General features: G+C 60.7%; 46 protein-coding genes and 1 tRNA gene (1 of these 47 running past the window's edge). 21 read left to right on the forward strand and 26 right to left on the reverse strand.

The genetic code is table 11. From position 1 onward, the window contains the following. Window positions 1-132 precede the first annotated feature (132 nt). Window positions 133-1,035, forward strand: coding sequence for a restriction endonuclease subunit S (locus tag MJQ68_RS15850; RefSeq protein ID WP_238752134.1), 903 nt, complete (start codon window positions 133-135; stop codon window positions 1,033-1,035). Between the two features lie 92 nt (window positions 1,036-1,127). Here MJQ68_RS15850 and MJQ68_RS15855 read toward each other — a convergent pair whose 3' ends face one another. Continuing rightward, window positions 1,128-1,919, reverse strand: coding sequence for a DUF1883 domain-containing protein (locus tag MJQ68_RS15855; RefSeq protein WP_238752135.1), 792 nt, complete (start codon window positions 1,917-1,919; stop codon window positions 1,128-1,130). Beyond that, window positions 1,916-2,101 (reverse strand): hypothetical protein, encoded by a 186-nt coding sequence (locus MJQ68_RS18050; RefSeq protein ID WP_406613073.1) that lies wholly within the window; start codon window positions 2,099-2,101, stop codon window positions 1,916-1,918. The genes MJQ68_RS15855 and MJQ68_RS18050 overlap by 4 nt, the downstream gene beginning before the upstream one ends. A 344-nt stretch (window positions 2,102-2,445) precedes the next feature. Here MJQ68_RS18050 and MJQ68_RS15860 point away from each other — a divergent pair, with 344 nt between their 5' ends. Next, on the forward strand, window positions 2,446-3,477 hold the full coding sequence (locus tag MJQ68_RS15860) for a restriction endonuclease (RefSeq protein WP_238752136.1): 1,032 nt from the start codon (window positions 2,446-2,448) through the stop codon (window positions 3,475-3,477). A 28-nt stretch (window positions 3,478-3,505) separates the two neighbouring features. Here the strand turns inward: MJQ68_RS15860 and MJQ68_RS15865 are convergent, their stop codons facing one another. Further along, window positions 3,506-4,639: a Fic family protein gene (locus MJQ68_RS15865; protein WP_238752137.1), complete on the reverse strand. Its 1,134-nt coding sequence runs from the start codon at window positions 4,637-4,639 to the stop codon at window positions 3,506-3,508. Between the two features lie 197 nt (window positions 4,640-4,836). Here MJQ68_RS15865 and MJQ68_RS15870 point away from each other — a divergent pair, with 197 nt between their 5' ends. The 5 genes from MJQ68_RS15870 (at window position 4,837) to MJQ68_RS15890 (ending at window position 12,110) form a co-directional block, all read left to right on the forward strand. Beyond that, on the forward strand, window positions 4,837-6,336 hold the full coding sequence (locus tag MJQ68_RS15870; protein ID WP_238752138.1) for a class I SAM-dependent DNA methyltransferase: 1,500 nt from the start codon (window positions 4,837-4,839) through the stop codon (window positions 6,334-6,336). 237 nt (window positions 6,337-6,573) lie between these two features. After that, complete coding sequence (locus tag MJQ68_RS15875) at window positions 6,574-7,614, forward strand: trypsin-like serine peptidase (RefSeq protein ID WP_238752139.1); 1,041 nt, start codon at window positions 6,574-6,576, stop codon at window positions 7,612-7,614. Window positions 7,615-7,695: 81 nt separating this feature from the next. Then, entirely contained in the window at window positions 7,696-7,950 is a 255-nt protein-coding gene (locus MJQ68_RS15880; RefSeq protein ID WP_238752140.1) for a carboxypeptidase-like regulatory domain-containing protein, read from the forward strand. A gap of 79 nt (window positions 7,951-8,029) precedes the next feature. Beyond that, a complete protein-coding gene (locus tag MJQ68_RS15885) occupies window positions 8,030-8,503 on the forward strand; it encodes a hypothetical protein (RefSeq protein ID WP_238752141.1) in 474 nt (157 codons plus the stop codon). A gap of 49 nt (window positions 8,504-8,552) precedes the next feature. Further along, window positions 8,553-12,110 carry an AsmA family protein gene (locus MJQ68_RS15890; RefSeq protein WP_238752142.1) on the forward strand — a complete coding sequence of 1,186 codons (3,558 nt, stop codon included), beginning with the start codon at window positions 8,553-8,555 and terminating at the stop codon, window positions 12,108-12,110. An 18-nt stretch (window positions 12,111-12,128) separates the two neighbouring features. Here MJQ68_RS15890 and MJQ68_RS15895 read toward each other — a convergent pair whose 3' ends face one another. The 5 genes from MJQ68_RS15895 to MJQ68_RS15915 form a co-directional block, all read right to left on the reverse strand. Next, the gene (locus tag MJQ68_RS15895) at window positions 12,129-12,569 is read right to left on the reverse strand and encodes a hypothetical protein (RefSeq protein WP_238752143.1); all 441 of its coding nucleotides are present in this window, start codon (window positions 12,567-12,569) and stop codon (window positions 12,129-12,131) included. A gap of 2 nt (window positions 12,570-12,571) precedes the next feature. Beyond that, window positions 12,572-12,886, reverse strand: coding sequence for a hypothetical protein (locus MJQ68_RS15900; protein ID WP_238752144.1), 315 nt, complete (start codon window positions 12,884-12,886; stop codon window positions 12,572-12,574). 96 nt (window positions 12,887-12,982) lie between these two features. Continuing rightward, the gene (locus tag MJQ68_RS15905; RefSeq protein WP_238752145.1) at window positions 12,983-13,771 is read right to left on the reverse strand and encodes a hypothetical protein; all 789 of its coding nucleotides are present in this window, start codon (window positions 13,769-13,771) and stop codon (window positions 12,983-12,985) included. A 55-nt stretch (window positions 13,772-13,826) separates the two neighbouring features. Then, on the reverse strand, window positions 13,827-14,612 hold the full coding sequence (locus MJQ68_RS15910) for a hypothetical protein (RefSeq protein ID WP_238752146.1): 786 nt from the start codon (window positions 14,610-14,612) through the stop codon (window positions 13,827-13,829). A gap of 9 nt (window positions 14,613-14,621) precedes the next feature. Then, window positions 14,622-15,194: an RNA polymerase sigma factor gene (locus MJQ68_RS15915; RefSeq protein WP_238752147.1), complete on the reverse strand. Its 573-nt coding sequence runs from the start codon at window positions 15,192-15,194 to the stop codon at window positions 14,622-14,624. Between the two features lie 246 nt (window positions 15,195-15,440). On the opposite strand from MJQ68_RS15915, the gene MJQ68_RS15920 reads away from it, so the two are divergent. Both MJQ68_RS15920 and MJQ68_RS15925 read left to right on the forward strand, forming a co-directional pair. After that, a complete protein-coding gene (locus tag MJQ68_RS15920; protein ID WP_238752148.1) occupies window positions 15,441-16,787 on the forward strand; it encodes a DUF5723 family protein in 1,347 nt (448 codons plus the stop codon). A gap of 104 nt (window positions 16,788-16,891) precedes the next feature. After that, window positions 16,892-19,462: a CHAT domain-containing protein gene (locus tag MJQ68_RS15925; RefSeq protein ID WP_238752149.1), complete on the forward strand. Its 2,571-nt coding sequence runs from the start codon at window positions 16,892-16,894 to the stop codon at window positions 19,460-19,462. Here MJQ68_RS15925 and MJQ68_RS15930 read toward each other — a convergent pair. The 4 genes from MJQ68_RS15930 to MJQ68_RS15945 form a co-directional block, all read right to left on the reverse strand. Continuing rightward, window positions 19,411-20,094 carry a hypothetical protein gene (locus tag MJQ68_RS15930; protein WP_238752150.1) on the reverse strand — a complete coding sequence of 228 codons (684 nt, stop codon included), beginning with the start codon at window positions 20,092-20,094 and terminating at the stop codon, window positions 19,411-19,413. The genes MJQ68_RS15925 and MJQ68_RS15930 overlap by 52 nt on opposite strands. A 298-nt stretch (window positions 20,095-20,392) precedes the next feature. Beyond that, window positions 20,393-20,818 carry a hypothetical protein gene (locus tag MJQ68_RS15935; RefSeq protein WP_238752151.1) on the reverse strand — a complete coding sequence of 142 codons (426 nt, stop codon included), beginning with the start codon at window positions 20,816-20,818 and terminating at the stop codon, window positions 20,393-20,395. 224 nt (window positions 20,819-21,042) lie between these two features. After that, the gene (locus MJQ68_RS15940) at window positions 21,043-23,583 is read right to left on the reverse strand and encodes a ribonucleoside-diphosphate reductase subunit alpha (RefSeq protein ID WP_238752152.1); all 2,541 of its coding nucleotides are present in this window, start codon (window positions 23,581-23,583) and stop codon (window positions 21,043-21,045) included. A 156-nt stretch (window positions 23,584-23,739) separates the two neighbouring features. Further along, window positions 23,740-24,717: a ribonucleotide-diphosphate reductase subunit beta gene (locus tag MJQ68_RS15945; RefSeq protein WP_238752153.1), complete on the reverse strand. Its 978-nt coding sequence runs from the start codon at window positions 24,715-24,717 to the stop codon at window positions 23,740-23,742. A 657-nt stretch (window positions 24,718-25,374) separates the two neighbouring features. Between MJQ68_RS15945 and MJQ68_RS15950 the strand changes: the two genes are divergently transcribed. From MJQ68_RS15950 to MJQ68_RS15970, 5 genes are all read left to right on the forward strand, one after another. Next, window positions 25,375-26,193: a hypothetical protein gene (locus MJQ68_RS15950; RefSeq protein ID WP_238752154.1), complete on the forward strand. Its 819-nt coding sequence runs from the start codon at window positions 25,375-25,377 to the stop codon at window positions 26,191-26,193. Between the two features lie 189 nt (window positions 26,194-26,382). After that, window positions 26,383-27,813: a pyruvate kinase gene (gene pyk / locus MJQ68_RS15955; protein ID WP_238752155.1), complete on the forward strand. Its 1,431-nt coding sequence runs from the start codon at window positions 26,383-26,385 to the stop codon at window positions 27,811-27,813. A gap of 145 nt (window positions 27,814-27,958) precedes the next feature. Beyond that, window positions 27,959-29,500, forward strand: a complete 1,542-nt coding sequence (locus MJQ68_RS15960; protein ID WP_238752156.1) for a tetratricopeptide repeat protein — start codon at window positions 27,959-27,961, stop codon at window positions 29,498-29,500. Between the two features lie 12 nt (window positions 29,501-29,512). Then, a complete protein-coding gene (locus tag MJQ68_RS15965; RefSeq protein ID WP_238752157.1) occupies window positions 29,513-30,271 on the forward strand; it encodes a DUF4292 domain-containing protein in 759 nt (252 codons plus the stop codon). Between the two features lie 97 nt (window positions 30,272-30,368). Then, on the forward strand, window positions 30,369-32,006 hold the full coding sequence (locus MJQ68_RS15970) for a M28 family metallopeptidase (RefSeq protein ID WP_238752158.1): 1,638 nt from the start codon (window positions 30,369-30,371) through the stop codon (window positions 32,004-32,006). On the opposite strand, the gene MJQ68_RS15975 is transcribed toward MJQ68_RS15970, so the two are convergent. Then, complete coding sequence (locus tag MJQ68_RS15975; protein WP_238752159.1) at window positions 32,003-33,319, reverse strand: NAD(P)/FAD-dependent oxidoreductase; 1,317 nt, start codon at window positions 33,317-33,319, stop codon at window positions 32,003-32,005. The two genes, MJQ68_RS15970 and MJQ68_RS15975, sit on opposite strands and share 4 nt — an antisense overlap. Window positions 33,320-33,406: 87 nt before the next feature. On the opposite strand from MJQ68_RS15975, the gene MJQ68_RS15980 reads away from it, so the two are divergent. Continuing rightward, window positions 33,407-34,591, forward strand: a complete 1,185-nt coding sequence (locus tag MJQ68_RS15980; protein ID WP_238752160.1) for an ABC transporter permease — start codon at window positions 33,407-33,409, stop codon at window positions 34,589-34,591. Between the two features lie 24 nt (window positions 34,592-34,615). Continuing rightward, window positions 34,616-35,419 (forward strand): ABC transporter ATP-binding protein, encoded by an 804-nt coding sequence (locus tag MJQ68_RS15985; protein WP_238752161.1) that lies wholly within the window; start codon window positions 34,616-34,618, stop codon window positions 35,417-35,419. A 17-nt stretch (window positions 35,420-35,436) separates the two neighbouring features. Here MJQ68_RS15985 and MJQ68_RS15990 read toward each other — a convergent pair whose 3' ends face one another. Together MJQ68_RS15990 and MJQ68_RS15995 are read right to left on the reverse strand one after the other, a co-directional pair. Further along, a complete protein-coding gene (locus MJQ68_RS15990) occupies window positions 35,437-36,180 on the reverse strand; it encodes a geranylgeranylglyceryl/heptaprenylglyceryl phosphate synthase (RefSeq protein WP_238752162.1) in 744 nt (247 codons plus the stop codon). A gap of 72 nt (window positions 36,181-36,252) precedes the next feature. After that, window positions 36,253-36,337 (reverse strand) — tRNA-Leu (locus tag MJQ68_RS15995). Between the two features lie 140 nt (window positions 36,338-36,477). Between MJQ68_RS15995 and MJQ68_RS16000 the strand changes: the two genes are divergently transcribed. Continuing rightward, a complete protein-coding gene (locus MJQ68_RS16000) occupies window positions 36,478-37,107 on the forward strand; it encodes an NAD(P)H-dependent oxidoreductase (RefSeq protein ID WP_238752163.1) in 630 nt (209 codons plus the stop codon). Here the strand turns inward: MJQ68_RS16000 and MJQ68_RS16005 are convergent. The 5 genes from MJQ68_RS16005 to proB all read right to left on the reverse strand — a co-directional run bounded on the left by MJQ68_RS16005 (window position 37,104) and on the right by proB (window position 42,104). Next, entirely contained in the window at window positions 37,104-38,138 is a 1,035-nt protein-coding gene (locus MJQ68_RS16005; protein WP_238752164.1) for an isoaspartyl peptidase/L-asparaginase family protein, read from the reverse strand. The two genes, MJQ68_RS16000 and MJQ68_RS16005, sit on opposite strands and share 4 nt — an antisense overlap. Window positions 38,139-38,198: 60 nt before the next feature. Further along, window positions 38,199-38,975, reverse strand: coding sequence for an ABC transporter ATP-binding protein (locus tag MJQ68_RS16010; RefSeq protein WP_238752165.1), 777 nt, complete (start codon window positions 38,973-38,975; stop codon window positions 38,199-38,201). Window positions 38,976-38,984: 9 nt separating this feature from the next. Beyond that, the gene (locus tag MJQ68_RS16015; protein WP_238752166.1) at window positions 38,985-39,731 is read right to left on the reverse strand and encodes an MlaE family ABC transporter permease; all 747 of its coding nucleotides are present in this window, start codon (window positions 39,729-39,731) and stop codon (window positions 38,985-38,987) included. A gap of 64 nt (window positions 39,732-39,795) precedes the next feature. After that, window positions 39,796-41,295 (reverse strand): right-handed parallel beta-helix repeat-containing protein, encoded by a 1,500-nt coding sequence (locus MJQ68_RS16020; protein WP_238752167.1) that lies wholly within the window; start codon window positions 41,293-41,295, stop codon window positions 39,796-39,798. 44 nt (window positions 41,296-41,339) lie between these two features. Beyond that, window positions 41,340-42,104, reverse strand: coding sequence for a glutamate 5-kinase (proB, locus tag MJQ68_RS16025; protein ID WP_238752168.1), 765 nt, complete (start codon window positions 42,102-42,104; stop codon window positions 41,340-41,342). An 81-nt stretch (window positions 42,105-42,185) separates the two neighbouring features. On the opposite strand from proB, the gene MJQ68_RS16030 reads away from it, so the two are divergent. After that, complete coding sequence (locus MJQ68_RS16030; RefSeq protein WP_238752169.1) at window positions 42,186-43,874, forward strand: ArnT family glycosyltransferase; 1,689 nt, start codon at window positions 42,186-42,188, stop codon at window positions 43,872-43,874. Here the strand turns inward: MJQ68_RS16030 and MJQ68_RS16035 are convergent. Continuing rightward, window positions 43,860-44,675, reverse strand: coding sequence for a glycosyltransferase family 2 protein (locus MJQ68_RS16035; RefSeq protein WP_238752170.1), 816 nt, complete (start codon window positions 44,673-44,675; stop codon window positions 43,860-43,862). The two genes, MJQ68_RS16030 and MJQ68_RS16035, sit on opposite strands and share 15 nt — an antisense overlap. 24 nt (window positions 44,676-44,699) lie before the next feature. Next, complete coding sequence (locus MJQ68_RS16040) at window positions 44,700-45,395, reverse strand: DUF2490 domain-containing protein (RefSeq protein ID WP_238752171.1); 696 nt, start codon at window positions 45,393-45,395, stop codon at window positions 44,700-44,702. A gap of 77 nt (window positions 45,396-45,472) precedes the next feature. Between MJQ68_RS16040 and MJQ68_RS16045 the strand changes: the two genes are divergently transcribed. Beyond that, a complete protein-coding gene (locus MJQ68_RS16045; RefSeq protein WP_238752172.1) occupies window positions 45,473-46,885 on the forward strand; it encodes an ArnT family glycosyltransferase in 1,413 nt (470 codons plus the stop codon). Window positions 46,886-46,892: 7 nt separating this feature from the next. Here the strand turns inward: MJQ68_RS16045 and MJQ68_RS16050 are convergent, their stop codons facing one another. From MJQ68_RS16050 to MJQ68_RS16060, 3 genes are read right to left on the reverse strand one after another with little or no spacing between them, the layout of a single operon-like run. Beyond that, entirely contained in the window at window positions 46,893-48,371 is a 1,479-nt protein-coding gene (locus tag MJQ68_RS16050) for an SUMF1/EgtB/PvdO family nonheme iron enzyme (protein WP_238752173.1), read from the reverse strand. Between the two features lie 17 nt (window positions 48,372-48,388). Next, window positions 48,389-49,153, reverse strand: coding sequence for a T9SS type A sorting domain-containing protein (locus tag MJQ68_RS16055; RefSeq protein ID WP_238752174.1), 765 nt, complete (start codon window positions 49,151-49,153; stop codon window positions 48,389-48,391). Window positions 49,154-49,186: 33 nt separating this feature from the next. Beyond that, window positions 49,187-50,665 (reverse strand): SUMF1/EgtB/PvdO family nonheme iron enzyme, encoded by a 1,479-nt coding sequence (locus MJQ68_RS16060; RefSeq protein WP_238752175.1) that lies wholly within the window; start codon window positions 50,663-50,665, stop codon window positions 49,187-49,189. Between the two features lie 345 nt (window positions 50,666-51,010). Here MJQ68_RS16060 and aspS point away from each other — a divergent pair, with 345 nt between their 5' ends. Next, window positions 51,011-52,783: an aspartate--tRNA ligase gene (aspS, locus tag MJQ68_RS16065; RefSeq protein ID WP_238752176.1), complete on the forward strand. Its 1,773-nt coding sequence runs from the start codon at window positions 51,011-51,013 to the stop codon at window positions 52,781-52,783. Between the two features lie 346 nt (window positions 52,784-53,129). On the opposite strand, the gene MJQ68_RS16070 is transcribed toward aspS, so the two are convergent. Beyond that, window positions 53,130-53,636: a hypothetical protein gene (locus MJQ68_RS16070; RefSeq protein ID WP_238752177.1), complete on the reverse strand. Its 507-nt coding sequence runs from the start codon at window positions 53,634-53,636 to the stop codon at window positions 53,130-53,132. Between the two features lie 142 nt (window positions 53,637-53,778). Here MJQ68_RS16070 and porU2 point away from each other — a divergent pair, with 142 nt between their 5' ends. Next, a protein-coding gene (gene porU2, locus MJQ68_RS16075) for a putative type IX secretion system sortase PorU2 (RefSeq protein ID WP_238752178.1) crosses the window boundary here: on the forward strand, window positions 53,779-57,671 show its 5' portion. The gene runs 1,075 nt beyond the window's last position; 3,893 of the gene's 4,968 nt are visible here — the first part of the coding sequence; it begins with the start codon at window positions 53,779-53,781; its stop codon lies beyond the right edge, outside the window.

Raw genomic sequence — 57,671 nt, forward strand, 5'->3', positions numbered from 1 at the left:
CTGACGGCCGGGCGGGGGCACTATGCCCTAAAGTTACTTTCTAAGCTACCGCAACGCAAGAGTAGCCGCTAAGCAACCGTGGTCAAGGCTCCAGTATAGTAGGGAAGAGCTTAGCTTAATGGAGTTGCCACCGTGTTAGGCGTAAGACTTGATAATCTCAACGAACTGGAGGTCCCCCTCCCCCCCCTCCCCGAGCAGCGCGCCATCGTCGCCAAGCTGGAGCGGCTGTTCACGGAGCTGGACCGGAGCGTGGCGGAGCTGGAGGTAGCGCGGGAGAAGTTGGGGGTGTACCGGCAGAGTGTGTTGAAGGAGGCGTTTGCGGGGCGGTTGACTGAGGGGTGGCGGGAGAGGCAACATGAACCGTATCTGACTCCACAACCTAGGAATTCCAGCAAATTCAAAGCGGATATATCAAGTTTTGATTTGACGCTGCCACAACAGTGGCAAGTAGAAGCGCTAGGCAATCTATCTAATGGGGTTCAGTATGGAACATCAGCAAAGTCCTTAAAAGAAGGATCAATCCCAGTTCTAAGAATGGGAAATATGCAGAATGGAAGGTTAGACTGGTCCGACCTAAAATATTCTGTTGATCAAACTGAGATTACGAAATACAAGCTTTCTAAAGGTGATGTTTTGTTTAATCGCACTAATAGTCCAGAATGGGTAGGAAAAACTGCCATCTACAATGAAGAACAGCCTGCAATATTTGCCGGCTATCTCATCCGCATCAATCAAGACATCAACTTTCTAGATGGCCAGTACTTGACCTATTTTCTCAATTCCCACACTGCCAAAATGCATGGAAACAGAGTCAAAACCGATGGAGTAAATCAATCAAATATTAATGGAAAAAAACTTAGTTCCTATCCCATCCCTCTCCCATCTCTTATAGAACAGCACCAAGTCGTCCAAGAAATAGACTCCCGCTTCTCCGTAGCCGACCACCTCGAGCGGGAGATCGGGGTGAGTTTGGAGCGGGCGCGGGGCTTGCGGCAGGGGGTGTTGAAGCGGGCGTTTGCGGGGGAGTTGATTTGAGTAACTTATTCAACGGCATACAAAACCTCCTGATACACTTGTGTCAAGTACATCAGGAGGTTGACATTTGGAGAGCTAATCCCTATTGGAATCTAGGCGGCGGCAGTTCCGAACCCATCGTTAGGTTTGACAACACCAGCAATCTCAATAGCGATATCTTCGATAGATACGTTCGAAGTTGACCTTGCTAACTTGTCTGCGAGGGATGGACTGAAAGAAAGCACCTCCTCCCGGCCTACATTATGCCAGATAGGCAGCATCCTCTGCTTTCCACTTATCGAGTTAGATACGATGCCATCTAGTTCATAATTTGTCCACGGCTTTGCAATGAATGCCGGCGAAATAACTACTATACCAAAACGGCTCCGAGATAGTCCTGCATCGATTGAACGACGTAAGCTATCTCCAATCTGCATCACCAGTTCGTCATACCATACCGACAGTCCCTGAGCTTGCAGAGCTAATACGAGCGCACGGACTACATCATTCTTATCTTCCGATGCATGGGAAACAAAGACATCGTACTCGGGACTAGAAGAACCAATTCCTGTGAACTCATCCTTGTCTCGTACCAGGGTTGAAAGAGGACTGTTACTTTGACGTAGTGTCGGAAGTGCTCCGGGCAACATTCGCACACTCGATCGAACGGTGCCCCTCATTCCATCCATGTCAACCGTCACATGCCATTGACCTGTGCTAGGAATTACGAGTCTGACCGGAGAACGCTTAGCAAGTCCACCCGTATAACGGTGTGCTTTGCCCCGCTTGAACTGACTGAGGTTATGAGAATCCATAAGTCTCACATTAGCGGCAGACCCCTGAAGAGTAATCTCAACAATAGCTCCTCTAGATTGCTGCCCTAGTTTATACTGCTGAAACTTCATTTGCCTGAGTTATTTTCCTTAGTGACGCCCTTGTAAGGGGTGCCATCTTTTTTCACAGACATGAACCGACCTGAGTCAGCATCCCGTTTCACATACTGCTGTGTTTTGGGATTAAAAGTTTGGGAGCGTTTGCGTACCGCCCCGTGACGCCGACCATCGCCGGATTTTCCATTCGTTGCCATCTGATATGAATTAAAAGGGTGAAAAAGTACGAGACTTAGCAAGTTACCACATCACGAGAGTTTGCAAATTCTGGGCGGAAGACCTACTTTTGCAGGTGAAGTAACTCGGGGTCGTAGCAGTGATGTTGCGGCCTCGTTTTGTTTTACAAATATACAATCAGCATCAAATTGTTTTCACTCTATTTATCCACAGGGTGTGGATAAATTTTACTAACTACTTGACGTACATGTAGTTAGAAAATTTAAACTACTTTTCCACACTGTGGAAAACATATAAACAACAAAAAGATGATTGTATTTATGTGGAAAACAGGCGTGTATAACTTTTTAGATTACACCTTATAGTGAAAAACCCCCAAGTCTACCTAGTCCGCGCCGGCCGCCACGGCGAACGCGAAGCCGCTGCCATCGAGGGCGGAGTGGCCACTATCGGTTTCGACGATATCGGTGACCTACGCAAGTATAAGTCCCGCGACGCCGTGAAGGCCGAGTTTGCTAAGCAGTATCCAGATAAAAGTTCCGTCGCGCTGGGCAACTGGACCGGACAGGTCTGGCGATTCAGTCACGACATTCCGAAGGGGGCCACTATCGTGCTGCCGAGTAAAATGCAGTCGACCATCCACGTAGGCCGAGTGACCGGACCGTATTACTACTCCGACGATCCGAAGATGCTGCACTGTCTGCCGGTAGAGTGGAAGGCGGAGATACCGCGATCGGCCTTTGATAAAGACCTACTGTACTCCTTCGGCACCCTACTGACGGTCGCCTCCGTAAAGCGGGAAGACGCGGCGCAGCGGGTGTGGGATACCGTTGCCGGTAAGACAAGTACTACCGCGAAGCGCCCCGTAGAAAAGTCTATTGAAGAGGACACAGAGGTGGAAGAATCCGAGATCGACCTGGAGCAGCAGGCCGAAGACGAAATTGTGCGCCACATGAACCGCACACTCGACGGGCACAACTTTGCCGACCTTATCACGGCGCTACTAGAAGTGCAGGGCTACGTCAGTCAGTCGAGTTCGCCAGGGGCGGACGGTGGGGTGGATATTCTGGCGGGTTCCGGTCCCCTGGGCTTTCAGGAGCCGCGCATTTGCGTGCAGGTGAAATTTACCTCCAGTACGGTTGATGTAAAGGTTCTGCGGGAACTGCAGGGCGTGATGCGGCGCACGAAGGCCGAACACGGCTTGCTGGTCTCCTGGGGTGGTTTCAAGCAGAGCGTGCTGAAAGAGGCCCGCGACGATCACTTCTACATTCGCCTCTGGTCGGAGCGGGACGTGCTGGAGCAGATCTACCGGCACTACAATAAGCTCGGGGAAGAATGGCGGGCACGGGTACCGCTACGGCGGATCTGGGCGTTAGTATCTGACGGAGACAGTTAATGTGACTAAAGAGCGATTCTGTAACGCTTTATTCTCCCGGCTGCGAGAATAACCTTAGATACTCTCCGAATTCAAATAGCTTTTCCCGTCCGCTCGTCGGTCGTTCCTGCAGGATTCCCGTTTCCTGCAGGGCCTGAATCAGGCGGCTGGACGTGTTCATTGACTTTCCAATCAGCGTGGCGGCCTCAGTGATCGTGATGACCGGACGTGCGTAGAGCGCCTGCAATAAAGTATGGGCATCTATTGCCTTGCGCCCCATCGTGACTAGTTTACCATCGACTTCCTTCGATAACTTGAGTATCCCATCGAACGTCCTAATGCCATCCCGCGCGGTTTCGGCAACCCCGACCAGGAAAAAGCGTAGCCACTGTTTGAGATTGTCGTTCGAGTGGACGCCCGCTAGATTATCGTAGTAGAGGCGGCGGTTTCGTTCGAAGAAATCGGATAGATAGAGCACGGGGCTGCGAAGCGTTCCCGTACTGATGAGGTAAAGCGTGATGAGCAGGCGACCGACTCTTCCATTGCCATCTAGAAAAGGATGGATCGTCTCGAATTGATAGTGCATGATCGCCGCTCGCAAAAGATCGGGTAGTGGGTGCTCTTGGTCATTGGCAAAATATTCGAGATCAGAAAGCAGCCTACCCAGGTCGCTGGGCGGTGGAGGTATAAATACTGCGTCGGATATACTCGCACCACCAATCCAGTTCTGGCTGCTTCTAAATTCGCCGGGCAATTTATGCTGGCCCCGTACTCCGGCCAGCAGCATACCGTGGGCTTCCCTGATCAAGCGTGATGAAATGGGCAGTTCACTTAGCCTCGCAATGGCATGCTTCATCGCCGCTATATAATTGGTTACCTCCTCCCAATCCTGCTGACGGTCGTTGGGTAATTCGTCCTGCTGCATAAATGCCTCGGCAAACTCCGTTTTCGTTCCCTCGATCCGGTTGGATTCAACCGCCTCCTTTGTCAGGTGCATACTAATGAAGAGATCGATATTGACGTAACCCGAGTAGGCATCCAGTCGACCTAATTCAAGATCGGCTTTACTCAATAGGTGGATGATTTCGGGATCGCTTATCTCCCATCTTCGATTGATGAGGTTAGGAACAAATGCCTTGTAATAGCCCTGATTGGTCCACGCACCAGCTTTAAACTTCAACATCTACACTAATTTGAAGTAAGATAACGTCCCAACTTCAAAAAACAATGGTTCATGAAGACAAAGCGGTTTTAGTCTTCATTTCTCACCCAGTGCTAACTGGGTTTATGGATGCGCGCGGTTGATGAGCGCTACCATCTATATTGCACCCGCGTCCCCGCCCACACCATCGTATGCAGCAACGCAGCTAACCCCACCCCATGTCCCAATCCGCCATCGTCTCCCGTGTCTGGTCCTTCGCTAACGTACTGCGTGACGACGGCGTAGGCTACGGCGATTACCTGGAGCAGATCACCTACCTGCTGTTCCTGAAGATGGCGGACGAGCTCACTAAACCTCCCTACGGGAAACAGATCGACTTCCCCCGCCTGAAGGATGTGGAGGGCAACGAGCTAGCCGACGGCGACGTGTGCGACTGGGAGACCCTGCGCAGCAAACGCGGTGCGGAACTGGAAGCCTTCTACGGACAACTCCTCCGCACCCTGGCCACCGAACCCGGTATGCTCGGGCAGATTTTCGTCAAGAGCCAGAACAAGATCCAGGACCCCGCTAAACTGCTGAAGGTGATCAACATGATCGACGAGCAGGAATGGAGCCTACTGGACGCCGACGTGAAGGGAGAAATCTACGAGGGCCTGCTGGAGAAGAATGCAGAGGATACCAAGAGTGGTGCCGGACAGTACTTCACGCCCCGCCCCCTGATCAGGGCCATGGTCGCCTGCCTGCAGCCCGAGCCGATGAAGACCATCATCGACCCGGCCTGTGGTACCGGGGGATTTTTTCTTGCCGCATATGACTTCGTTGTACGGGAACATAAGCTGGACCGGGCGGAAAAGCAATTCCTGAAGAACGACACCTTCTACGGCAATGAGATCGTCGCCAGTACGCGCAGGCTGTGCCTGATGAATATGTTCTTGCATAACATTGGGGAGATCGATGGGGAGCCAAGCATTAGTCCGAACGATGCACTAATTAGCGACGACGGCAGTCGCTACGACTGCGTACTCGCTAACCCACCCTTCGGTAAGAAGAGCTCGGTGACCATCACCAACGAGGCGGGGGAGCAGGAGCGGCAGGACCTGACCTACAACCGGCAGGATTTCTGGGCCACTACCAGCAACAAGCAGCTCAACTTCCTGCAACACATCCGCACGCTGCTGAAGACGAACGGTAAGGCGGCGGTGGTGCTACCCGACAACGTGCTGTTCGAAGGTGGAGCCGGCGAAACGGTGCGCAAGCAACTACTGGAGAGTACCGACCTGCACACTATTCTGCGCCTGCCTACGGGTATCTTCTACGCGCATGGGGTGAAAGCGAACGTTCTCTTTTTTGATAATAAGCCCGCCGCCCGGGAGCCGTGGACGAAGGAGGTATGGATCTACGATTACCGTACCAATGTGCACCATACGCTAAAGAAGCGGCCACTGAAATTAGAAGACCTTCAGTACTTCATCGACTGCTATAAGTCCGGCAACCGTAGCGCCAGGCAGGAGGATCCGGAAGCGGGCTGGAAGAAGTTCACCTACGAAGAGATCATCGCTCGTGACAAGACTAACCTCGATATCTTCTGGCTGCGCGACGAGAGCCTGACCGACTTAGAAAATCTGCCGGAACCGGATGTGCTGGCGGAAGAGATCATTGAGAGTTTGGAGGCGGCGCTGGAGGGGTTCCGGTCGGTGGTTAGTGAGCTAGGAGACTAGGTATTATCGCCGGCACCCGCGACCCCGCACCTACCCTCTAGTCCCCCTTACGCGCAAAAAATTGCAAATAAGTCTCCCTTACGCGCAAAAAACCGCCAATCCTGCGCCGCAACCACCGCTTATGCGCAACTACCGGTAGCCCACCCAAAAATTTGCCCCCCCACCAGTAACGAATCGCCTAGCCACCGCATAGAGTACCGTCACCTACTCTGTTCAACCGCTAATTACCCGTTTACTATGGCAACCACACTAGAGGACGTCCGCAGCGACGTCAAATCCACCACCGGCAATGGCAATGGCAATGCGAAAGGCAAGAAAACCACCTCCGCCGAGACCACCCTGCTGGAAGCCGGGAGCCCCGGACAGGAAGACGAGCTCCTGCAGGAACTCGGCCTGGAACCCATCGCCGAGCTCAGTACCGTAACCGAAGACCTGTACGATGAATCCGCCACCGCCGCAGCCCTCACCGAGGTCAGCTCCCAGGACGCCGGCGCGGCTCAGGAGGTGCTCGATACGGACGGACTCGAGAACCTGCCCGACGCCTACTTCGCCAGCTACGATGAGGAGCCACCCGCCACCTCGGAAGCCGAGGCGCAGGTCAGCGAGGTCGTCATCGGCACCGACAACCGGATCCGGATCAACAACACCTCCGCCTACCCCTGGCGCATGACCTGCTCGCTGCGGATGCGTACCCGTACCGGCAAGAATTACATCGGCACCGGCTGGTTCATCGGCCCGCGTACCGTCATGACGGCCGGTCACTGCGTGTACATGCACAACGAGGGCGGCTGGGCGCAGTCTATCACCGTCATGCCCGGTCGCAACGGCAGCAACATGCCCTACGGGGCCGTGGTAGCCACCCACCTGCGCAGCGTCACCGGCTGGACCCAGAACCGCGACCGCAACAGCGACTACGGCTGCATCATCCTGCCCGAGAACCACCGGCTGGGGGCCCGCACCGGCTGGTTCGGCTTTGCCTATATGGGTGATGCCAGCCTGAAGCAGAAGTACCTCAACCTGGTCGGCTACCCCGGCGATAAACCCGCCGGTACCATGTGGTACCACTCGCGGCGCGCCAAGAGCCTAACCAGTCGCACCATCGTGTACGATATCGATACGGCGGGCGGACAGAGCGGCTCGGCCGTCTACCACATCAAGAACGGCAAGCGCTACGCCGTAGGCATCCACACCAACGGCAGCTCGGGCGGCAACTCCGCTACCCGCATCACGCGGGCGGTGTTCAACCTCATGAAGTCCTGGAAAAGCCTGGGTAGCTAGATGCCACACTACACCTTGTCCCTATTCACCTGGCTGGTGGTCGCTCTTGCAGTGGCCACCGGCTGTTTTACGTCTCCCCCCATGGCACATACCTTCGAAGGCCGCGTGATCGACCAGACCGGCGCCCCCGTCGCCGAAGTAGCGGTCACCATCCTGGACGGCCCCGGCAGCTTTCCGGACCTGGCCTCCCTCACCGACTCTACGGGCCGCTTCACGCTGCACGAGCTGTCGGCCGGCACCTTCACCATCTACCTGATGGCCCCGTCGGGTAAGAGCGCGCGCCGTCGCATCTCGGTGGGCGATCGGTCCGGGGTGGTGGATGTGCGGCTGCCATAGCGTGGTACGGAAGTCTTAAGACCAAGCTAAATGGGCCCGTAGAGTGAGCATAAGCAGTTGACTATCTGTATATACAGTGATGCCCATTCGCTACCTCGTACTCATTTTGTTAGGTCTGCCGCTCTACGCCGCGGCCCAGACCGACTCCCTGCTCCAGTCCGCCAGCTGGCTGGAGGAAGGCACGGACTACCGGCTGGTGCTCACCCCCGACGAGACTTTCCAGCAGGACTACGGCCGGGCAGACCGCCGCGCCGGTCGCTACCTGCTGGGTCGCTACACTACGGACGACGACTCCCAGGAGCTCACCCTCTCGGTAGACTACTTCCTAGGCAAGAGCCGGATCCCCGGACGCTACCGGCGGGGGCAGGACTTCTACCTCCCCTACCGCATCGATACCCTGACTGCCGACCGGCTGGTACTGGTCGATCTGATCAGTAAGGAGGTGCGTCGGTTCACGGCTACTCCCCCGGAGATAGAGGACGACCCGGTGCAGCGCCGCACGCCGCTGCCGGAGCTAAGCGAGCTGAAATTACCCGACGGCTGGGGCGGCTGAGCACTCCGGACCACTTTCGTGCGTTACTGCTAGTGGTTCCGTCCGTGCTATGGTGATAAAATTACTCCGAGGGTTTATCGTGCTGGTCATTCTGCTGCTGCTCCTGGCGGCCGGCGGCCTGCTGTACCTGAACAGCTGGCTGGACTCCAACGAAGAAAAGCTCCTGCACGAACTCACCGCCACGGCCGGCATGGAGGTGGCCTTTCGCCGCGTGGACCTACGGGTGTGGGAAAACTTCCCCCGGGTAAGCCTGGCCGTCGACAGCCTGGTGGTGCGCGACTCCCTGCTACCCCGTGACGCCCCGGCCCTGCTCAACATCCGTCAGCTGCGCGGGGAGGTGAGCCTGGACGCCCTCCTCCACGATACCCTGCGCGTGCTCGCCCTGGAGCTGCACGAGGGAAGTATTCACCTGGTCTCCGACTCCGCGGGTCGCTCGAACGCCGGCAGCCTGCTGGACCGCGACACCACATCCACCGCACCCGCGGCCGCGCCCTCCGCCCTTGCCCTGGACTACGACGGGCTGGAAGTCCTGCTCACCGACGTCGGCTTCACCTTCATCAATCCGCCCCGCAAGAAGCGGATCCTTGCTCAGCTTCACCGCCTGACGGCCAGTGGCCACCGCGCGGCGGACGGTAGCATCGACCTGGCCACCGACCTGGACCTGTACATGGAGGCTATGGCCTTCAATACCGATAAGGGAGCCTTCCTGCAGCAGACCCCCGTGCAGGGGCACCTGGACGTGCACTTTGGCGACGAGCAGTGGGATATCCCCGCCACCCCCCTGCGGATCGGTGAGCAGACCTTCGACGTAGGCGCTACCATCTCCCGAAGGCCGAACACCCTGAGCCTGATCACCCTGGAGAACGCGGCCACTGACTTCAGTCAGGCGCGCGCCATGCTGCACGATGAGCTGCAGGGCAAGCTGGCCGACTACGACATCACGGGCACCTTCCCGGTGCGGGCCGAGATCCACAGTAGCTTCGAGCGCGGCGAGAACGTGCGGGCCGACCTGGCCTTCCGCTTCGACGGGCAGGACGTCAAGGTGCGCAACTACCTGTTCACCAATACCCACGCCCGGGGCACCTTCGTCAACCGGCTGGACGAGGCCGACGGCGGCACCCCCGGCAGCCGCAAGAATATGCGCTTCGACTTCGACAGCGTGCGCACCTACCAGGGCGCGCTGCGCATCGACATGCCCCATGCCCTGCTGTACGCCAATGCGACCGACACCCGCCTGCGGGCACCGGTCACCGTATCCGGCCGCGCCGAGGCCGTCAGCCGCCGGCTGGGCAACGACAACTTCTTCTTCGACCGCGGCCGCTTCACCTTCACCACCGACGCCGATGCGTCCCTGCTCGCGCCCCTACCCGAACTGCTGGACGAAACCAACGGCGTACTGCGCTTCACGGACCTCGACGTAGTGTACCGACCGGCCGGCGTGCGCTTCCCCTTCGACTACATCGAGGTAGGCAAGCAGGGCGAGGACGTGAATTTTCACATCCAGAGCAGCAAACTGCCCACCGGCGTAGCCCTGGAGCTGGTGGGCAGCATCGACAACCTCACGCCCCTGGTCTTCGACCGGCCCGGGGAGGCGCTGCGCACCGAGGTCACCCTGCTGGCCCCCCGCATCGACTGGACGGACTTCCGCGCCTTCTTCGGCCAGGACGGCTACTTCACGCAGGAAGACAGCCCACAGGACACTACGGCGCGGCCGCAGGTGCAGGATGCCGAGCAGGATGCGGCCCAGAGCCGGGCGATCAAACTAGCACTTCTGGGCCTGCAGGAATCCTTCCACCCCGACCTGAACGTGCGGCTGGATACGGTGGCCTACTACGATGTATTCACGCTGACCGATCTCTCGACCGGTCTGCACTTCAACCAGGATACGCTGGTGCTGGAGCGTACCTCCTTCAACTGGGCGGGCAGCGAGGTAGGCTTCGGCGCACGGCTGGCCCTGGGTGATATCACAGGGCGCACCCCCTTTGCTCTGGAGATGCTCACCGAGCACCTGGACCTGAATAAGCTCGGCCCCACGATCGACTATTTCGGCCCCTCGCTCCCCGAAGAACTCGGACGGCTACCCGACAACCTGCACATCGATTTTGCCCACCGGGGGGTGATCGACGATACGCTGGGCATCAGTCCGGGCTATAACGCCGGCCGGCTACAGTTCGACGACGGGCGGGACGGGCTCTTCACGGGGGAGCTGGTGTATACACCGACCGGTCCGGAGCGGCTGCACAGCGAGCTCCACCTGACGGGCGATCCACAGATCGTCAATACGCTGTTCCGGGCCGAAAATTTCTTCTTCGGTAGCGGATCCTTCGGCATTGATCTGGAGCTCGACGGTACGCCCGCCAGCGTGCCGGAGCTACTACAGAACGGCAAGCTGCATCTGCACATCGATTCCAGCCGCATCCAGTATCCGCCGGCCGGGGTGTACATCCCGGTACGCCACTTCGCCGTGGATGTGACGGAGGAGCGCGCCAGTTACCAACTCCAGCTCACAAGCGACGCTACCCGCCGGGCCGTGGCCCTGAACGGCGAGCTCAACGGGCTTAGTAGCTTCCTGTACCCCGAGCTGGGCACGCCCTTTACCGTGCGCGCCGATCTGACCGCCGCCGAGCTGCACTGGTCGGACCTCAACGACTTCGTGCGCACCGATGAAGTAGAGGCAGTAGTCCAAGTAGACACCTCCGCCCGCGATACTACGGCCTTCGATGCCCAGGACTTCTTCTCCGCTACGGGGGGCGTATTCAGCAGCTTCCGACCGGATCTGAGTCTGGCTATCGACACCTTCTACCTGGGCAACCGTATTCCCTTCGTAGATCTGCATGCGGGAATGCACCTGCGCGATTCTACGCAGCTGGTCGTGGAGCGGTCGGGTTTCCGGCTGGGCGACGGGCGGGTCGAACTGGCAGCGACCTATGATTTGGACGAGCAGCGGCGAAGTCCCTTCACACTAGACTTCAGTACGGACTCGCTCTCACTGCAACTCCTCCTGGAGGAACTCGGTCAACTGGATACGAGCCGGTCTGATCAGCTGGGACACCTCGAGGGCTTACTTACGCTGGATGGCTCGTTAGTCGGACAGCTAGACGAGTCGCGCCAGCGCTTGTTGTTCGACAGTACCCGGGGCACCGTAGCCTTTGCGCTGACCGAACTGGAGCTGGCCGGCTGGCCCTTCCTGATCAGCACGGGCAAGAAGGCGAAGATGAAGAAACGCTTCGAGCAGCTGCGCTTTGCGCCCCTGGCGGGAGAAGTACGTATCGATAGCGGGCGGCTGGTCGTACCCCGTACGGAGGTACAGTCTACCGGCATCCAGGTCTTTGTGGAGGGAGAATACGACGATGCTACCGGACCGGACTTTCTGATCTCCCTGCCGTTGCGCAACGTCGGTCGCGGCTTACTGGACGAAGTCCCCTCCCCCACCGGCTACGCTCAGGCGGGCTGGAAGGTCTACCTGGTAGCGCAGCAGGATGAGGAGGGGGCACTGAAGATGAAGTTCCGCCTGGGCCGGCGCAAGTACTTTAAGCGGCGGGGGCGGCTGGAGGAATGGCGGGCCGAGCGCAGCCGCTGGCGGGCCGAGCGGCGGGCGCGGCGGTAGTTCAGGCACCGCAGCGGCTCATCGCGACCGTCTCGCCCGTAGACGCAGTGCGTACCCGCAGGAGGGGGGTGTACAGTCCCACATAATGATCCGCACCCGGTACACGGCCGTAGTCCTGGAGGCGAGGCTAAGTTGAGCCGCCGCACCACTGCGCGGACTACGGGCCAACAGGCGATTACTAGCGTCATACAACTGAAGCTCCATGCTAGACGGGCAGTGAGCGGTGGCACTGATCTGGTACCGGTAGCCGGCGCGTAGCTGAAGAGCGATAGCGTGCAGGGCACCCTTGCGCAGTCTGCCCGCCCGGCGGACGTACCCCTCCGTAGCGAGCTTCTGCCCCAGGTGGGGAAATACGGGGTAGACCATACTTTCCACTACCGGTCGCTGGGCCGTGGACTGCCCGAAGGCAGCCCGTGCCGGAATGAGTATACACAACAGAACAAGGATACGGGCTACCATGATCAGCGGGATGAAGCGGACCGGTTCGGTTCGGATTTGTATACGTATGCGATCGATGGCGGTGTGTCGGCAGGGCCCTCCCAGGTACTACTCTGACTGGACGTGTTAGTGGACGTTGCAGTGGGCAAGTAGCGCACGTCGGTAGATATGGAGATCGTATCGGTGGGGTACGCATTATGTTCGGCAAAGGCAACCAATTCATCGGCGATGGCCTGCGTACGGTCGATGCAGCGCAGTACGTGGAAGTAAAGGAGTTCGTCGGCATAGCGGTAGTCGTCCGGGGTGGCGATGCCCCCGGGTAGGATCGTGTGTAACATAGTGCTGGGAGTTTAGCGGATGGCCGGGGCGTACCGCGCTTGAATGTGTTATAAATTGATCCTACACTAGGCCGGGAAGTAACCCGCTTCGTAAACTTATTCCCCCTGCGGCTCTCCAAGCTCAGCGAGCAGCTGCCGGGAGCGCAGCGCCAGGGGACCGCGCGTATCGGCCAGCCGGTAGAGCAGGCATACCGCGCGCTGCGGATAGCCCAGTTGGAGCTCGGCCAGGGCTAGGTAGTACCGCGCTTCGTCCTGCTCCGGGGAGGCGCCGGGAGTGAGCAGTGGACCCAGGATGCGTTTGGCCCCTTCGGCGTCACCGGCTCCCAGCGCGGCCACCCCGGCGTAGCGCAGGTGAGTGCTGTCGAGCCGCCCCGCCCTGACTTCCCGCAGCAGCAGGGGGTAGGCCATAGCGTACTCCTGACGGTCGTAGGCGGTCAGGGCGGCGGTACGCGTATCCTCCGCCGCCGATGGCCCGAGCCGGGCCTCCTCGCGGGGCAACCAGCTGAAGTAGCTTACCGCCAGGGGAACGTAGGGCGTGGCGGGCGGCAGGATGCTCCAGATCGCAGCGGCAAGGAGTAAGAGGATAGTCGCCGCGGCGGCTAAGCGGTAGTACAGTCGCCGACGAACGGACGAAGTGGGTATTTCGTGCATCGTCTGCTCGATGCGGGCGAAGCGGTCGCGCAGGGCCTCCGTTTGATCGGCAGGCGGCGGCTGGAGGAGCCCCCGACGAAACAACGACTCGTAATAAGCCGCCTCCCGGGCTAGCGCGGGCTGCTGGTCGAGTAGATTGCGCAGCTGCCTGATGGCGGAGGGAGTGAGTTCGCCGGCGTAATACGCCTGCAGGGCAGGGAGAAGCGAATGGGTGGGCTGTCCATTAGCGATCATGGTACGGATTGTTGGTTACCCCGTCTATACCCCCACCGGCCCACTGGTAACCTATCTAGTCCAACTGCTCGATGTCGGCCAGCAGCCTTCGGGCGCGATCGCTCCAGGGGCCATCGCTTTCGGTGAGTGGCTGCAGCACCTGCGTCCCCGCCCCACGGTCGCCTAATTGCAGGTGGGCCAGGGCCAGGTAGTAGCGGATCTCGGGTTCGGACTGGGTATACGTACCGGCGTCGAGCAGGGCCTGCAGCGCATCGCGTGCTACGGTGGGTGCCTCGGCCCCCAGGGCAGCTACCCCCGTATAGAGCAGGTTGATGCTATCGAGCTGTCCGGCTTCGACGCCCTGTAGCAGTAGGGGGTAGGCCGTAGCGTAGTCCTGCCGGTCGTAGGCGCGCAGGCCATCAGGGATGTCCTCCGTCGGGCCCAGCGTAGCCTCCTGCCGGGGCAACCACGCGAACTCATTCGCCACGATCTGCTCGGTCGGGGAGGGATCCAGGAGGAGCCAGTAGCTGAGGCCGAGCAGCAGGAGCAGGGCGGCGGCAGCGGCCCAGCTCCAGCGGGGCAGGCGGCGGCGGGGGGCAGCCTCGGCGGTGAGGGGGGGTAGCTCGGCTTCGAGGGCGGCAAACTGCCGGCGCAGGGCGTCGGTATCCGCAGCTGCGATCGGGGCCGGCTGGCGCAGGCCGTGGCGGTAGACGGCTTCCCACTCGGCTACGGCCCGGGCCAGTGCGGGATCCTGCGCGAGCTCGGCGCGCAGCTGGGTAGCTTCCGTGGCGGGAAGACTATAGTCGTAATAGGCCTCCAACTGCTCGAGCAGTCGGGGCGATAGCGAGGGTGGCGGGTTCATCTAATTCTACTACTTCGGCACGGTCTCGGCGTAGAGTTTACGCAGGCGAGACATACACTTTGATTTATTGGTTTTGGCGGATGCGGCGTTTTTATACCCCAATAGGTCCGCAATGGTATTCCAGTCTAACTCTAAAAAATAAAAATGGACAATTAGTTGGCGGCAACTCGGCCCCAGTTTGCCCAGCCAGCGGTACAGCTCCTGCCGCACCTCCTCGGGGCGCACTTCCCGCTCCGGACTTACCAGGGGTTCGGGCAGCTCGCTGGGGTCGCGGTATATCTCGCGGCCGCGCCGCTCCAGCTTCAGGTACAGGTTGCGGCCTACGGCGTTTAAATAGGTGTCAATGCGGGCAGTAAGCTCCCGGAGCCGGCCACTGCGGATGTTGTTTACCAGCACGATGAGTGACTCGGTGAACAGCTCTACGGCTACCGTCTCCCGGTTGGGGTGGTTGCGCCGGATGACCCGCCCCAGCAAGAAGCGCAAGCAGGGCGTACGGTAGGTGCGGTATACGGTGTCCAGAGCCGCCGGATCATTCGCGCGAATGGCTTCCAGCAGGGTCTGATCAAAGGAATGTGTCTTCATTGATGCGAGGACTGGGGAAGAGGTAACCTATGGAAGATAAGTTTTTTTTGGTTTATGTCCGGGCCAGACACGGAACTAACTACATGTATCAACATACGACTATTTTTTTAGAAGTCTACAAGTTTATGCTCGTCTTATTTGAGCAGCAGTTGGTCCGCCCTCCCCGGATAGAATTTTATTTCACAAGGTTACCTCCCCAACCACCGGGGCATACAGTGAAAAAGGCTTCCACAATCACTGCTCCCCATGAACTACCCCACCCCCCTCCTCCTCCTATGCCTCGTGCTATTTCTCGGCACCCGCGTCCGCGCCCAGTCCTTTCCGGGCGCCAACCTGGATACCTACGGCGGCATGTACCCCGTGCTCCTCAACCCGGCTACGCTGGGCGCGACCCGCACCAAGGCCTCCCTGCACCTGGGCTCCGTAGCCGGACAACTGCAGAACGACTACCTGACCTTCCGGGCCGGTAAGCTGCGCCCCGCCCTGCAGAACGACGACTTCACGCCCGCCGTAGTCACGCGCAACGACGGACCGGCCCACACCATGAACTTGGGCGCCGAAGTCATCGGCCCCTCCCTGCTGCTGCGCCTGAGCCCCCGTACGGGCATGGCCATATTCACCCGCGCCCGCGCCCTGCAATCCATACGGGGCGTCAACGGCCACTTGGTGGAGGGACTGTACGACGGCTTCGACCAGCTGCCCGACTTCACCGTAGCCCAGTCCGACTACAGCGCTACCCTACACGCCTTCGGGGAGATCGGCCTGGCCCTGGGCACCGTCCTGCTCCAGGCGCCCCACCACCGGATCAAGGTGGGCGGTACCCTGAAGTACCTGCAGGGGCTCGGCGCTATACACTCCAGCGGCCGTGCACTGGCGGGGCAGTACAACGCCGACCGGGACCTGCTCACCCTGGACGGGGACATCACCTTCGGCCGTACGGCTGACTTCTACATGAACGAACTAGACCCCGCGACGCGCACTGCTGGCGTAGGGTTCGATGCGGGCATGGTCTACGAATGGCATCCCACCGGTGCGCACGACCCGCGGCATCCCCTGCAGTACCGGCTTCGGGTGGGGGTATCGGTCACCGACCTGGGCGGCATCACGTACTCGGGGCAGACCACGGAATACCGGATAGCGGGCAGTATAGCTACCGCGGATACCGAACCCGCCGGTGATGTCGAGGAATTGCTGGACGACCACTACCCTGCCACCGCCGAGGAGTCTGCCGAAGTACGCATCGGGCTGCCCGCCGCCCTGCATGCCTTCGCGGACTACCGGATGACGGGCCAGCTCTACCTCAGCGCACTCTATAGCAGCAGCCTACGGGCGGACGGTGCGGCCAACACCAATTCCATACGCTCTAGCCTCACCCTGTCCCCCCGCTACGAGGGCCGGTGGTTCGGGCTGTATGCCCCCGTCACCTTTCGCCAGGATGCGGCGGCTACCGTCGGGCTCGGTGTGCGGGCGGGTATCCTGACCGTCGGTTCGAGCTCCCTGCTATCACACCTGGTCGGCCAGGGCAGTTCGGCGGCGGATATCTTCGTGGGTATCCGGATACCCTTTCACGGGAAGGCCAATAAACGCAAGTAAGCGGGCGCGTTCGCAGGTGCGGAGCGGTAAAAGCGCGTAGCTTCGGGTGGTTCACTTAATCTAGCTACCCGGTGTATTACGGAGTTCGGCTTACACTGCGCATTTTGACGATAGGTATACTGGTCGGTATGCTGGGGGCGGGTTGCGTACCGGAGCCACCGCCCCACGCGGACACCCCGGCAGACCGACTACTGCGCGAGCGGCTAACGGAGGTGAAAGAAGACTATCGCCAACTGCGCCTGGCCCAGGCGCTGGACCGCGCCCGCGCACTGCCCCTGGCCGGAGCTACTCACGATGAATTACGTGCCGAAGCGTACCAGTACCTCGCATTGCTGCACTTCGATCGGAGTCTGTACCGGGATTCTATCGGGCACTATACCGAGCTAGCGGGTGATCTTGTCGATGCGGAAAGTCCTCCGCACCTGCGGGCGCGCCAGCAGCTTTGCCGGGCGCTGCAGCGGTACTACAGCTGGACGTGGCGCGAGATGGACCTGGCCGCTGCCCTCGGCCTGCGTATCCTGGAGGAGGCCGATCTGCGGCACGACGAGCTGTACGGCAGCCTGCAGGTGGCCCGGGGAGTGGCGCGCAAGATGTATGCCTACAGTAGCCTGGATACCGGGCGGGAGCAGGCCCTGCTGCGGGAAGCGGGAGGACTGTTGCAGCAGGCGGTGCGGACGCTGCGGCGGCTGCAGTCCCCCCGCCTGTCGTTGGGCTACGAAGAATTGGCCATCCTCTATAGCCGCCTGCCGGACTCCCGGGACCGCGTGCGGCCGCTCGTAGACAGTATACGGCTACACGCTGCGCCGGCCAGCGCACCTCATGCCTCGCCGGACCGCGTACTGGGCTACTACCACCGGCAGCTGGGGCAGGCGGACAGCGTGCGCCACTACTACCGCCAACTGCTGGCGCGGGACTCCATCTTTCGCTACGACTACATCTCCGAAGCGCAGTTCGTACTGCGCGAATACCTGGGCCGGACGGGACAGTGGGAGGAGGCATTGGCACTCAACAGCCGGGTGCTGCTGGAGGCGGACTGCTGTCCGCAGGATAGCACGACGACCGTGCAGGCGGACGCTGCGGCGACCTGTACACGGGGGCCGGCCTGCATCTACGACCTGGTGGAGCAGGCCTACATCTACCACCAGCGGTACCGCAGCCGGGGAACGGCAGCGGATCTGGACGTGGCCTATACCCTGGCCCAGGCGGCGGTGGATCACTACGACGATGCCCTGCGGCAGCTTACCGAGGAGTCGGCCTACCACCGGCTGATCTCGCTGGGTGATCGGCTGGTGTCCGTGGCACTCGACATCACGTATGCTACGCTGCAGCGCGATCCGCAGCCTGCCTACCGCGATGCGCTGCTCCGCACGGCGGAGTTCGGCAAGAGCTACCTGCTCAATAAGGAACTGGCCCAGCGTAGCATGGCCCGACGGGAGGAGGCACACCCCCTGCGGGACAGTCTGGTCGCTACGAACCGGGAGCTGACGCTGCTGAAGCAGGCGTATACCCAGCAGTCCGAGCTGCCGACCGCACAGCTGCTCCAGGTAGAGAACTTGATCCGGCAGCGGGACCGGCTGCAGCAGCGCCTACAACCCGCCTTCGAGAACTTCGCCCGACAGCAACAACCGACCGGATACCTCTCGGTGCGCGGCGTACAGGAGGAACTAACGGCCGAGCAGGCACTGCTGGAGTTCACCGAAACGTCTTCCGAGCTTCTAGTACTTTACATAGACCGCGATACTGCGGTAGTCTATCCAGTCGATACCGCCGTGCTGGCGCTGGCTCCGGGGATCGAACGGGCACTGGTGGAGCTCAATCCGACCACCGCCGCCCTAACGGCCGCGGCGGACCGCCTGGGTGATGCACTGCTCGGTCCGGTAGCCGCACTGTTGGCCGGGCGGCAGGATCTACTATTGATACCACCCGTGCAACTGAGCCGCTTCCCCTTTGCTATACTGAGTGTGCCGGCGACGGATACCTTCCTTACTGATACGCTGCGCCCCTACCTGGTTGAGCAGCACAGCATACGCTACCTCGACAGCTGGCAAACGGAGCGGCGGAACATGCAACGGCGCACGGCGCTCGGGCAGGGAGTTCCTACCCTACCGCGTATCGGGGTATGGACGCATCCGGAACTGGCTGGCTACCTGGGTCCGCTGGGGGAATGGCTCGTGGAACAGGGCAGTAGCCGAAGTATACACTACGTGGGTACTGCTTGTAGCAGTGAGCAACTGCTCGATCAGGGGGACCGCTACGACTGGCTGCACCTCTCGGTACATGCCCGCGGCAATACCGTAGAGCTGAACGACAACTACCTGTACCTGAACGCACGCGACAGCCTCAACGGGCTGCACATCGGGAGTCGGCGACTGACGGCCAGCCTGGTCGTGCTGGCAGCCTGCTCGACGGCCCGGGGGGTGAGTAGTCGGCGCGAGGGCACGTACAGCATCCGTAGGAGCTTTCACCGGGCGGGCGTACCGGACGTGGTGGCCTCGCTGTACGACATCCCGGCGGCGGCTACGGCAGGCGTACTGGAGGAATTTTACCGCGGTCTCTGGCGGGGCCTGCCGCCGGAGCGGGCACTGGCCGGGGCACAGCGGGCGTGCCTGACGGGGGGGCTGAGTCAGCGGTGGAAGACACGGCCGGGGTTCTGGGCGGGTCTGGTGATGGGTTGATCGGTTGGGGGAGACTGCACGACTTTGAAGTTGCAGTTGGCAATAAAGATATCGGGACCATCTACGAAGTACGGCCGCTTCAGTACTAGGACAGGGTTAGTAATACTACTTAGCACTTCACGCGCGCGCTTCGCCCGTTTCTTGCGAAGGATGGGCACCCAAACTACGGTGTTGCCGGGAATTAACATACCGACCAGACAGACGCTGGTCCGCTTTTTGAATCGCTTCCATAAAAACTTGAATACCCCTTGCTTTTGGAAATTCGAGCTGTTGAGCGGATATGATTTCGTCCAGTCCCAAACCACTACGATATAGGAGTTAATGGCAGAAACTTCCGTATCCAGGGTAGTGACTTGAGATACAGCTTCCCGGGTTCCCCGCATGGGTGTAGCACAGGGGCGGCCGTTAGTTCCCGCCATATAGAAGGTGTAGTTACCGCAACTCGGATGGTAACCGTCCAGTCCATTGCTCTCGGCTCCCTCGTCGACCTTCAGGTCATCGATCAGGTAGAGGCGGCCGCATTCGCTGCTGCTGTCGGTCAGGGGGATCAACGAATCTGCGTAGCCTGATCGATCAACGTTTGGCCAACCGTCCAGACTGGTAATACGCTGAAAATCACGGGGTATGGTCATTGGGATCACCCTACAGTAGTAGGGATCTGGTTCAAGAGTGGGGGTTGACTCACTAGGGGTATCCCGCCAGTCTACCGTCAGCAGCCCGCTGGCATTCATGGGTTGCAAGGCGCTGTAGTCCATTAGCTGACTGCACGACTTTGCATGTCCGGGAGGGATACTGTTAGCGTCTAGCTTTTCAATCTTTTCAAAATGTCCTGCATGATTCATTATATATCTAATTTGAATGGTGTATAATTATAAAAGACGGGGAGCGGTCAATTCCACCGCTCCCCATCGTCATCAACACAGGCCGTGCTTACTCGGCCTGCAATCTCAATCCATAGTAGCAGCGCCCCGGCTTGCAGTCGGCCAGCGTCACTTTGACGCGGACATTGCGGGAGTTCGGGGGCGTGAAGGACAGGGTCTGTCGTTGACTCCGGGGGTCATGCTGTGCCAGCACGTTGCCCTTGCGATCGATGACTTCCACCTTGGCGCCGGCACAGTTCTGATCCGTGACGGCCAGTAGGTTGTAGCGCACGCCGCCGTAAACCTGTACGTCGTGGATGCGGCTCACGCCGTCCTGCAGGGTACCGCAGCGGGTGAGGTAGGTCGTAGCGTAGCCCGCTTCGGTGAGCGCGGCGGTCAGGGCACCCAGTTCGTCGCGTATCGCATTGTCGCTGCACTGGGCGGTTAGGAGGGGGTTAGCTCCCATCAGGAGAAGGATAAACAGTAGGCTTTTCATAGTGTGGGTTATTGAGGGGCGAATGAATAAAGGGGGCCGGTAATGAATGTGTAGTCTTGCCGGCGGGTGTATGCTGTTTATGCTCGTTTGCACATATAGTTACCTATGGTATTAAAATAAAAAACCGGCCCTGCTGGGGAGCAGGGCCGGTTTAAGGTGGTCACTATACCCGTGCGGCCGACGAGGGAAGCTAGCGCAACCTTCGGCGGACGACGGGCCATGCGCTAGGCAGAGCAGGCAATACAGTCCGGATCGTCCAGGCTACAGGTCTTGGCTACCTCGGCGGTCTGTGCCGCGCTGATCTCCTCGAAGCCGTTGGCACCCGTTGAAGACTTTGTTTGTTGGGGTGCTCCCCTCTCCTGTGGAGCGTCATCTGGGGTAGGGGCCCTAGATGTAAGCTTAGGGGAGAGGGAAACAGCGTTCGCTCCACTTTGCACCTGCGCACGCGCCCCCTGCTTGACCTGTCCGTCGCCTTCCTCGCCCTGCTTGACGAGTTGGTCCTTGTCGACGGTGAACTTGATGGCGTCGCGGGCGGCCTTGGTGCGCAGGTAGTACATGCCCGTCTTGAGGCCCTTCTGCCAGGCGTAGAAGTGCATGCTGGAGAGCTTGCCGAAGTTGACGTTCTCGACGAAGAGGTTCATGGACTGGCTCTGGCAGACGAAGGCGCCGCGGTCGGCCGCCATGTCGATGACGATCTTCTGGCTGATCTCCCAGACGGTCTTGTACAGCTCGCGCAGGTGCTGGGGGATGTCCTCGAACTCCTGGATGGAGCCATTGGACTGCATGAGGCGGTTGCGCATCTGGTTGTCCCACAGGCCCAGACCGATGAGGTCCTTGAGCAGGTGCTGGTTGATGACGACGAACTCACCGGACAGCGTACGCCGGGTGTACATATTGGAGCTGTAGGGCTCGAAGCACTCGTTGTTGCCCAGGATCTGACTGGTCGATGCGGTGGGCATCGGAGCTACGAGCAGGCTGTTGCGCATGCCGTGCTCGGCCAGGTCCTTTTTGAGACCGGCCCAGTCCCAGCGGTCGGAGGGAGTGACGCCCCAGAGGTCGAACTGCAGTTCGCCCTTGCTGGCCGGTGAGCCGGGGTAGGACTGGTAGTGGCCGTCCTTCTTGGCCAGGGCGATGGATTCGGTACAGGCGGCGAAGTAGATCGCCTCGAAGATGTCCTTATTGAGCTGCCGGGCCTCGGGGGAGTCGAAGGGCAGGCGCAGCATGATGAAGGCGTCAGCTAGTCCCTGCACACCCAGTCCGATGGGCCGGTGGCGCATGTTGGAGTTGCGGGCCTGTTCGATGGGGTAGTAATTGCGGTCGATGACCTTATTCAGGTTGCGGGTCACCACGCGGGTGATCTGCACGAGCCGGTCGAGGTCGTAGCCGCTGCCGTCCGCCTTGACGTACTTGGGTAGGGCCAGGCTGGCGAGGTTACACACGGCTACCTCGTCTGCGCTGGTGTACTCCATGATCTCGGTACAGAGGTTGGAGCTGCGGATCGTACCCAGGTTCTGCTGGTTGCTCTTCTTATTGGCGGCGTCCTTATAGAGGATGTAGGGCGTGCCGGTCTCGATCTGGCTGTCGAGGATGGCGAACCACAGGTCCTGCGCCTTGACGGTCTTGACCGCGCGGCCTTCGGATTCATACTTATGGTACAGCGCTTCGAACTCACCGGAGTGTACGTCGAACAGACCCGAGCACTCGCCCGGATCGAACAGGCTCCAGTCGCCCCCATCCTTGACGCGCTGCATGAACAGGTCGTTCATCCACAGGGCGTAGAACAGGTCGCGGGCGCGCATCTCTTCCTTGCCGTGGTTCTTCTTCAGGTCCAGGAACTCGAAGATGTCGGCATGCCAGGGCTCCAGGTAGACGGCGAAGGCGCCCTTGCGCTTTCCACCGCCCTGGTCTACGTAGCGGGCCGTGTCGTTGAACACCTTCAGCATCGGTACGATACCGTTGCTCGTGCCGCCAGTGCCCTTGATGTAGCTGCCCGTGGCGCGGATGTTGTGAATGCTGAGTCCGATCCCACCGGCCGATTGGCTGATGCGGGCGCAGCGGCGCAGGGTCTCGAAGATGCCCTCGATGCTGTCGTCGGTCATGCTGAGCAGGAAGCAGGAGCTCATCTGCGGCTTCGGCGTACCGGAGTTAAACAGCGTAGGCGTGGCGTGAATGAACCACTTCTCGCTCATCAGCTGGTAGGTCTCGATGGCCGCATCGATGTCTTCCTGGTGGATGCCCACCGCGACGCGCATCAGCATGTGCTGGGGCCGCTCGACCACCGCACCGTCGCGCCGCATGAGGTAGCTGCGCTCCAGCGTCTTGTAGCCGAAGTAGTCGAACTCGAAGTCGCGGTCGTAGATGATCGCCGCATCCAGCGTCCGCGCATTATCACGGATCACCTGCATGGTCTCCTCGCCGATGAGTCCGGCCGCGTCGCCCGTCTTGGGGTCGACGTAGTTGTACAGTCCCTCCATGGTGGCGGAGAAGGACTTGTCGGTTTCCTTATGGAGGTTACTGATCGCGATGCGCGCGGCTAGCTGGGCGTAGTCGGGGTGTACGGTCGACATCGAGGCCGCCGTTTCCGCCGCCAGATTATCGAGTTCGATGGTTGTGACGCCGTTGTACAGGCCCTGAATGACCTTTTTACTGACGTCGATATGGTCGACAAAATTTTCGTCCAGCCCGTAGCAGAGCTTTTTAATGCGGGCGGTGATCTTGTCGAAGGAGACGTCTTCCTGAGCGCCTGAACGTTTTATTACTTGCATGAGTGAGGTATTTTCCCTCTCCCCCGGCCCCTCTCCGGGGGAGAGGGGAGCGGCTTCGAGGAGGTCTTTTATTTCATTACTATGTGCTGCTTTACCGGCCTGAGCCGTGCGGCAGCGTCACCCCTCCCCCTTGGGGAGGGGCCGGGGGAGAGGAATCTAAAAGTCCTCATCCAGCGAGAACACCTGCTTGTCCCGATCCGAGGTCACGCCGGCCTTCTGGTACTCGCCTACGCGCTTTTCGAAGAAGTTGGTCTTGCCCTGCAGGTTGATCATGTCCATCCACGGGAAGGGATTTTCGACGTTCCAGACCTTGTCCTGCTTGAGCTCTACGAGCAGGCGGTCGGCCACGTACTCGATGTACTGGCACATCATGTCGGAGTTCATGCCGATGAGGTTGACGGGCAGGGAGTCCGAGACGAACTCCTTTTCGATCGCTACGGCGTCCTTGATGATGCCGGTGACTACGCCCTCTTCCAGCTTATTGACGATGTGGTCGTTGTAGAGCAGGCAGGCGAAGTCGCAGTGCATACCCTCGTCGCGGCTGATGAGCTCGTTGCTGAAGGTGAGGCCGGGCATGAGGCCGCGCTTCTTGAGCCAGAAGATGGAGCAGAAGCTGCCCGAAAAGAAGATACCCTCTACGGCGGCAAAGGCGACGATGCGCTCGGCGAAGCTGCCGTTGTCGATCCAGCGCAGGGCCCATTCGGCCTTCTTCTGCACGCAGGGCATGGTCTCGATCGCGTTGAATAAGTGGTCTTTCTCGGCTGGATCGCTGATGTAGGTATCGATCAGCAGCGAGTAGGTTTCGGAGTGGATGTTCTCCATCATGATCTGGAAGCCGTAGAAGAACTTGGCTTCGGTGTACTGCACTTCGGCCACGAAGTTCTCGGCCAGGTTCTCGTTGACGATGCCGTCCGAGGCGGCAAAGAAGGCCAGCACGTGCTTGACGAAGTAGCGCTCGTTGTCGGTCAGCTTGTTGTTCCAGTCGTTGAGGTCGGCCGAGAGGTCTACTTCCTCGGCGGTCCAGAAGCAGGCCTCGTTGTCCTTGTAGTAGCGCCAGATATCATCGTGCACGATGGGGAAAAGGACGAAGCGGTTGGGGTTTTCAACCAGGATGGGTTCGAGATTGGCGGTCATACTGTAAGGGTGTTGAACGGCAGCTAATGCACTGCGAAGGATTAGGAGGGAGCGACGGAGAGCCGTTCTCCACCCCGCAACAGGAATGGAAAAGCGGCGTAAACCGTACGTTTAATTCGTGGTCAGTTAACTAAGGCGGCCTCCGGGTGGAGGAAGCCGCCTCAGCCTAAGTGGTATCAGCAAGCCGGAGCTTCCCGGGGGTTTCCAGCGTTTTGTTGGATTCCCTCGTATAATGCCCAAGATAGGGACCCTAGTACCGCACGTTTTACCCTATTTCTCCACATCATGTGGATAACATTTATTAATCAACTGATTATCAGCCATTTAAAAATATAGTCTATTTTATCCACATTGTGGATAACCTTTTTCACAATGTGGAAAACGATAGGGGTTTTCCACAGAAAAGTGGTGGAAACGCAGCTTTTGCGCGGTCGCGGGTGCAGGGTGGGTGGGGAAAACCACTATTTTTTGGATACGGAGCTACCCAAAAAAAGGCCGGGAGCCGCACTGACGTGCGCCTCCCGGCAGGTACCAATTCAGCCTTATAAAAAACCAAGGGTTCAGTAGATAACACCCATAGTGTATCGATTTATACCCCGGTACGCGGATAGGTTACCGCTCCCGCTAACCTTTTTGCCCCCACGTGTTATGTACGCTATGGATATCCGCTTCGTACCCCAGGCCGAACTCGACAAGCAGCTCTACAACAGCTGCGTACACTTTGCTACCAACGGCAGTCTGTACGGCTACGACTGGTACCTCAACGCCACGGCCAAGGAGTGGGACCTGCTCGTAGAGGGCGACAACTACGTCTCGGCCATGCCCCTGCCGAAGACCAAAAACTGGCTCGGCCGCACCCAGCTCACCCAGCCCGGACTCATCCCCGACCTGGCTGTATACAGCGTCAAGCCCCTCAGCCCCAAACGTATCCAGGCCTTCTGGGACGCTATCCCGCAAGACTACCGCGGCGGCACCCTCACCGTGGAGCCCGCCAGTGTCCCCAAAGACAGTGGCCGCTTCACCATCACCCAGGCGGCCGGTGACGCCCTGTTCCTCAACAAGCCCTACGAGGAGATCACCGATGACTTCCCGGCCAGCTACTACGAGCGCATGGCCCGCTCCGAACAGGCCGATCTGCTACCCGCCTCCAACCTGAAGCCCGAGGCGGTGGCCGACTTCTGGCTCGCCGTCCACGGCAAAACGGCCGACAACGAGTGGACCTACCACGCCATGCAGCGCATCATGTACCAGATCCTCCACCGCAGCTGGGGCAGCGCCCAGGGTATCCAGTCGCGCGACGGCGAGCTACTCGCCGTATCCTTCAACGCCTACAGCCACAACCGCATCTTCCCCCTCTTCCAGGCCGAGAGCCAATCCGGCGCGGCCGCCGGTGCCATGACCCTGCTGGCAGATACACTGCTGCGCAGTCATGCGGAACGGAATTTGAAGTTAGACCGACGCTTCGCGATCGGGTAGACCGCTCGCTTGCGCGTTCGGGAATAGACCGCTTCGCGGGTTGAGCTGCCGCATGTCTCGTCTGCCGGTCGACCCCTGCCCCGCAGGGTCTACGCTCGCCCTGGCGAGTCTACCCGCTTTAGCGGTCTAAGCCGGCAAAGCCGGTCTAATTTATCTATTATTGTCTTTTCTAAGCTAAGTATCCTCCGCATGACTGACCACCAGAACACCAAAATCGTAGCCACCGTAGGCCCCGCCTGCAATTCGTACGAAGGGCTCGGTGACCTGATCGAAGCCGGCGTCGATGTATTTCGTCTAAATTTCAGCCACGGCAATCATGCGGATCACAAGCAGGTGGTGGACCATGTGGTCAAGCTGAATAAGGAAAAAGGCAGCCACGTGAGCTTATTGGCCGACCTGCAGGGACCCAAGCTGCGCGTAGGCAAAATGGAGGGCGAGGGACTGGAACTGGAGCAGGGACAGATCGTCACTTTCACCAACACCGAGTGCATCGGCAACGCCGAGCGGGTGTACATGAGTTACCCCCAGTTTGCGCAGGACGTTACCGTCGGCGAGCGGGTACTGGTAGACGACGGCACGTTGGTCTTCGAGGTAGTCGACACCAACGGCCAGGATACGGTCCGGCTGAAGGCGCTCTACGCCGGTACCCTAAAGTCGAATAAGGGGGTCAACCTGCCCAATACCAAGATCAGCCTGCCCAGCCTCACCGAAAAGGACCTGGAAGACCTGGCCTATATCCTCACAATCCCCGAGATCAACTGGATCGCCTTGAGCTTCGTGCGGCAGGCTAAGGACTGTAAGGAACTACGGCAGCACATCGACCGGGCCGGCCACCAGGCCAAGATCATTTCCAAGATCGAGAAGCCCGAGGCCATCGAGAACATCGACAAGATCATCAAACACTCCAATGGCATCATGGTGGCCCGTGGCGATCTGGGTATCGAAATGCCCATGGAACGGTTGCCCTTGATCCAGAAGGAGATCATTAAGAAGTGCATCCAGCGGGCCCGCCCCGTCATCGTGGCTACCCAGATGATGGACTCCATGATCACCAACCCCGGCCCCACCCGCGCCGAGGTCACCGACGTAGCCAACGCCGTGCTCGACGGCACCGACGCGGTCATGCTCAGCGGCGAGACCAGCGTAGGTCGCCACCCCACCCTGGTCGTGAAGTGGATGAACAGCATCATCGACGAGGCCGAGAAGGTCTACGAGATCGGCACCAAGCGCCCAAAGGCGAATGCGAAGAGCGGCACGTTCGTAAGTGACGTCATCACCTCAGCCGCCGCCTGGGCCGCCCAGAACGTCGGCGCCCGCGCCATCACCGGTATGACCCGCACCGGCTACACGGCCTTCAAGCTGTCGAGCTTCCGCCCCTCCTCCAAGATCTACATCTTCAGCGACCTGCCCGATATCCTTAACACCCTCAACCTCTGCTGGGGCGTACGGGGCTACTACTACGACGGCTTCAAGAGCACGGACGACACCGTCAAGGACGTCACCAACATCCTCAAGGAAAACGGCCACGTCCAACCCGGCGACATGATCGTCAACACCGGTAGCATGCCCCTGGAGAAGCGCGGCCGCGTCAACATGATGAAGATCACGGAGGTGGAGTAGTTCTGTAGCGTTGTGGTCTTATAGTTCTGTAGGGCCGCGTGGTAGGTGTGGGCGGGGCCGCAGGTGCAGTGCACACTACCCGCCTACAGAACTAAACTACACCACCACCCGCAAGCGTTACCGGTACACTACCCGCCCGATCGCTATGCGTACCCTGCTTCTACTGCTACTTCTCAGTTCCGTACTGCCCGGCCAGGGTGAGGTCAGTGAGCTACAGGTCAAACGGGAAGCACAGTTCATCGAGGCCAAACGCGAAGCACTCCTCGGCAAGACCGACCAGGCTATTCTTCTCTTCCGTACCCTCCTGGAGGCCGAGCCGCAGAACGATGCCATCCTCTTTGAGCTGGCCCGACTGGAGCATGCCGCCGGCAACAGCGGGGCTGCGATCGACGCCCTGCGCCAGGCCTACGCCGCCCGGCCCAGTGAGGTATACGCCGCCTTTCTGGCTGCCCTCTATCAGTCGTCTGGCCGCTACCAGGATGGGGCTGAGCTCTACGCCACCCTCATCAAGCAGAACCCCGCGGCCGCCGAGAACTACCTCGAACGGGCCGCCTTCCAGGTGCGCGACCAGGACATTAAGGGAGCCCTCAAGACCTACGAGGAGCTCGAGGCCCGCAACGGCATCAACCCCGAAGTGAGCCGCCGCAAGCACGCCCTCTACCTCGGCAGCGGAGACACCAAGCGGGCGGAGCGCGAGCTCGTCGCACTGGTCGACGCTTTCCCCCGCCAGATCAGCTACCGCCACTTGCTGGCCGGCTACTACGCCAGTCAGGGCGACGATAAGGCAGCCCAACGGGTATACGAGGAGATCCTGGCCATAGAGCCGGCCGACGTGCGCGCCCAGCTAGCCCTGCAGGACGCCGGTCCGCGCAGCAGCGGCAGCGACGCCGACGATAGCGCGCTGCTGAGCGTGCTGACCCGCACCGACGTAGATCTCGACCTCAAGATCGGCAAGCTCCTACCGATGGTCCAGCAAGTAGCCAGCACCGGCGACCGCGCCCTGGCCGACCGTGTCCTGGCCCTCACCGCCGAACTACGCCGCGTACACCCCGATGCCGCCAAGGCCACCGCCATCGAGGGCGACCTGTACTACCACTCCGGCCGCCTCGCCGAAGCCGCCGAAGCCTACCGTAGTACGCTGGCGCTGGACGATACGGTTTACCCCGTCTGGGAGCAACTCCTGGCCACGCTCTACCTCGACAACCAGTCCGTCGAGCTGCGCAAATACGCCGAGCAGGCCCTCGACGTATTCCCCAACCGACCCTCGATCTACGTACACTACGCACTGGGGGAAGCCTTTCGGGGCGACTTCGACGAAGCGACCAGCCTGCTCCAGCAGGCGCAGCTAATGGTGAGCGGTAGCCCGGAGGCTAGCTCCGCACTGGAAGAGCTGGGCAAGGCCCTGGACCAACTAGCCGGCGGCAAGACAGAAAAACTGAACACCGCGCTATTGCCCGGTGGTCCCACCGCCCCCCTGGCCGTGTACCTCGATCAGCGCAGCAAGCCGGACACCGCAGCCCTCTCCGCTACCGATCACCCCGGCAACACCAACGCCCTGCTGCTGGAGTTGATGGGCGATGCCCAGAGTAGCGCTGGGAACAAAGCCGCCGCCGCCGACCTTTACCAGCGGGCGAAGGCCGCGGGGAGTAAGTCCCCCACCCTGACCCGCAAGATCGCTCAGCTCTAACCCGTCCCCTCCATGCGTTTATCCCTGCTGGCCCTCCTGGCCGTACTCCTGTTTGCCAACTGTAGCCGAAAAACTACAGGGGCGGTAACGGACGGCACGAAGGCCCCTACGGGTAAGCTTCGTCTGGCACAGGTCCTGCGCACCATCGACGACAACCGCAGCGCCCCGGAGTGGATGGACGCCAAGGCCAGGGTCGACCTGGACAGCGAGAAGCTCAACATCGGTGGCACAGCCTACATCCGCCTGCACCGCGACGAGGCCATCTGGATGAGCGTCAAGAAGTTCGGCTTCGAGGGAGCCCGCGCACTGATCCGTCCGGACTCTTTCTTCCTCTACAACCGGCTGGAGGGCGAGTACATCGCCGAACCCCTGAGCTACATCGAGGAGAAGTACAAGATCCCCGCCCGCTTCGACCTGCTGCAGGAGATCTTCTTCGGCAACGCCGTCTTTCTCACCGACGACCTGGAGATCGGCCGGGCCGACGACGGCGCCATCCGGCTCACTGGGCGCAGCAGGGAGTTTGCTACCCAGTACTACATCGACCCCGTCACCTACCGCCCGCAACTGATGGAGCTGCAGGAGCTGGGGCAGGACCGTAGCCTGAGCGTCATGAACACTGACTACAGCGAGATCGAGGGGGTCCGCCAGACCTTCCCCCGCGGTAGACTGGTAGCCGTGGACGGCGGCAAGGAGGGCACCGCCCGCATGGAGATGGAGTTTACGGACGTGAGCTTTTCCGGACCGGTAGCTATGCCCTTTGAAATGCGGTAAGCCGAGGCGTAAGTGGTCTGGCATATAAAAGGTCGAGTGGCCTCCGGTCCGAGTGCACGTCAGCGTCCTCGGTCTCCGCAATGATATATTGCACGCCATGACCTACCGCCCCACCCTTTTCGCCTGCTTGTGTCTCCTAGCATTCGGCTGCGACCAAGCCCCCTCCTCCACGTCCACCGCACCGGCGAACGCGCCCATTGATTCTACTACGATCGACCGGCACATTGCGGAGTTGGCTGACGACCGCTACGGTGGGCGACTGCCCTTTAGTCCCGGCGAAGCACTCACGCTGGATTACCTGGAAAAAGAACTGCGCGCCCTGGGTCTGGAGCCTAGCAATGGCGACAGCTACCGACAGGAAGTGCCGATGGTGGAACTGACCGGTCACCCCGATGAGACCATCCGCCTGGATATGCCCGGGGGACGGGTCGACTGGACGGTGAGCAAAGACTATATGACCTTTAGCGAGCGGGGGGAGGCGGAAACCAGCCTGACCGACAGCGAGCTGGTCTTCGTGGGCTTCGGTATCGTAGCCCCGGGGTACGGCTGGGACGACTACGCGGGCGTGGACGTAAAGGGTAAGACCGTCGTAGTGATGGTCAACGACCCGGGCTACTACCTGGAGGATTCTACGCAGTTTAAGGGTAAGACGATGACCTACTACGGGCGCTATACCTATAAGTATGAGGAAGCGGCGCGGCAGGGCGCGGCGGGCTGCCTGGTCATCCACGAGACCGGTGCGGCGGGCTACCCCTGGTTCGTGGTGCAGAGCAGCTGGTCGGGGGCGCGGCTCACCCTGCCCGACGACGGACAGCCCAAGCTCGACGTAGCCGGCTGGATCACCCTGAACGCGGCGCGGGAGTTGTTCACGAACTCCGGGGTGGATGACATAAAGTGGTTCGAGGCGGCTACGCAGGCCGACTTCGAGCCCATCGACCTGGGTGCGAGTCTGACCACCACGGTGCGCAACGATCTGCGGCGCGACAAGAGCTACAACATCATTGCGCGGCTGCCCGGCGGTAGTCGGCCCGACGAGAACGTCACCTACACCGCCCACTGGGATCACATCGGCGTAGGCCCGATCGTAGACGGCGACAGCATCTACAACGGCGCGCTCGACAACGCCAGCGGCACGGCGCAGCTGCTAGCCATCGCCGAGGCCTACACCGAACTGCCCGAACCGCCGGCCCGCTCGGTGGTGTTTCTGTTCGTTACGGCCGAGGAGCAGGGGCTGTTCGGTAGTGCGTACTACGTGGCTAACCCGGTCTTTCCGCTAGACCAGACGGTGGCTAACATCAATATCGACGGGATCAATCCGAGCGGTCCGGCCGCTGACCTGACCATCACCGGCATGGGCCACAGCGAAATGGATGAGCTGGCCGAGCGCATCGCCGAGGGGCAGGGGCGCTACGTGCAGGGCGGACAGGAACCGGAGAAGGGCTACTTCTACCGCTCCGATCACTTCAACTTTGCTAAGTCGGGCGTGCCCGTCCTGTACGCCAAGGGCGGCTACGAGCACCAGACCCTGGGCAAGGCCTACGCCAAGGAGCAAAAAGACGCCTTCGTCGCCACCCGTTACCACCAGCCGGCGGACGAGTACCGGTCCGGCGACTGGCCGCTGGCCGGCGCGGTGCAGGACGGCGAGCTACTCTTCCTAATCGGCCTCGAGCTAGCCAGTGGAGAGACCTGGCCGAAGTGGCGCGAGAACTCCGAGTTCTACGTAGCCCGCCGCTAGGGTGTGGCTGGGGTGTGCGCCTCCCGCAGTTCTTCCTCCAGCGTAGGCTCGATCACCAGCCGCACCGAGCGGTTGTAGGTGATGTAGTTGCCTACCCAGCTGAGGAAGGTGAACAGGCGGTTGCGGAAGCCAATGAGGTAGAAGATGTGGACCACCGCCCAGATGAACCAGGCCGGGAAGCCGTTGAGGTGGATGCCTCCGGGCAGGTCGGCTACGGCGCGGTTGCGACCGATGATGGCCAGGTTACCCTTGTCGAAGTACTCAAAGGGCTGCGTCTCCTTGTTTTTCGCCAAGGCATTGAAGTTCTTGGCCAGCCGCTGTCCCATCTGGATCGCTACCTGGGCCACGCCGGGGTGCCCCTGGAGCCACTTATCGCTGGTGAGGTAGGCGACATCACCGATGGCGTACACGTTCTGGTATTCCCGCACGCGCATGTGGTCGTCGATAAGGTAGTGGCCCTTCTCGGCGCTCTTATCGCTTAGTCCCTCGATGACCTCACCAGTCACGCCGGCACCCCAGATGACGGTATGTGTATGCAGCGTACTACCGTCCTTGAAGGTAGCCGTGCGGCCGTCGTAGTCGGCGATGAGCTTACCGAACCAGAGCTCGATATTCATCTCCTCCAGGTTGCGCAGCGCATCGTCACTGGACTTATCCGAGAACTGCGCCAGCAACTGATCACCGCCTTCGACCAGGATGAAGCGGAGGTGATCGGTGTCCGTATCGGGGTAGTCGCGCTGCAGCACGTGGCGGCGCAGTTCACTCAGGGCACCGGCCAGTTCTACACCGCTCGGTCCGCCGCCCACGATCACGAAGGTCATCAGGCTACTGCGCTCGGCGGGGTCATCGGTCAGGTCGGCCCGCTCCAGCGTTTGGAACAGGTGGTGCCGCAGTTGGCGGGCCTGGGGCACGGTCTTCAGGGGCAGGGCGTGGGCGGCTAGCTTATCGTTACCGAAGAAGTTCGCCCGGGTACCCGTGGCCAGTACGAGCTGATCGTAGTGGATAGAGCCGGCCTCGGTCAGCACTTCCTGCGCACCGTCGTCGATGCCGCGCACCCGCAGCATACGGAAGTGAAAATCCTTCTTGCTGCGGAACGACTTACGCAGTGCGCCGCAGATATCGGGTGCGTCGAGTCCGGCCGTAGCCACCTGATACAGCAGCGGCGCGAAGGTGTGGTAATTGTACTGGTCGAGCAGCACCACCTGGTAGTGCCGCGTATCGAGGGCGTGTACGAAGTTGAGTCCCCCGAACCCGCCGCCGATCACTACGATGCGCGGCTTTCCCTGGGGGGCGGGGAGGTTCAGTGCATCCATATCTTTATAACGGCGGGCGGGGCCGCAGGTGCGGTAGAACTACCGTCCGCTGTACCTTAGCTCACTACCTCACCACCTCACTCCCCCTTGTCCCTACTAGACGCCCCCTACCGCTACACCACCCTCCAGAAAACGCTGCTGGCCGTGGCGGGCCTACTGGTCTTCCTCCTGGCCTGGTGGGCCCTGGCGGAGCAGCTCTCGATCCAGCAGCCGGTGGGCAGCTTCGAGACCCGCCTGCCGTCTAGCCTGTCGACGGACTCTACCGAGCTGGCGCAGCGCGACAGCATCATCCGGGCCGATAGCATCGCCTACGCGAATGCCACGGAATTCAAGAAGGTGTACCCCCTGCTGCCGCCGCCGGGCAGGGTGTTTGCCAGTTTTGGGGAGCTGGTGAATCCGCCGCCGCGCTCGATCAATAAGGGGCTGTTCGCCAATGCGGGGATCTCGATCTGGCGCAACCTACAGGGCTACTTCTGGGCGGTGTTCTTTAGTTTATTGATCGGTATACCGATCGCGGTGAGTCCGCTGGCCCGGGCCATGTTCAGCCGGCAGATCGATACGCTCCGCTACGTACCGCTGACGGCCCTGACGCCGCTCTTCCTCATCGCCTTCGACAGCTCGGAGTCCGAAGCCCTCAAAGTGAGCTTCCTGGCCTTCGGTATCCTAGTGTACCTGCTGCCGGTGGTGATGCAGCGGCTTTGGGAGACTGAAGATGTATACCTCAAGACGGCCTTTACCCTGGGGGCTACGGACTGGCAGCTCATCAAGTCGGTCTACCTGCCCAGCGTACTCAGCAAGCTCATCGATGACATCCGCGTGCTGACGGCCATCAGCTGGACCTACATCATCATCGCCGAGAGCATCAACCGCGACGACGGCCTGGGCTCCATGCTCTACATTCTGGCCCGGCAGGGCAACATCGCCGGCGCCTACGCCGTGCTCATCTTCATCGTGATAATCGGTTACCTGCAGGATCAGCTGTTCGCCTATATGAACCTGCGCCTGTTTCCCTACAAGGACCTCAAGATGCGCCGTACCGGACTCAACGAGGTCAAGACCGGCTTCCAGGTCATCTTGGGTGCCGTGATGGTCTACCTCCTCTTCGGTCTGCTGATCGGCACGTCTGCTATCCTCGGCCTGATCGTGATCCTGATCTGCGCCGCCGCCGCCCTGCTGATCGTCTACGGGGAGATCAAGCTGCGCTCCTCCAGCGCTCCGGAAACCATCACCGCCCCCGCGCCCCCGCCTCCCACACCTCCGACGAAGGCCTAACTCACCCCCTCACCCTCCCCCTACATGCCAGACTTTTTCGACACCTTCCTGGATAACATCATCGAGCTACGCGGTATCCGGCAGAGCTACGATGGGGGCAAGAGCTACATCATCGAGGGGCTGGACTTCCTGGTGGAGGACAAGCCGGCGCAGGGACAGTTCGTCGTTATCCTGGGGGCATCAGGGGCGGGCAAGAGCACCGTGCTGCGCTACATCGCCGGCCTGCAGCGACCTACGGAGGGTACGGTACTGGTGAAGGGCCAACCGGTCGACGAAGCCCCGCGGGTGGGCATGGTGTTCCAGCAGTATAGCAGTCTGCCGTGGCGGACGGTCCTGGAAAACGTAGCCCTGCCGCTGGAATACCAGGGCGTAGCTAAGGCCGAACGCCTGGCCCGCGCCGAAGAGCTGATCGAGCTGGTGGGCCTGCGCGGACACGAGCAGAAATTCGCCCAGTATCCTACCCTCTCCGGCGGACAACTCCAGCGGGTAGCCATCGCACGCAGTCTCATTGCCAATCCGGACGTATTACTCATGGACGAGCCCTTCGGCGCCCTCGACATCGATACCCGCCTGCAGATGCAGGACCTGCTGATGGACATCTGGCACCGCATCCACCCCACCGTCATTTTCGTAACCCACGATATTTCCGAGGCTGTCTACCTGGCCGACGATGTGTACATGATGAAGCCCGCTCCGAGCCGCTTCACCGAGCACGTCCACATCGATCTGCCCCTGCGGCGCAACCGGGAAACTAAGCGTACGGACCGCTACGTCCAGCTGGTCCGGGAAGTAGAGGATCGCATGATCGCGATTACTTCGGGGCAGTAACGGTACGCAGCGATACCCTACACCCGCACCCCTGCGTGCACTACTTCGGCCAGATCCGGCAGCCACTGCACGTCCCGCTCCAGGCCATTGCCTACCACCAGCAGATCCGCGCCGGCACTGAGCGCCTTCCGCGCCTGCTCTACGCTTCGGATCCCGCCGCCGACGACGAGCGGTAGATCAACTTCTTCCCGCACTGCCCGGATCATGTCCGCCGCCACCGGATGCACCGCTCCACTGCCCGCGTCCAGATAAATGAGCTGTAGCCCGAGTTGCTCGCCGGCCAGAGCCGTGGCAGCCGCGATGGCAGGTTTGTCGGCCGGAATGGGCGTGGTGTTGCTCATGTAGGACACCGAAGTGGGCCGGCCCCCATCGATGAGCAGGTAACCGGTGGGGATGGTGCTCAGGCCCATCTGCTTGATGCGGCCGGCTACCGTGACGTGGTGCCCGATGAGGAGCTCCGGATTGCGGCCGGAGATGAGAGATAGGAGTAGCACGGCATCCGCGTGCTCGTCCAGCTGATAGACCGAGCCGGGGAAGAGCAGTACCGGTACGTCGGTGTGGGTCTTAAGGTAGCGCAGGTAATGGGCCGACTGGGGTTCATTGACCAAACTGCCCCCCCACAGGAAGTAGTCGATGCAGCCCGCGTCGGCGTACTGTCCGAGTTGCTCCAGCTTCTGGCGGTTGACCTTGTCGGGGTCGATGAGAACGGCCAGGAGCTTACGGCCGGCGTGGCGGGCTCGGGACAGGGCGGGAAGGATCATACGGTAAAGGTAGCCCGGCAGAAACACAAACGGCCTCCCCGCAGTGCGGGAAGGCCGTCGTAGTAGTGTATGTACCCAGAACAGGACTTGAACCTGCACGTCCGCAATGGACACCAGCCCCTCAAGCTGGCGTGTCTACCAATTTCACCACCTGGGTAGGAAGTTTGCTGTAGAAGCGGCTGCAAAAGTAAGTCGGATACTTGATATGTACAATGGATCGGGGTAGGAATTATCACCGCACCCGCCCCGCAACTATTGACTGCCTCACAAATTAATGTAGCTACAATGATCACGACTATGGAATTACTCGACGCCCTGCGCTGGCGCTACGCTACCAAACGATTCGACCCCAGTAAGAAAGTACAGCAGGACGACCTGCGTGCCCTCCTCGAAGCCGTCAACCTGAGCGCTTCTTCCTTCGGCCTACAGCACTACCGGATCGTAGTAGTGGAAGACCCTGAAACCAAGCAGGCACTACGCGCCGCCAGCTACGACCAGGCCCAACTCACGGAAAGCTCCCACGTACTGGTGCTGGCCGCCAAGACCGATATGACGCCCGCCTACGTAGACGATTACATGCAGCGAATGGCCGACACCCGCGGCCTGCCCGTAGATCAGGTGCAGGGCTTCGGTGAGTACATCAAGGGGACCCTTACGGATAAGTCGACCGACTTCATCATCGCGTGGAATAAGCGACAGGCCTACACCGGTCTGGGCACCCTGCTGGCCGCCGCGGCCGAGCTACGCATCGATAGCTGCCCCATGGAGGGCTTCCAGCCGGAGGAGTACGACCGTATCCTGGGACTGACCGAGCGCGGCCTCACGGCCACCGTGATCGCCCCCATCGGCTACCGCGCCGCCGAGGATGCTACCCAGACGCATAAAAAGGTGCGGCTGCCCCTGGATGAGATGGTGATCACCGTCTAGTCGTAAAACTGGATCTCGCGTTCGCCGGTCGACTTGAGGTAGCCACGGTACATACCGGGGGTATTGAAGGGCATGGCGATGTTGCCCCGTGCATCCATGGCGATCAGGCCGCCGGTGCCGCCCTTCTCGACGAGCGTTTGGTTAATGATGGCATCGGCAGCTTCCTGCACCGTAGCGCCGCCGTAGGCCATGCGCGCGTGCACGTCGTAGGCCACCGCGTAGCGAATGAAGTACTCACCCCAGCCGGTGCAGCTCACCCCACAGGTGGCGTTGTCGGCGTAGGTGCCGGCACCGATCAGGGGGCTGTCGCCGAGGCGGTTGTAGCGTTTGTTGGTCATGCCCCCGGTGCTGGTGCCGGCGGTCAGGTTGCCGTCCCGATCGAGGGCCACGCAGCCCACCGTGCCGTGCTTCTTATCCACGTCTACCTGCTCCTGCTCCACCTTTTCCCCCGCGATGGCGCGCTGTAGGGCGGAGTAGCGCGCTTCGGTGAAGAAGTACTTGGGATCGACCACCTCCAGTCCCTGCTCGGTAGCAAAATCGTTAGCCCCCTTGCCGGACAGCAGCACGTGTTCCGACTGCTCCAGCACGGCCCGCGCGGCACTGATGGGGTGCTTGATGGTGGTGAGCCCACCGACGGCTCCGGCGTTCTGGTCCCGACCGGTCATGAAGCTGGCGTCCATCTCGTTGATGCCCGCATTGGTGAAGACGGCCCCTCGGCCGGCGTTGAAGTAGGGGCTGTCTTCAAGCACCCAGATGACGCGCTCTACGGCATCGGCGCTGCTGCCGCCGGCCTTCAGAATGGCCTCGCCGGCGTCCATGGCCTCGTTCATCGCGGCGGTGATGGCGGCGGCCCGCTCGTCCGTCATATCTTCCTTCAGGATAGTACCGGCTCCGCCGTGGATGACCAGGGCGTAGTCCACAGCGGCAGAATCGGAGGGCGGGGTCACGGGTGCGGAGGATTGGTCGGGGGAGGCGGTATCCTGTCCACAGGATAGTAGTAGGACGACTAGGAGGGAGAGTAGGTACTGCATGAACGTAGCTTGGTGCGTGGTGATCCCGCTAAGTTAGGACGCTGGCAGCGAGCTACCCGATCAGTCGTGCGCGTGCCGCTGCTTGAGGGCGTCCTCGCGCAGGCGGCGCAGGAAGGGACTGGCGAAGATGAAGTCCTGTAGTACGGCTTCTTCGCTTTCCAGTACCTGCGATTTATCCCCCTGCCAGACCAGGTGACCATCCTTGAGCAGCACGATGTTGTCGCCGATACCCATGACCGAGTTCATGTCGTGGGTATTGATGACGGTGGTGATATTGTTCCGGTTGGTCAGGTCGCAGATGAGCTCGTCGATAAGGATGGCCGTCTTGGGGTCCAGCCCGGAGTTCGGCTCGTCACAGAACAGGTACTTGGGCTCCAGGACCATGGCCCGGGCGATCCCTACGCGCTTCTGCATACCGCCGGATACCTCGGAGGGGAAGCGATCGTTGATGCCCTCCATATTGACCATTTCGAGGCACTCGTCGACCCGTTTTTCCTTTTCACCGAGGGTGCGGTTGGTGAACATATCCATGGGGAAGCGGATATTCTCGCCTACGGTCATGGAGTCAAATAGCGCGTTGCCCTGAAAGAGCATACCGAGCTTCATACGCACCTCACGCAGGGCGTCGTCGTCAACGGAGAACAGATCGACATCATCATAGTACACCTTACCGGAGGTAGGCTTGAATAGGCCGATGAGCAGCTTGAGCAGCACGGTCTTACCCGCACCCGAGCTGCCGATGATGAGGTTGGGCTTGCCGGCATAGAATTCCGTGCTGATGCCCTTGAGCACATCGTTGTCCCCGAAGGTCTTGGTAATGTTTTCCGTACGGATCATGGGGAGTGCTTAGGTAAGCAGGAGGGCGATGAGAAAATCGAATACCAGGATAAGTACGCTGCTGACGACCACGGCGTTGGTGCTGGCCTCACCGAGCTCGATACTGCCCCCCTTAGCGTAGTACCCCATGTAGCAGCTTACCGAAGTGATCAGGTACGCAAACACGGCCGCCTTGACGAACATCATAAATACGTAGCGGGGTACGAAAAAGGACCGCAGACCCAGTACGTACTCCGTATGCGAGAGCGAGCCGGGCAGTACCGTAGAGACGTAGCCTCCTACAATACTCACGAAGGCGGCAATGGCTACCAGCATGGGTATGACCACCACAGCGGCAATGATCTTGGGCATGATCAGGTAGGCCGCGGTATTGACCCCCATGATCTCCATGGCGTCGATGTGCTCCTTCTGCCGCATGCCGCCGATCTCGGCCGCCAGGTTGGAGCCGACCTTGCCGGCCAGAACCAGACAGGTGATGGTGGGGGCCATCTCGATAATGGTGATATCGCGCACGATGTAGCCGATGTAGTAGCTGGGCACGAAGCTATCCCCGAGCTGATCGACGAACTGCACCGCCGTCACCATACCGATGAAGACCGAAATGAGCAGGACGATGAAAACCGACCCCACACCGATAGCGTCCATTTGCCGCATCGTCTCCTTGTAGTACATCGAGAACTTCTCCGGCCGGGCGATGGCGTCGCGCAGCAGGTTGACGTAGCGACCCAGATTGTAAAGCATTTTGTCAACGACCATACGGGCGGGTGGGGTTCAGGGTTCGTGGTGTAACGTTGTGGTCCGCGGATAGGTTTGCATGCGCTTAGCGGCCCGGCACCCACTCCAGAGCCCCGGCATCGGGCCGGTCGGTATCGCGCGGCGTATCCTCCAGATCGCGGGGTAGCTCCGGCAGGAAGACACCCAGATCACGGGCCACACTGAGGCTATCGAGGTGAAAGTCCTCCTCGCGCAGGTCGAAGAAGAGCGGATCGTCGAAGGTCAGGTTGTAGCAACCCTGACAGATGGTTTCGTAGAAATTGGGGTCGCCCTCTCGACCGGCAATAAAGAACTTCTCATCAGTACGTACTACTGAGTTTTCAATGCGCACATCAAAGAACGAAGGGTTAGTACCGTTGAGCGAGTCGGCAAGAATCAACTCGTTACTAGTAAAACCAGCTAGGATACTATTTCGAACCCGAACCGTAAGTGGCGAAGGATCACATTCTTCAGCAACGCAAAGGGGGATGTCGTTGACCAATGATAGCGCGACATTATCACCTCCCCCGTAATTAGCCAGGGTGGTGTGATCTAACACGAGCTTACCACCCTTCACTACCTGTACGGAATTACCTGAGGATGAATGAAAAAGGCTATTGCGAACCTCCACATTTGCTTGGTAAGTAGATAGAGAAGGTCCCGACGTAAATGCAATTACTGTATTGTCGATGGTCACCTCCGCCAAGCTATCTGCGATGACGCCAGCGGCGGCATTGTTGATCTCGGCGTACTCGATGCGATTGTTGGTGCTCAGGGGACCAAAGATGAGCCCCTGGTAAGCTCCCCGAGATTTTTCAAAGCCTTCCTCCAGGCGGTCGGTAGCCAAAATAACCGGTTCGTCGGCCGTGCCAAGCAACTGTAGACTTCCCCCCGGCAGGGTATAGATGAAGCCGTCAATGTATGCACCGCCACCGGCAATGATGGGGTTATTGCGCTGGATGCCACCGTAGAAATATACCCGCGAGCCCGCCAGTACCTGCACCGTACAACTGTCAATAAAAAGCGAGCCGTAGATCACCGTGGGCAGATCGGCCGGCAACGCCACCGTACCGCCTGAACAGCTCAGTAAAAAGGATTGCCCCCGACCAAAGCCATTCAGGTAGTTCGCATTCTGTCCGTAGGCCTGTAGGACCACGGATTCCTGCACGTTGCCCGTCTCAAAGACCAGTAGGTCTTCGGCGATAAAGGGGCTTACTTCCTCGGGTACGGAGGGATCTACCTCCGCCTCCACGAAGACGAAGATGCTGTCCTTGCCCCAGATCACTACGTCGCGGGCTTCGGGGCCCATGGTGCCGTCGATATTGAAGGTGAAAGTCACGCCGGTCATCCCCTGTACGGCGACCCGGTCGATCCTGACCGGCTCGCTGGCGTCGTTGTATACCTTGAAGAGCTGGGTGGCGCTGCCCCGTGCGGTGAATACCGTATCGAAGCTTACGGTATCTACTTCGAAGCGGAGCCGGACGGCATCACCGGTGACGAAATCGCGGTCGGGGTCACAGGCGGTGATCAGGCACAGCAGCAGGCCAAGGAATAGGGTAAGGCGCATAGACGGTAGTGAGCTCAAAGCTAAGAACTAAGAAGGGCGGCCGGCTATTGCCTGACCTCGGTACCCGGCCAGTGACCAGACTGTATGGTCGCCAAAATGCCCGGCCGGCGGCCGTTCCCGATGAGTACGGGAATACCGTGGCGGGCGGTTTCAGCGGCGATGCGCAGTTTGGTCGCCATGCCACCGCGGCCGCCGCTGGTCCGGCGTTCCTGCACGTGGGCGGCTACGGTCTGGTCTGCCGCCTTCACCCGAGGAATCAGGCGGCTCTGCGGATCGTCGGGCGCGCCGTCGTAGAGCCCCTCCACGCTACTCAGGATCACCAGGGCTTCGACCCCTAGCATGCGGGCGACGAGGCCGGCCAGTTCGTCGTTGTCGGTAAACATAAGCTCGGTGACGGCCACTACGTCGTTCTCGTTCACCACGGGGACCACCTCGTCGCGCAGCAGGGCACCGAAGCAGTTGAGCATATTATCGTAGTGCAGATCGTCGCGGAAGTCCCCCTTCGTAGCCAGCACCTGGGCGCAGAGGAGTCCGTGACCGGCGAAGAGCTGGCGGTACAGCTCCATAAGCCGCACCTGACCGATGGCGGAGTACACCTGCCGCTGGGCTACGGCGCCATCGTCGGGCCGCCCGGGCAGCAGTTCGCGGCCCGCCCCTACCGCTCCGGAGGAGATCAGCACGAGCTCCACGCCGGCGGCCTTGAGGGCGGCGATCTGATCCACCAGGCTACTGATGCTGGTGATATCGAGCCGGCCGTCCGGACGGGTCAGCACGTTGGTACCTACCTTAATGACGATGCGGGTGTACATCGTGCAAACTTAGCACACCGCCCGCTACCTTTACCCTGCACCCGCGTCCCCGCCCGCCTGATCGGTGAAGTACCCCCAGTAATGTCCAGCCCTACTTTCTGTCTTCGTCCCGTCTGGCTGCTGCTGGCCTGGGTACTGCTGAATCTGCTGCAGGCCGGACTCACCCCCGTAGACCCCGACGAGACCTACTACTGGATGTACGCCGGCCGGCTTGACTGGGGCTACTTCGATCACCCCCCGGCAGTAGCCCTGGTGGTGGCCCTGGGACGCGACTGGCTGCCGGGTGCACTGGGGCTGCGGCTGGGTACCGTACTGGTGAGCGCGGCTACCGTGACGGCGGTGTACCAGTTACTCGACCGGCCGCAGGGGCGCGATCTGCTACTAGCTGCGGCGCTGCTGTTCGCCCAGCCCTTCCTACAGGTGTATGGTTTCATAGCCACGCCGGACGGACCGCTATTACTATTTACAGCCCTGTACCTGCTGGCCTTCCGGCGGTTTTTGCGGCAGCCGGACTGGGGTAGCAGTCTGGTTTGGGGCCTCACGATGGCCGGCGTGCTGTACACGAAGTACCACGGGGTGCTGCTGATCGCCTTTACGGTGCTGCCGCACATGCTGTACCTACTGCGCCAACCTGCCGCCTGGCTGGCGGTGGTGACCGGGGCGCTACTGTACGTACCCCACCTGTACTGGCAAGTGGTGCACGACTACCCCTCCTTCCGCTACCACCTACGGGGGCGCGACGATGCCTACCAGCTCAAGTACACGGTGCAGTACGTAGCGAACCAGCTGCTGATCTTCAGTCCTTTTCTACTGTATCACTACGGGCGGGCCTTCGTGCAGAGCCGGCCGGCGGACCGCTTCGTGCGCAGCTGCCGCTGGCTGATCGTGGGCCTGCTGCTGTTCTTCCTGGCCAGCACCTCCAAGGGGGGAACGGAGGCGCACTGGACGGCCCTGCTCAGCATACCCCTGGTGTACCTGACCTATACCGCCGCCCGACAGTGGTCGCCCGCCAGCCGGCGCATGCTGCTGCGGTTATGCTGGATCACCGGCGCGCTGCTGCTGATCGGTCGGCTGGCCCTGATGGCTCCGCGTGAGTGGCTCCCCTTCCCCAAGCCCTTCGACAACGCACCCTGGGTGGAGCGGCTACAGCAACTGACGGGAGAGCAACCGGTGATCGTAGAGAACAGCTACCGCATCTCCTCGCTGTACGAGTTTTATAGCGGCCGGCCGGCCTGGACCTTTACCGACGTAGCCTACCGCAATAACCAGTACGGACTCTGGGACCGTGATACCGCCTACCAGGGCCGCACCGTCTGGCTACTCGGACAGGGCAACTGGGATAGTCCTACGGCGCAGGATTTTGTACCCGCCAAAGGCATGATGCGCTTGCAGCAAGTGGAGGACTTTCAGCTCGCCTGGCGGGTAGAACTCCTGCCGGAGGTAGACCTACCGCAGACCGTGCGCACCGGTCAGCCCTTTCCGGTGCGGATATTGGCCCGGGCACCCTTCCCGCTGCGGCTCGAAAGTGAGCTGCCCCTGGAGCTGTACGCCATCCTCTGGTACCCGGACGGGGAGAAGGTATTCTGGAAGCTCGGTCCGCTGGAGACCGCTACCCTGCCGGCAGATACCGTGACCCCGCTCTACACCGGTACGGTCACCATACCCCCGGGCACTGCTCCGGGCGAGGTACAGTTGGCCTTCGGACTGGCCTACCGGGGCATGCCGCCGCTGCGGGACCAGAGCGTGTCCCTCCCCCTACGTCTGGACTAGTCCGAAGGGGGTGCGGGTACTGCCTGACCGCCGCGTCTCGTCCCAGATCAGGCGGTTGGCAGCTACCATACCGGGGGTGACGTAGCCGCGATCGTGATCCAGGTGCAGGCACACGGCGGCGTAGCGGATCTGTACGGGGTGGAGGCCTGCGTTGAGGAGCCGGTCCCCAAACTCGCGGTCCTCGCCCCCGTACTTCATGCGGGTGTCGAAGCCGTTGGCGTCCAGGACGTGCCGGGTCCAGGTGCTGGCGTTGTGGCCGTTCCAACTGGGCCGGGTGGGGGTCAGGCGATTGAGCAGGCGCGCGGCCCGGGGCGACTGGATGAGCTTGAGGTCTTTGATGGAGGTGGGCTTGCCCCGTCGGCGCAGCCAGCCGGCAGTGAAGCAGCGCTGACTGGCTACATCGGCCTGCGTAAGCTGCTCGCTCAGGGAACGGGGAAGTTTATAGTAGCCGCCCGACAGGAAGCTATTGGGGCGGCGCAGGCGCAGGTGCGTAGCGACAAAATCTTGACGGGGTATACAGTCGCCGTCGGTAAATACGAGGTAGTCCGCCCGTGCCGCGGCGATGGCTTTATTGAGGATCTCCGTTTTGCGGAAGCCGGCATCCTCGTGCCATACCCACTGGATATCCAGGGCGGAAGACTTCCGATACCGCTCGATGAACTGGCGGGTTTCGCTACCGGAGCCGTCGTCGGCGATGATGAGCTCGAAGTCGGTCCGCGTCTGCACCTCGAAGCCCCAGAGCACTTTTTCTAGCCAGGCCGGACTGTTGTAGGTGGACACGATGACGGAGGCCTGCGGCATACGGCAAAGGTAGCGGTCGGGTCACTACCAGCTGTGGTGCAGGCTCAGCTGCACCTGGGGTTTGGCATAGGCTACGATGCGCTGCCGCATGTAGCCCAGCTGCACCCGCAGATTATCGCGCAGGCCGTAGCCGAGGGCCGCGTACGAGCGGTTGCGGTCGAAGAACTGCACCGTGCGGCCGTTCCCGATGCTGGTCTGTCCGTTGATGAACAGCTCGTTGTAGAGTGCGAGGTAGAGGGTGTTGCGTTCCAGCTCGGTATTATTGAGCAGCACGTTGACGAAGATATTGTAGCGGTAGCGGGTCCGGAAGTCCTGCCCCTCCACCCAGCGCTGCTCGTAGCGGAAGCGGTGGGTCAGGCGGACGCGGTCGCTGATCCGCTGCGGCAGCAGCGCCTCCTGGTACACGCGGCTCTCGCCACTGGTGGCATCGCTGTCTCCGAAGGTACCGCTGGTGATATTGGCGTAGCCCAGGGTGAGGAGCACTTGCGTTTCCTGCGGGCGGTAGGTGAGCCCGCCGCGCAGTAGTAGTTGTTCCAGGTCGCCGCCGGCGTTCCAGGACCGGTACTGTACATCGCCCTGTACGCCCAGGGGTCCACTGCCGAGGGGGGCGGTGAAGAAGTACATGTACCAGGCGCCGAGCTGGTCCTCATCGACGGACGTCTGGGCCGCAGTGGACGAGCTAATAATAAACAGCAGTAAAAGTGGGAAAAGTCGAAGCATAGATCCGTGCATACGTAAGGGAATCATACACGGGGGCATACCATATGTTTAGCCGCTCTACCTTTGCGGCCCTTCTTATGTCCGTACGCCTCCCCCGTCTGCCGCCCTTCTGGTTCTTTCTGCTGCTGGCCGTGGCGTTGCGCTGGGGTAGCTTTTTTGTCTCGGTGATCGACCACGACGAGAGCACTTACATCGTCATCGCCGACGAGCTGCTGCGCGGCAAGGTCTACCTGCGCGACGTGGTCGACACTAAGCCCATCGGCATCTTCTGGATCTACGCGCTCCTGAACACCATCACCGGCGGCAGCATCCCCCTGCTGCGGCTGGCCACTACGGTGGCGGTAGCCCTGGGTTCCTGGGGCCTGTTCGTCGCCAATCTGCGCGCTATGGGCGACCGCACGGCGGGTTACGTAGCCGGGGTGCTGTACGTGCTCATGTGCAGCATCTACGCCCACTACGGCATGGCCCCCAATACGGAGCACTACTTCAACGCACTCACGATCTGGGCCGTAGCCATCAGCGTAGCCGCCCCCCGCAAGCGCTGGGGCTGGGCGGGACTCCTGCTGGGCCTGGCCTTCATCATCAAACCCTTCGCGGCGGCCGAGGCCGGTGCCGTGGGGCTCTTCCTGGTATGGCACTACCGCAATAACCTGCGCCGGATGATCGGTCAGGGGCTACTCCTCGTGGGTACCTGGGCGCTGCCCGTAGCCGGTGTAGTGGCCTACTACTGGCAGCTCGACCTGCTGCCGGCACTCTACTTCTACAGCGTGGAAGTGGCCGGGGCCTACCCCATCGAGCTACCCTGGTACCTGCGCCTGAAGTACATGGGTGATTACCTGCTGCGCTACAGTCCGTTCATCCTTGCGGGCGGGGCCGCGCTGGTGCGTGGGTCGTTCAGCAAGGGGCAGATCCAGTGGCTCGCCTACCTCCTCCTGCACTTCGTACTGGTCACCTTCGTGATCCTGATCACGGGCAAGCGCTACGGGCACTACCAGGTACAACTACACCCCGTGGTGGCCCTGTGGGTGGGAGCTACGGCGGGGCTGCTGTGGCGGGAGGTGTGGCAACGGCGCGGTGTACTCATCGGGTTGGGGGCGGTGGTGCTGGGTATTGGATTGGCGTATGCGCTGTACTACGGGGCAAAGGAGGCCCGTCCGGAGGCGATCACGGCATACCTGCGTCCGCGGCTACAGCCCGGGGAGACCTTTTTTGCCATCAACGGCTTTCAGATCACCTACCACCTGCTCGACCGTCCGCTACCTACCCCCTACGCGCATCCTTCCCTGCTGTACTCGGCCCACCATGCGGCGGCGCTGGAGATTGACGAGCAGCGGGTGGCCCAGTCGATCATCGATAATCCCCGGGTGAAATACCTGGTGGGTGGTACCGACAAGGCCGGATCCGATACGCCACTGACGCGACGCCTACTCGAGCACTTCCGCGTAGCGGGCGATGTGGATGAGGAGGTACGGGTGTGGGTGCGTAAGTAAGCAGGGCTTAGGGTGCGGTACGTACGCCCCGGAAGCCCCGCCGGGCAATTCCGGCATTGGACGTAGTGGCCGCAAATTCCCGCTCTGAAGTATATATGAAGTAAAAGGTCAGGGAGTAGTCTCCCCCCCGCTCCCCGTAGCCGGTATTGGTGGGGGGCCACGTACTTACGTTGGAGGCACCGGTAGTGGTAAGTGTACCGTCTCCGTGCAGGCCATTGAAGGCTCGCCCGGTAGCGTTGCCTACCGTGACCGTAAGCTCGGATACGTTGCCGGCCAGGTCCATGGCTCCGTAGTAGCCAGCACCGCTGCGCTGCCGGGTCGGACTGGCGGGACTACCGGCTACCGCGCCCGTGCGCAGGGGCCCCTGGGCAGCCACTTCCGTGGGTTGCGTAAGGGAGTACACTACGTTACCAGCGGTAGTAGAGGGGTTGGAGATGCGCTCGGTGGCAAGGTCAAGATTCGCGATCGTGTAGGCGGTCTGAGCCCGGGTAGTAGTGCCCCATACGCCTTCGTCGGTCACGGAAGTCAGGGGGCCGCGGGCTGCTTTCTCGAACTCTAGCTCGGTCATGGGCCGCAGTCCCGACCAATCAAGAAAGGCCGCGCTACGGGCGGGGGATACAAAATTTACGGGGACAAAGGGCCGGGAGGTGCTCGCCGGACCGGAGCCCGACCAGGTGACCCCATTGCGGACTACGACGGCCTGACTGGCCTTACCGCTTGCATCCGTGATATCGAGGGTGGTCTGTTGCGTAGGGGTGAGCGTGTTGAAAAAGTCCACCCACTGCTGCTGGGTGACTTCGTACTTCATACAATAAAAGGCCTTAAACCCCTTCGGATATGCAGCGGGCAGCGTGCCATTATCGCCGCCGCCGCCAGCCGTACCGCCGGTACCGTACGTGAGGTTTCCCGCAGCCGTTCCGATCACGATGGGTGATTCTGACGTCACCCGGTAGACCACCGACCCGCCGCCGGAGTTGTTCCGAAGTAGAGGGTAAAACTTTTCCCCCTGCCCATCAGCCAGGTAGAAGGACGCCTGATTGACGTACACCATCTCAATGGCAAACACCTGTAGCGTTACCAGCGCATAGTCTTCAACTCCATCGGCCCCGTAGTCCCACAGCAACCGTACGTTGTCGAAATTTACCGCGCCGGTGCCGGCGGAGCTACGGTACACGAATGCTCCACGCTGGTCTGCAGTCAGGGCAATATTCGCACCCGTTACCCCGGCGGCTCCCAGAATAGTGGCGTGCTTCCACGGTCCGTCTCCCTCCCGGTACTTCACGAAGGTCCAGGCAGCGTCGTAATTACCCGGAGCGGTGGTGAGGCGCCAGCTGTTCTCCCAGCTGACGTCGAGATTTACGTACGCATACTGTGAATCCTTGAATAATTGGTCGATCCGGACATCGGATACCTGAATATTATTTGCCGGCAGACTAGTGACCAAGGCCAGTGTAAGCCACGTAATGAGAAGGAAACGGTTGCGCATAGGTAGAGAATGTAGGGTCAGTCGAGCACGACCAGTTTTTTACTGCTCACCGGACCGTCCGCCCGACGCAGTTGTACGACATAGGTACCCGTGGGTAAGCCCGCCGGTGCCAGCACCACCTCCCGGGAACCCTCGGCAGATAGCGTCCGCTCGATGAGAAGATGACCGGTTATGTTGAAGACGCGCAGCAGTGTTTCCCCCCGGTCCGGCGGACCGTTGAGCTGCAGCGTACAGCTGCCTCCGTAGGTGGGATTGGGGTAGAGATCGAACGACCAGTCCGTAGCAGTGAACTGCACCGTACGCACGCCGGAGTAGTGGGTGGCGCCGTCCAGGTCCGTAGTCAGGAGTCGGTAGTAGGATAATCCCGCCAGCGGCTGTTTGTCCGTCATAGCATAGGCAGTGGTGGCGGAGGAATCGGAGGGTGTGCCGCGCGCCGGTTGCCTTCCGATGGAAAGGAAGCGCACCCCGTCGGCGGAGCGCTCGACCGTAAGGTGTGCAACTGACTCTTCCCGCACAGTGTGCCATGCTAGGGCTACGCCTTGGGCTACTACGGTAGCGGTGAAGTCGAGCAGAGTCAGCGGCAGCGAGGGTTGTGCGGTAGCCGACTGGCTCTGCGCACTACCCGAGCCCGTGCCCCCACCGTACATCATACTGGTGGGGCTACCGGTCAGCGTGGTCTGCGGCGGCTGTTGGGTGGCTTCGCCCCGACCGGCTCCCCCCCGGTACTGGGACCGGGCGGTAGCGACCGACAGTAGACAGAGAAGGAGAAGGAGGAGGCGCATAGAAGATGGACTGGCGTTGAGGGATGGACCGGCTTAATTAGCGGGATAGGAGCGCACGCCCCGAAAACCGACTACCCCCTGGGCGAGATGATTGATGACCGGGTAGATGCGGCTGGAGAGGGCCATATCCGCCGCTCCCGTGCCGTAGCTGCCGCCCCGGGCACCCTGGGCTGCTCCTCCGTTAGTCCAACTGGCTTCATTGGCAAATCCATTGGGGGTAAGCTGTCCGTCACCGTGCTGTGCTACGAAGCTGCGCCCCGCAAGCGTACCTACCGTAACGATCGACTCGTACAGGTTGCCGGATAATTCCAGGATGCCGTAGAAACTTGCTCCGGCTTCCGCACGACGGAGTGATTGGGAATTGGCCGCAAAGATGCCGCACCTCAGAGGGCCATTAGTATTGGCATTAGCCGGGGAGGTCCTGATATAGGAGGCGCTCCCAGCGCCTATCGTATCGCGAGCATTGGTTACTTGCTCATTCGGTGTATCGACATTAGCCAGCAAGAAGCGTGCGCTAAGGTTCGCTGCCGTACCCCAGGCTCGTTCGCCAGCTACGGGAGCCACCGGGCCGCGCCCGGCCTTTTCATACTCCAGCTCCGTCATGGGCCGCAGTCCACTCCAGTCGAGGTAGGCATTGATCGTGGCGGTCATGACGAAGTTCATCGGTATGTCGGGTAGTGTAGTGGTGGCTTCGTTACCAGCCGTCCAGGCCAGGCCGTTGCGGTTCACCTCGCCCTGAGACGCTTTTGCGTCGAATATTCGTAGGCCGAGGGTGTCTTGCTGGGTCGCCGTAAGGGTATTGAAAAAGTCACGGTACTGCCGCTGTGACACCTCGTACTTCATACAGTAGAATGCTCGGTAGCCCTTGGGGTAAGCGGCCGGGATCGGTCCGGCCTGGTCCCCACTAAATTGACTCGTGGCGTAGTACAGGTTTCCCACCGCAGTCCCTACCGGGATACTTTCGGCCGAGGTTACGCGATAGGGAGTGCGCTGGGCGGCTTCCGACGTCACCCGGTAAAATTCCGAGGTGAGTCCGCCATTAGAGCCCAGCGAGAAGGGGCCCTCGGGCACGTAGACCATCTCAACGGCAAACACCTTCAGGGTCACGACCGCACCCTTGGGCAGGTTGTCGGCCGCATCGTCCCAGACCAGCACGATATCATTAAATGTAGAGGTACCGAAGCCGGGTGCAGAGCGGTAGATGAACGCCCCCCGTGTGTCCGCCGATAGGTCGATTTGCGCGCCAGTGGGTTGGCTATCCACCCCCTTGAGGGTAAGGTGCTGCCAGCCGCTGTTGCCCGCACGGTACTTGATGAATACCCAGGCGGCATCGTGGTTATCGGCCCCGCCCTCGATCCGCCAGCTGTTGCTCCACGTCAGGTCGAAGGACAGGGTCGTGGTGCCGGTACTCAGGTTGCGCCGAAGCGTCTGCGCATTCGAAACAAAGATGTCATTAGCCCAAGCCGTGGAGAGGTGCAGCAGGAATAGCACTGACAGGGTACACTGTTTCATTGGGATTAATTAGCATTCCCCCCGGGGCCCACTGCGTATAAACGCAAGCAGCCGTACCGGCATAAACCGGATCTGCGGTGGTTCGGAAGAACTTCGGTCCTCTAACTGGGTCCCTGGTATTAACCAGTGGACGGAGCCAAAACGGAAGCGAAACACACAAAATTATGTGTTGAAACTACTTTTTAAAGTCAACTGACTTCAACCGCCAGGTCAAGCTCCATTTTCGCTTGATCGTTCGCTTTGCCCCGCACCGGCGGCCCCGCCCACTGCCGTGCCCGTCCAGTCGGTCCCCTACCCTACCTTTGCCGCCCTTAACCCCTTAGCCCCCTTATACCCCCCGCTCCCATGTTCCGTACCCACACCTGCGGCCAGCTCCGCCTCCCCGACGCCGGCCAAGAAGTAACCCTCAGCGGCTGGGTCCAGGCCGGCCGGGATTTTGGCGGACTCACCTTCGTAGACCTGCGCGACCGCTACGGCATCACCCAAGTCGTATTCGACAGCGACGACGATGCCGCCCTGGCCGACCAGGCCGGTAAGCTGGGCCGCGAGTGGGTCGTGCAGGTGAGCGGGGAAGTGCGCGAGCGCACTAGCAAGAACCCCAACCGCCCCACCGGCGAGGTAGAGGTACTGGCCCGTACGCTCACCGTACTCAATAAATCGAAGGTGCCCCCCTTCACCATCGAAGACGAGACCGACGGGGGTGACGACCTGCGCATGAAGTACCGCTACCTGGACCTGCGCCGCGGGCCCCTGCAGCAAAACCTGCTCTTCCGCTCTAAACTGGCCCTGGCCGTGCGCGCCTACCTGGGCGGGCAGGACTTCGTAGAGGTAGAAACCCCCAACCTCATCAAGTCTACCCCCGAAGGAGCGCGCGATTTCGTCGTACCCAGCCGCATGAACGAGGGGCAGTTCTACGCCCTGCCGCAGAGTCCGCAGACCTTCAAGCAGCTGCTGATGGTGGCCGGCTACGACCGCTACTTCCAGATCGTGAAGTGCTTCCGCGACGAGGACCTGCGGGCCGATCGCCAGCCAGAATTTACGCAGATCGACTGCGAAATGGCCTTCGTGACCCAGGAGGACGTGCTGAATACCTTCGAGGGGCTCACCCGCCACCTCTTCAGCGAGGTCAAGCAGGTGGAGCTGGGCGACTTCCCCCGTATGCAGTACGACGAGGCCCTGCGCCGCTACGGCTCCGACAAGCCCGACCTGCGCTTCGGCATGGAGCTGGTGGACCTCAGCGCGGTAGCCCAGGGCAGGGGCTTCAAGGTGTTCGACGCGGCCGAGCTGGTGGTAGGCATCCGGGTACCGGGCAAGGCCGACCTGAGCCGCAAGCAGCTCGACGCGCTCACCGACTGGGTAAAGCGCCCGCAGATCGGTGCCCGGGGACTGGTGTACGCCAAGTTCAACGCCGACGGCAGTATTAAATCCAGCGTAGACAAGTTCTTCGATCAGGAAGCTTTGCAGGCCTGGGCCGCGGTCGCCGGTGCCGAGGCGGGCGATCTGCTGCTGGTACTGAGCGGGGAGGAGGAAGCTAGCCGCAAACAACTCGGCAGCCTACGCTTGCACGTAGCGGCGGAGCACGAGATGATCCCCGCCGGGGTGTTCAAGCCCCTCTGGGTGGTCGACTTTCCCCTACTGGAATGGAACGAAGAGAGCCAGCGCTTTCACGCCATGCACCACCCCTTCACCAGTCCCAAGCGGGAGGAAGTGGAGCGGATGCTGACCGGCGATCACGAAACCATGAAGGCCCTGAAGGCCGATGCCTACGACCTGGTCATCAACGGCGCGGAGATAGGTGGTGGCTCGGTGCGGATCTACGACCGGAGTCTGCAGGAGAAGAACTTTCAGTTGCTGGGCTTCACTCCCGAGGAGGCCGAGGCGCAGTTCGGTTTCCTGATGGGTGCCTTCGAGTACGGAGCGCCGCCGCACGCGGGCATTGCCTTCGGCTTCGACCGGCTGTGCGCGGTGATGAACGGACAGAGCTCGATCCGCGACTTCATTGCCTTTCCCAAGAATAACCAGGGCCGCGACGTGATGATCGACGCGCCGGCCCTGATCGATGCCAAACAGCTCGAAGAACTCGGCCTGAGCCTAGAGATTGCTGCGGAGAAACGTTAAAGTTTCGTATATCTATCAGAAAAAAGGTGTGGATCGATCCGAAGTATGGCCTGCGGCGTATATTTGTCGTACCGACTTGCACGACCGCGCACCTATTTGTATATGGTTTAGCTTTGTGTTCCGGTCTCCGGCTCGGTTATTGACACTATTGACGACAACACGTATTCACCTTTTTTTCTGATTTTAAGTGCGTGCCTCCTGGCAGTACTGCGTTAGGCTATGTGACACTATTGACACTGTTTACTGAACAACACTCCTTGTATTACTTGAGATTGTATCGTATAAGTTAACTACCATTCTAACGGGCGAGGGCGCTGCGGTTCACACCGGAGCGCCTTTCGCTTTTTTAGCGGGTCCGGCTCACCAGGCGGTAGACGGCCCGGTAGGTATCGTCCCGCTCCCCGTCCTTATCCTGATCCGTGATCCCGGTGAGCTGCAGGCGATCGCCCCGCAGATCGGGGTAGTAGGTATAGGTCACGTTAGGCTCGATCACCAGCAGGCTGTCCCCCTGGGTGCGCCAGATGCCGTGGGTTACGTTGGCTACCTGTCCGCTGCGCAGCCGGTGGGTACGCCGCAACTTACCGTCGGGCGTAAACACCGTACTGGGTGGCCTGACGCCGTACTTGCGCCCCCAGTCCGCCTCCTGGATCAGCTCGGCGTAGGCCGTATCCCCACCCTGGAAGCTGGCGTACTGTATATCTAGCTCAACCGTCTCCCAGGTCCCGAGCAGGTCGTTGGTCAGGTCACTGGAGGGGGCGGCCACCGTGGTAGTGGCGGGCACCTCTTCGCCCAGGCACGACGACAGGAGCAAACACAGCAAAGCGGAACGGAATAGTGTGGGGAGTAGCGACATAGTCCGGCAAATATCCAAAACCGCGCGGGATATAGCAGCCGGGCGGGTGAAATAGCGCATAGCGGACACTTTCCCGCTTCCGGCCGTATCTATCCGTCTGGGCCGGACGTTACCTTTATCCAGAGTTTTATCCCCCCGGTCTATGCTGCGCACCTTTACGCTACTTGTCTCTCTCCTCTTCGTCAGTTCGTTAGTCGCCCAGATGGCCACCCCCCGGGGGGAGCTGTACGGCAATGAGTGGGTCACGCCCGGTACCACCTACCTCAAGATCGCGGTGACCGAAGACGGTATGTACCGCCTGGACCCGGCCACGCTGCAGGCCGCCGGATTTGCCCTCACCGCCCCGGCCGCCGGCCAGTATATTCTACACCACTTCGGGCAGGCCGTGCCACTGGAGATCGCAGCGGACGGACTGTACTTCTACGGGCAGCAGGCACGGGGCGAGCTGGACACCTACCTGTTCGAGCAGGGGCAGCAGCAGCAGCTCAACCCCCGCTACGGCATGCACACCGATACGGCCGTGTACTACCTCAGTGTAGCAGCGGCAGGTACCGCAGCCCCACGCTTCACCACCGGGGGCGGGGCCGCGGGTGCGGGGCCGGTGAGCGAAACGATCTACCGGACGGCCGAGCGGGTGTTCAGTGACCACCAGAGTAAGTTCTACCGCCGCGACAATAGCAATACCATCCTGTTTTCCCACTACGAGCTGGCCGAAGGCTACGGCTCGCGCAAGAGCGGCGACCTGTTGTCTAGCAACGGCACTACGGAGACCGTCACCGAGCTCGACCTGCCCGCCGTGACCTCCGGCACCGCTACCCTGACGCTGCGGTACGGACTGGCCTTCGGAGACAACCACCTCCAGCAGATCTCCGTCAACGGTCAGCAACTCGACGAGCGGCGCAACCAGGACTGGAGCGTACAGACGCAGCAGTACACCTTCCCCGCTCAGGCCAGCGCGAATGTAAAGATCAAGGGCTTGGCCGGTGACCAGGACAAGGCGAATCTGGCCTATATCCAGATCAGCTACCCCGCTGCGACTACCCTAAGCGATGACCAGCTCTACTTCACCCTGCCGGCCGGCGGGGCCACGACCCTGCGCTTCGCCTCCCTGCCGGCGGGTACGCGGCTCTACGAGCTGAGTTCTGGTACGGTCTACCGCCCCGCCGGAGATGAATTTATCCTGCCCGCAGCAACTAGCGAACGCCGCTTTCAACTCATGGCCCGCGCACCCGCGCCCGCGGCCACCTCAACGGTTACGCTGGAGGAAACCCTTCCTGCGGCCGATGCGACCTACCTCATCCTGGCCAGCCGACGGTTAAGCGGTGCCGGCATCGATGCGGTAGCTGCCCACCGCAGTTCCGCCCTCGGGGGGAGCCACCACGTACACACCGTCTACGTAGAAGACCTGTACGACAGCTTTGGTTACGGCTACGGGCGGCATCCGCAGGCCATGAAGAATTATGTGGACGCTGCCCTGGCACAAGCCCCCGGCCTTCGGTACCTATTCATCATCGGTAAGGGCCGGGAGTACACCAGTCTGCGAAACGCGGCGGACCTGGCCGATGCGCAGGAGACCTTTTTCGTACCTGGCTACGGACTACCCGCCAGCGACAACCTCATTTCAGCACCGCTGGGCGAGGTGACCCCCCGGCTGGCGACCGGCCGACTGGCCGCTATCACGCCACAAGAAGTAGCCATCTACGCTACCAAGCTGCGCGCTGTCGAACAGCAGATCGAGCTGGCCGGACAGACCATCGAGGACCTGGACTGGATGAAGCAGGCCCTGTTCCTCGGGGGCGGCCAGTCGCCGAGTGAGCAGGCCTCCATCCGGTACAACCTGGGGACCATGGAGGACATCTTCGAGAAGAGCACCTTCGGGGGCAATGTCACCAGTGTGTTCCGTACCAGTTCCGATCCCATCGAGACCACCCGTCAGGAAGCCATCTTCGAGCGCATTAATGCAGGTACGTCCATCATTACGTTTTACGGGCACTCCAGCAGTCAGGGCTTCGACTTTAATATCGACAACCCGGACAACTACAACAACAAGGATAAGTACCCCTTCATGATGAGCCTCGGCTGCTACAGCGGCGACGCCTTCACGGAGTCTCGCAGTATCAGTGAGCGCTTCATTTTTCTGCCGGACGGTGGGGCTGTTACCTTTGCGGCCTCTAAGGGTATCGGCTTCATCAGCGCGCTGGGCGTATTCGGCCGGTCTGTGTTTGACCACGTCGGTAACGAGCAGTACGGACAGGGCATCGGAGATGCGCTAAAGGCCGTAGTGAGCGACTATGCCGGCACCAGCAACTATACCATGGGGCTATTGCTGGAGCAGTTTTCTCTGAGTGGTGACCCCGCATTTCGGTTCCACCCCCGGCCCGGTCCCGATGTGGTGATCGATCCCAGTCAGACCAGCGTAGACCCCAACGTGGTACCGGCTCAGGACACCTCCTTTATGGTTAAGCTGCGCACGCTCAATTTGGGCAGTAAGGCAGCGGACGTGCCCGATAGCCTACTGCTGCACTTTCGCCAGCAGCTTCCCTCCGGCGAAGTGCGCGACCTGACCGACTACCGAATGGCGGTGCCTTATTACGATGAGTCCGTCACCGTACAACTCCCAAATGTAGGGCTAGAAGCGGTGGGGGTGAACCGCCTGTTGATCACAGTAGACGCCGACGACCAGATCGCCGAGGCCCCCGCCGCTGCAGAAGCTAATAACGAGCTGCGCGTAGGTGATGCGCTGGGTACTCCCTTTACCGTCATTGCCAACACAGCCAAGACCGCCTATCCCCCACCCTATGCCGTGGTGGGTCCGGGGGTAGAGCTCATCGCTAGTTCCTCCGATCCGCTCGCGCCCGAGCGGCAGTACCGCCTGCAGGTTGCGCATGACCTAAGCTTTCGTAGCCCGATCGCGGACGTAAATATTGTATCCCCCGGTGGAGTCATCCGGTACACACCCACCTTCAGTTTGCAGGATAGCACCACCTACTACTGGCGTATTAGTCCCGATAGTACCAGTACGGAGGACGCCGGATTCATCTGGAGTCAGAGCAGCTTCACCTACCTGACTGACCAGACCGAGGATCGGGTGAGTTTTGCGTTACAGGACCCAGGTCAGTTGTCCAGTGGGACTATGAAAGACCTGATCGTCGACACCGGCGATCCCATCTGGCGGTACGGCCGAAACACCAACGACGTCCAGCTAAAGAATGCCGTATACCGGGACCGGAATCTTCCCGCGCTGGTCTGGAACGGTACGCGCTTTAACTCCCCGCACCCCTGGAGGGTGAGAGCCGGTGTACAGGTACTCGTGATCGACAGCACCAATAATAGCAGATGGGATATCAGTGGAGACGGAAGTTATAATTCCGTGCCCGGTCGGGCGGATCCCTGGAGCTTCGATACCCGGACCCCCGAGGGGCGCGAGGGCCTTATCCGTTTCTTACAGGAGGGCATCGAGCCGGGCCGGTACGTGTTCGTGTACTCCGCGCAGCGTGGCAGAGAAATCGAGTACCACAGCGACGCCTGGTTAGCGGACTCCGCCCGCGTGGGCCGTACGATTTACGGGGTACTGGAAGACGAGGGAGCCGAACAAGTGCGTCTGCTCCAGCAGTTGGGTTCCGTTCCCTATACCTTCGCCTACGTCAAGGGGAAAGGGGCCCTGGCGGAGGCCATCGCTTCGGACCAAGCATCCAGTACGGAGATACTAGTGCCCGTTTACGAAAACCGCTCCGTGGGTTACTATACGTCGGATCGTGTCGGCCCTTCATTGGAGTGGCGCGATATGACGATCCGCTTCCGCAACGACCACATCAGTGCGGCCGATAGTGCCTACTTCTACCTGTACGGAGAAACGGAGAGCGGACAACGCACCCTGCTCGAGCGTGGCCCGCTGATGCTCGGTGAGCAGCGGACCTACTCCTATGACCTAAGCGGCTACAGCGCACAGGCATATCCTTACTTACTCGCCAGCCTGGAGCTTTACGACGAGGTAGATCGCTCGGTAGCTTCCGTGGACGAGATCTATATCGACTA

It is taken from the genome of Neolewinella maritima (genome assembly GCF_923081025.1).
GTDB lineage: Bacteria > Bacteroidota > Bacteroidia > Chitinophagales > Saprospiraceae > Neolewinella > Neolewinella maritima.

Bases quoted from the DNA above. Each gene is read 5' to 3' on its own strand.
- MJQ68_RS15855 (WP_238752135.1), bottom strand. From the start codon at position 1,919: ATGAAGTTTCAGCAGTATAAACTAGGGCAGCAATCTAGAGGAGCTATT.
- MJQ68_RS18050 (WP_406613073.1), bottom strand. From the start codon at position 2,101: ATGGCAACGAATGGAAAATCCGGCGATGGTCGGCGTCACGGGGCGGTA.
- MJQ68_RS15865 (WP_238752137.1), bottom strand. From the start codon at position 4,639: ATGTTGAAGTTTAAAGCTGGTGCGTGGACCAATCAGGGCTATTACAAG.
- MJQ68_RS15870 (WP_238752138.1), top strand. From the start codon at position 4,837: ATGTCCCAATCCGCCATCGTCTCCCGTGTCTGGTCCTTCGCTAACGTA.
- MJQ68_RS15875 (WP_238752139.1), top strand. From the start codon at position 6,574: ATGGCAACCACACTAGAGGACGTCCGCAGCGACGTCAAATCCACCACC.
- MJQ68_RS15880 (WP_238752140.1), top strand. From the start codon at position 7,696: ATGGCACATACCTTCGAAGGCCGCGTGATCGACCAGACCGGCGCCCCC.
- MJQ68_RS15885 (WP_238752141.1), top strand. From the start codon at position 8,030: ATGCCCATTCGCTACCTCGTACTCATTTTGTTAGGTCTGCCGCTCTAC.
- MJQ68_RS15890 (WP_238752142.1), top strand. From the start codon at position 8,553: ATGGTGATAAAATTACTCCGAGGGTTTATCGTGCTGGTCATTCTGCTG.
- MJQ68_RS15895 (WP_238752143.1), bottom strand. From the start codon at position 12,569: ATGGTAGCCCGTATCCTTGTTCTGTTGTGTATACTCATTCCGGCACGG.
- MJQ68_RS15900 (WP_238752144.1), bottom strand. From the start codon at position 12,886: ATGTTACACACGATCCTACCCGGGGGCATCGCCACCCCGGACGACTAC.
- MJQ68_RS15905 (WP_238752145.1), bottom strand. From the start codon at position 13,771: ATGATCGCTAATGGACAGCCCACCCATTCGCTTCTCCCTGCCCTGCAG.
- MJQ68_RS15910 (WP_238752146.1), bottom strand. From the start codon at position 14,612: ATGAACCCGCCACCCTCGCTATCGCCCCGACTGCTCGAGCAGTTGGAG.
- MJQ68_RS15915 (WP_238752147.1), bottom strand. From the start codon at position 15,194: ATGAAGACACATTCCTTTGATCAGACCCTGCTGGAAGCCATTCGCGCG.
- MJQ68_RS15920 (WP_238752148.1), top strand. From the start codon at position 15,441: ATGAACTACCCCACCCCCCTCCTCCTCCTATGCCTCGTGCTATTTCTC.
- MJQ68_RS15930 (WP_238752150.1), bottom strand. From the start codon at position 20,094: ATGACCATACCCCGTGATTTTCAGCGTATTACCAGTCTGGACGGTTGG.
- MJQ68_RS15935 (WP_238752151.1), bottom strand. From the start codon at position 20,818: ATGAAAAGCCTACTGTTTATCCTTCTCCTGATGGGAGCTAACCCCCTC.
- MJQ68_RS15940 (WP_238752152.1), bottom strand. From the start codon at position 23,583: ATGCAAGTAATAAAACGTTCAGGCGCTCAGGAAGACGTCTCCTTCGAC.
- MJQ68_RS15945 (WP_238752153.1), bottom strand. From the start codon at position 24,717: ATGACCGCCAATCTCGAACCCATCCTGGTTGAAAACCCCAACCGCTTC.
- MJQ68_RS15950 (WP_238752154.1), top strand. From the start codon at position 25,375: ATGGATATCCGCTTCGTACCCCAGGCCGAACTCGACAAGCAGCTCTAC.
- pyk (WP_238752155.1), top strand. From the start codon at position 26,383: ATGACTGACCACCAGAACACCAAAATCGTAGCCACCGTAGGCCCCGCC.
- MJQ68_RS15960 (WP_238752156.1), top strand. From the start codon at position 27,959: ATGCGTACCCTGCTTCTACTGCTACTTCTCAGTTCCGTACTGCCCGGC.
- MJQ68_RS15965 (WP_238752157.1), top strand. From the start codon at position 29,513: ATGCGTTTATCCCTGCTGGCCCTCCTGGCCGTACTCCTGTTTGCCAAC.
- MJQ68_RS15970 (WP_238752158.1), top strand. From the start codon at position 30,369: ATGACCTACCGCCCCACCCTTTTCGCCTGCTTGTGTCTCCTAGCATTC.
- MJQ68_RS15975 (WP_238752159.1), bottom strand. From the start codon at position 33,319: ATGGATGCACTGAACCTCCCCGCCCCCCAGGGAAAGCCGCGCATCGTA.
- MJQ68_RS15985 (WP_238752161.1), top strand. From the start codon at position 34,616: ATGCCAGACTTTTTCGACACCTTCCTGGATAACATCATCGAGCTACGC.
- MJQ68_RS15990 (WP_238752162.1), bottom strand. From the start codon at position 36,180: ATGATCCTTCCCGCCCTGTCCCGAGCCCGCCACGCCGGCCGTAAGCTC.
- MJQ68_RS16000 (WP_238752163.1), top strand. From the start codon at position 36,478: ATGGAATTACTCGACGCCCTGCGCTGGCGCTACGCTACCAAACGATTC.
- MJQ68_RS16005 (WP_238752164.1), bottom strand. From the start codon at position 38,138: ATGCAGTACCTACTCTCCCTCCTAGTCGTCCTACTACTATCCTGTGGA.
- MJQ68_RS16010 (WP_238752165.1), bottom strand. From the start codon at position 38,975: ATGATCCGTACGGAAAACATTACCAAGACCTTCGGGGACAACGATGTG.
- MJQ68_RS16015 (WP_238752166.1), bottom strand. From the start codon at position 39,731: ATGGTCGTTGACAAAATGCTTTACAATCTGGGTCGCTACGTCAACCTG.
- MJQ68_RS16020 (WP_238752167.1), bottom strand. From the start codon at position 41,295: ATGCGCCTTACCCTATTCCTTGGCCTGCTGCTGTGCCTGATCACCGCC.
- proB (WP_238752168.1), bottom strand. From the start codon at position 42,104: ATGTACACCCGCATCGTCATTAAGGTAGGTACCAACGTGCTGACCCGT.
- MJQ68_RS16030 (WP_238752169.1), top strand. From the start codon at position 42,186: ATGTCCAGCCCTACTTTCTGTCTTCGTCCCGTCTGGCTGCTGCTGGCC.
- MJQ68_RS16035 (WP_238752170.1), bottom strand. From the start codon at position 44,675: ATGCCGCAGGCCTCCGTCATCGTGTCCACCTACAACAGTCCGGCCTGG.
- MJQ68_RS16040 (WP_238752171.1), bottom strand. From the start codon at position 45,395: ATGCTTCGACTTTTCCCACTTTTACTGCTGTTTATTATTAGCTCGTCC.
- MJQ68_RS16045 (WP_238752172.1), top strand. From the start codon at position 45,473: ATGTCCGTACGCCTCCCCCGTCTGCCGCCCTTCTGGTTCTTTCTGCTG.
- MJQ68_RS16050 (WP_238752173.1), bottom strand. From the start codon at position 48,371: ATGCGCAACCGTTTCCTTCTCATTACGTGGCTTACACTGGCCTTGGTC.
- MJQ68_RS16055 (WP_238752174.1), bottom strand. From the start codon at position 49,153: ATGCGCCTCCTCCTTCTCCTTCTCTGTCTACTGTCGGTCGCTACCGCC.
- MJQ68_RS16060 (WP_238752175.1), bottom strand. From the start codon at position 50,665: ATGAAACAGTGTACCCTGTCAGTGCTATTCCTGCTGCACCTCTCCACG.
- aspS (WP_238752176.1), top strand. From the start codon at position 51,011: ATGTTCCGTACCCACACCTGCGGCCAGCTCCGCCTCCCCGACGCCGGC.
- MJQ68_RS16070 (WP_238752177.1), bottom strand. From the start codon at position 53,636: ATGTCGCTACTCCCCACACTATTCCGTTCCGCTTTGCTGTGTTTGCTC.